53 protein-coding genes and 2 pseudogenes (2 of these 55 cut by a window edge) are annotated in these 57671 nt (G+C 38.4%); 39 read left to right on the top strand and 16 right to left on the bottom strand.

Features of this window, described 5'->3' with window-relative positions:
* Window positions 1-259, top strand: the 3' end of a protein-coding gene (locus tag V7108_RS20570) for a hypothetical protein (RefSeq protein WP_335569281.1). The gene continues 1928 nt to the left of window position 1, outside the view; only the last 259 of its 2187 coding nucleotides appear in the window; its start codon lies off the left edge, out of view; the stop codon is at window positions 257-259.
* Window positions 260-310: 51 nt separating this feature from the next.
* On the opposite strand, the gene V7108_RS20565 is transcribed toward V7108_RS20570, so the two are convergent.
* From V7108_RS20565 to V7108_RS20555, 3 genes are read right to left on the bottom strand one after another with little or no spacing between them, the layout of a single operon-like run.
* Window positions 311-1714 carry a hypothetical protein gene (locus tag V7108_RS20565; RefSeq protein WP_335569280.1) on the bottom strand — a complete coding sequence of 468 codons (1404 nt, stop codon included), beginning with the start codon at window positions 1712-1714 and terminating at the stop codon, window positions 311-313.
* 45 nt (window positions 1715-1759) lie between these two features.
* On the bottom strand, window positions 1760-2488 hold the full coding sequence (locus V7108_RS20560; RefSeq protein WP_335569279.1) for an OmpA family protein: 729 nt from the start codon (window positions 2486-2488) through the stop codon (window positions 1760-1762).
* A 24-nt stretch (window positions 2489-2512) separates the two neighbouring features.
* Entirely contained in the window at window positions 2513-4180 is a 1668-nt protein-coding gene (locus tag V7108_RS20555) for a MotA/TolQ/ExbB proton channel family protein (RefSeq protein ID WP_335569278.1), read from the bottom strand.
* 334 nt (window positions 4181-4514) lie between these two features.
* Here V7108_RS20555 and V7108_RS20550 point away from each other — a divergent pair.
* Both V7108_RS20550 and V7108_RS20545 read left to right on the top strand, forming a co-directional pair.
* Window positions 4515-4934: pseudogene (locus V7108_RS20550) on the top strand (LutC/YkgG family protein); the annotation flags it as partial.
* Between the two features lie 400 nt (window positions 4935-5334).
* Window positions 5335-5466: an FbpB family small basic protein gene (locus V7108_RS20545; RefSeq protein ID WP_335509977.1), complete on the top strand. Its 132-nt coding sequence runs from the start codon at window positions 5335-5337 to the stop codon at window positions 5464-5466.
* 191 nt (window positions 5467-5657) lie between these two features.
* Here V7108_RS20545 and V7108_RS20540 read toward each other — a convergent pair whose 3' ends face one another.
* On the bottom strand, window positions 5658-6257 hold the full coding sequence (locus V7108_RS20540) for a TetR/AcrR family transcriptional regulator (RefSeq protein ID WP_335569277.1): 600 nt from the start codon (window positions 6255-6257) through the stop codon (window positions 5658-5660).
* Between the two features lie 173 nt (window positions 6258-6430).
* Here V7108_RS20540 and V7108_RS20535 point away from each other — a divergent pair, with 173 nt between their 5' ends.
* The 6 genes from V7108_RS20535 (at window position 6431) to V7108_RS26950 (ending at window position 12329) form a co-directional block, all read left to right on the top strand.
* Window positions 6431-7990, top strand: coding sequence for an AMP-binding protein (locus V7108_RS20535; protein ID WP_335569276.1), 1560 nt, complete (start codon window positions 6431-6433; stop codon window positions 7988-7990).
* Window positions 7991-8120: 130 nt separating this feature from the next.
* The gene (locus V7108_RS20530; protein ID WP_335569275.1) at window positions 8121-9446 is read left to right on the top strand and encodes an MFS transporter; all 1326 of its coding nucleotides are present in this window, start codon (window positions 8121-8123) and stop codon (window positions 9444-9446) included.
* An 11-nt stretch (window positions 9447-9457) separates the two neighbouring features.
* Window positions 9458-10204, top strand: a complete 747-nt coding sequence (locus V7108_RS20525) for an SDR family NAD(P)-dependent oxidoreductase (protein WP_335569274.1) — start codon at window positions 9458-9460, stop codon at window positions 10202-10204.
* Between the two features lie 17 nt (window positions 10205-10221).
* A complete protein-coding gene (locus tag V7108_RS20520) occupies window positions 10222-11352 on the top strand; it encodes a thiolase C-terminal domain-containing protein (protein ID WP_420489205.1) in 1131 nt (376 codons plus the stop codon).
* 5 nt (window positions 11353-11357) lie between these two features.
* Entirely contained in the window at window positions 11358-11690 is a 333-nt protein-coding gene (locus tag V7108_RS20515; RefSeq protein WP_335569272.1) for a Zn-ribbon domain-containing OB-fold protein, read from the top strand.
* A 294-nt stretch (window positions 11691-11984) separates the two neighbouring features.
* The gene (locus V7108_RS26950; RefSeq protein WP_420489206.1) at window positions 11985-12329 is read left to right on the top strand and encodes an enolase C-terminal domain-like protein; all 345 of its coding nucleotides are present in this window, start codon (window positions 11985-11987) and stop codon (window positions 12327-12329) included.
* 192 nt (window positions 12330-12521) lie between these two features.
* Here V7108_RS26950 and V7108_RS20510 read toward each other — a convergent pair whose 3' ends face one another.
* Window positions 12522-13613 carry a GntR family transcriptional regulator gene (locus tag V7108_RS20510; protein ID WP_335569271.1) on the bottom strand — a complete coding sequence of 364 codons (1092 nt, stop codon included), beginning with the start codon at window positions 13611-13613 and terminating at the stop codon, window positions 12522-12524.
* A gap of 349 nt (window positions 13614-13962) precedes the next feature.
* On the opposite strand from V7108_RS20510, the gene V7108_RS20505 reads away from it, so the two are divergent.
* The 5 genes from V7108_RS20505 to V7108_RS20485 all read left to right on the top strand — a co-directional run bounded on the left by V7108_RS20505 (window position 13963) and on the right by V7108_RS20485 (window position 19643).
* Window positions 13963-15600, top strand: a complete 1638-nt coding sequence (locus tag V7108_RS20505) for a xylulokinase (protein ID WP_335509990.1) — start codon at window positions 13963-13965, stop codon at window positions 15598-15600.
* Window positions 15594-16289: an L-ribulose-5-phosphate 4-epimerase gene (locus tag V7108_RS20500; protein WP_335509992.1), complete on the top strand. Its 696-nt coding sequence runs from the start codon at window positions 15594-15596 to the stop codon at window positions 16287-16289. Before V7108_RS20505 ends, V7108_RS20500 begins: the two co-directional genes overlap by 7 nt.
* Window positions 16290-16340: 51 nt before the next feature.
* Complete coding sequence (gene araA, locus V7108_RS20495) at window positions 16341-17765, top strand: L-arabinose isomerase (protein WP_335569270.1); 1425 nt, start codon at window positions 16341-16343, stop codon at window positions 17763-17765.
* A 183-nt stretch (window positions 17766-17948) separates the two neighbouring features.
* Window positions 17949-19337, top strand: coding sequence for a sugar porter family MFS transporter (locus tag V7108_RS20490; protein WP_335569269.1), 1389 nt, complete (start codon window positions 17949-17951; stop codon window positions 19335-19337).
* An 87-nt stretch (window positions 19338-19424) separates the two neighbouring features.
* Window positions 19425-19643, top strand: a complete 219-nt coding sequence (locus V7108_RS20485; protein ID WP_335569268.1) for a hypothetical protein — start codon at window positions 19425-19427, stop codon at window positions 19641-19643.
* A 111-nt stretch (window positions 19644-19754) separates the two neighbouring features.
* Here the strand turns inward: V7108_RS20485 and V7108_RS20480 are convergent, their stop codons facing one another.
* Window positions 19755-20612 (bottom strand): DUF2935 domain-containing protein, encoded by an 858-nt coding sequence (locus tag V7108_RS20480; RefSeq protein WP_335569267.1) that lies wholly within the window; start codon window positions 20610-20612, stop codon window positions 19755-19757.
* 311 nt (window positions 20613-20923) lie between these two features.
* Here V7108_RS20480 and V7108_RS20475 point away from each other — a divergent pair, with 311 nt between their 5' ends.
* From V7108_RS20475 to V7108_RS20465, 3 genes and pseudogenes are all read left to right on the top strand, one after another.
* Window positions 20924-21583: a DUF3267 domain-containing protein gene (locus V7108_RS20475; RefSeq protein ID WP_335569266.1), complete on the top strand. Its 660-nt coding sequence runs from the start codon at window positions 20924-20926 to the stop codon at window positions 21581-21583.
* 441 nt (window positions 21584-22024) lie between these two features.
* Window positions 22025-22823: pseudogene (locus V7108_RS20470) on the top strand (DUF2935 domain-containing protein).
* 259 nt (window positions 22824-23082) lie between these two features.
* Window positions 23083-23247, top strand: coding sequence for a hypothetical protein (locus V7108_RS20465; RefSeq protein ID WP_335512970.1), 165 nt, complete (start codon window positions 23083-23085; stop codon window positions 23245-23247).
* Here the strand turns inward: V7108_RS20465 and V7108_RS20460 are convergent.
* Complete coding sequence (locus V7108_RS20460; protein ID WP_335512972.1) at window positions 23244-23387, bottom strand: hypothetical protein; 144 nt, start codon at window positions 23385-23387, stop codon at window positions 23244-23246. The genes V7108_RS20465 and V7108_RS20460 overlap by 4 nt on opposite strands.
* A gap of 121 nt (window positions 23388-23508) precedes the next feature.
* On the opposite strand from V7108_RS20460, the gene V7108_RS20455 reads away from it, so the two are divergent.
* Window positions 23509-23814 (top strand): hypothetical protein, encoded by a 306-nt coding sequence (locus tag V7108_RS20455; protein ID WP_335512974.1) that lies wholly within the window; start codon window positions 23509-23511, stop codon window positions 23812-23814.
* 776 nt (window positions 23815-24590) lie between these two features.
* On the opposite strand, the gene V7108_RS20450 is transcribed toward V7108_RS20455, so the two are convergent.
* Window positions 24591-25733, bottom strand: coding sequence for a hypothetical protein (locus V7108_RS20450; protein WP_335569265.1), 1143 nt, complete (start codon window positions 25731-25733; stop codon window positions 24591-24593).
* A 12-nt stretch (window positions 25734-25745) separates the two neighbouring features.
* Window positions 25746-26927, bottom strand: a complete 1182-nt coding sequence (locus V7108_RS20445) for a hypothetical protein (protein WP_335569264.1) — start codon at window positions 26925-26927, stop codon at window positions 25746-25748.
* A 228-nt stretch (window positions 26928-27155) separates the two neighbouring features.
* Between V7108_RS20445 and V7108_RS20440 the strand changes: the two genes are divergently transcribed.
* The 5 genes from V7108_RS20440 to V7108_RS20420 are packed head-to-tail and all read left to right on the top strand — an operon-like array spanning window position 27156 to window position 35291.
* Entirely contained in the window at window positions 27156-28025 is an 870-nt protein-coding gene (locus tag V7108_RS20440) for a hypothetical protein (protein ID WP_335569263.1), read from the top strand.
* A 30-nt stretch (window positions 28026-28055) separates the two neighbouring features.
* Complete coding sequence (locus tag V7108_RS20435; RefSeq protein WP_335569262.1) at window positions 28056-29438, top strand: hypothetical protein; 1383 nt, start codon at window positions 28056-28058, stop codon at window positions 29436-29438.
* 2 nt (window positions 29439-29440) lie between these two features.
* Window positions 29441-30202 (top strand): ankyrin repeat domain-containing protein, encoded by a 762-nt coding sequence (locus V7108_RS20430; protein ID WP_335569261.1) that lies wholly within the window; start codon window positions 29441-29443, stop codon window positions 30200-30202.
* Between the two features lie 15 nt (window positions 30203-30217).
* Window positions 30218-30760 carry a hypothetical protein gene (locus V7108_RS20425; RefSeq protein ID WP_335569260.1) on the top strand — a complete coding sequence of 181 codons (543 nt, stop codon included), beginning with the start codon at window positions 30218-30220 and terminating at the stop codon, window positions 30758-30760.
* A complete protein-coding gene (locus V7108_RS20420) occupies window positions 30744-35291 on the top strand; it encodes an AAA family ATPase (protein WP_335569259.1) in 4548 nt (1515 codons plus the stop codon). The genes V7108_RS20425 and V7108_RS20420 overlap by 17 nt, the downstream gene beginning before the upstream one ends.
* On the opposite strand, the gene V7108_RS20415 is transcribed toward V7108_RS20420, so the two are convergent.
* On the bottom strand, window positions 35288-35971 hold the full coding sequence (locus tag V7108_RS20415) for a hypothetical protein (protein ID WP_335569258.1): 684 nt from the start codon (window positions 35969-35971) through the stop codon (window positions 35288-35290). The genes V7108_RS20420 and V7108_RS20415 overlap by 4 nt on opposite strands.
* An 81-nt stretch (window positions 35972-36052) precedes the next feature.
* Here V7108_RS20415 and V7108_RS20410 point away from each other — a divergent pair, with 81 nt between their 5' ends.
* The 6 genes from V7108_RS20410 to V7108_RS20385 all read left to right on the top strand — a co-directional run bounded on the left by V7108_RS20410 (window position 36053) and on the right by V7108_RS20385 (window position 41969).
* Window positions 36053-36424, top strand: a complete 372-nt coding sequence (locus V7108_RS20410; protein WP_335569257.1) for a hypothetical protein — start codon at window positions 36053-36055, stop codon at window positions 36422-36424.
* 131 nt (window positions 36425-36555) lie between these two features.
* Entirely contained in the window at window positions 36556-36852 is a 297-nt protein-coding gene (locus tag V7108_RS20405) for a RyR domain-containing protein (RefSeq protein ID WP_335569256.1), read from the top strand.
* Window positions 36853-36858: 6 nt separating this feature from the next.
* Window positions 36859-38814, top strand: coding sequence for an NAD-binding protein (locus V7108_RS20400; RefSeq protein ID WP_335569255.1), 1956 nt, complete (start codon window positions 36859-36861; stop codon window positions 38812-38814).
* 250 nt (window positions 38815-39064) lie between these two features.
* Window positions 39065-39586 (top strand): cupin domain-containing protein, encoded by a 522-nt coding sequence (locus V7108_RS20395; protein WP_335569254.1) that lies wholly within the window; start codon window positions 39065-39067, stop codon window positions 39584-39586.
* 810 nt (window positions 39587-40396) lie between these two features.
* Window positions 40397-41173: an REP-associated tyrosine transposase gene (locus V7108_RS20390; RefSeq protein WP_335569253.1), complete on the top strand. Its 777-nt coding sequence runs from the start codon at window positions 40397-40399 to the stop codon at window positions 41171-41173.
* A 313-nt stretch (window positions 41174-41486) separates the two neighbouring features.
* On the top strand, window positions 41487-41969 hold the full coding sequence (locus tag V7108_RS20385) for a nucleoside deaminase (RefSeq protein WP_335569252.1): 483 nt from the start codon (window positions 41487-41489) through the stop codon (window positions 41967-41969).
* 279 nt (window positions 41970-42248) lie between these two features.
* Here V7108_RS20385 and V7108_RS20380 read toward each other — a convergent pair whose 3' ends face one another.
* Complete coding sequence (locus tag V7108_RS20380; protein ID WP_335569251.1) at window positions 42249-42635, bottom strand: ACT domain-containing protein; 387 nt, start codon at window positions 42633-42635, stop codon at window positions 42249-42251.
* Between the two features lie 325 nt (window positions 42636-42960).
* Here V7108_RS20380 and ndk point away from each other — a divergent pair, with 325 nt between their 5' ends.
* On the top strand, window positions 42961-43416 hold the full coding sequence (ndk, locus tag V7108_RS20375; RefSeq protein ID WP_335513027.1) for a nucleoside-diphosphate kinase: 456 nt from the start codon (window positions 42961-42963) through the stop codon (window positions 43414-43416).
* 120 nt (window positions 43417-43536) lie between these two features.
* On the opposite strand, the gene V7108_RS20370 is transcribed toward ndk, so the two are convergent.
* Window positions 43537-44871 carry an Nramp family divalent metal transporter gene (locus tag V7108_RS20370; protein WP_335569250.1) on the bottom strand — a complete coding sequence of 445 codons (1335 nt, stop codon included), beginning with the start codon at window positions 44869-44871 and terminating at the stop codon, window positions 43537-43539.
* Window positions 44872-45279: 408 nt separating this feature from the next.
* On the opposite strand from V7108_RS20370, the gene V7108_RS20365 reads away from it, so the two are divergent.
* Window positions 45280-47205, top strand: a complete 1926-nt coding sequence (locus V7108_RS20365) for a heavy metal translocating P-type ATPase (protein ID WP_335569249.1) — start codon at window positions 45280-45282, stop codon at window positions 47203-47205.
* Window positions 47206-47323: 118 nt separating this feature from the next.
* Here V7108_RS20365 and V7108_RS20360 read toward each other — a convergent pair whose 3' ends face one another.
* Both V7108_RS20360 and V7108_RS20355 read right to left on the bottom strand, forming a co-directional pair.
* Window positions 47324-48292 carry a YbgA family protein gene (locus V7108_RS20360; RefSeq protein WP_335569248.1) on the bottom strand — a complete coding sequence of 323 codons (969 nt, stop codon included), beginning with the start codon at window positions 48290-48292 and terminating at the stop codon, window positions 47324-47326.
* A 15-nt stretch (window positions 48293-48307) separates the two neighbouring features.
* The gene (locus tag V7108_RS20355; RefSeq protein WP_335569247.1) at window positions 48308-49003 is read right to left on the bottom strand and encodes a cobalamin B12-binding domain-containing protein; all 696 of its coding nucleotides are present in this window, start codon (window positions 49001-49003) and stop codon (window positions 48308-48310) included.
* Between the two features lie 302 nt (window positions 49004-49305).
* On the opposite strand from V7108_RS20355, the gene V7108_RS20350 reads away from it, so the two are divergent.
* Complete coding sequence (locus V7108_RS20350; protein WP_335569246.1) at window positions 49306-49638, top strand: ABC transporter permease; 333 nt, start codon at window positions 49306-49308, stop codon at window positions 49636-49638.
* A 145-nt stretch (window positions 49639-49783) separates the two neighbouring features.
* Here V7108_RS20350 and V7108_RS20345 read toward each other — a convergent pair whose 3' ends face one another.
* Complete coding sequence (locus V7108_RS20345; RefSeq protein WP_335513008.1) at window positions 49784-50002, bottom strand: spore germination protein; 219 nt, start codon at window positions 50000-50002, stop codon at window positions 49784-49786.
* Window positions 50003-50581: 579 nt separating this feature from the next.
* Here V7108_RS20345 and V7108_RS20340 point away from each other — a divergent pair.
* Window positions 50582-50755, top strand: coding sequence for an asparagine synthase (locus V7108_RS20340; protein ID WP_335513009.1), 174 nt, complete (start codon window positions 50582-50584; stop codon window positions 50753-50755).
* Between the two features lie 74 nt (window positions 50756-50829).
* Here V7108_RS20340 and V7108_RS20335 read toward each other — a convergent pair whose 3' ends face one another.
* Complete coding sequence (locus tag V7108_RS20335) at window positions 50830-51675, bottom strand: MBL fold metallo-hydrolase (RefSeq protein ID WP_335569245.1); 846 nt, start codon at window positions 51673-51675, stop codon at window positions 50830-50832.
* A 255-nt stretch (window positions 51676-51930) separates the two neighbouring features.
* Between V7108_RS20335 and deoD the strand changes: the two genes are divergently transcribed.
* From deoD to V7108_RS20305, 6 genes are all read left to right on the top strand, one after another.
* Complete coding sequence (deoD, locus tag V7108_RS20330) at window positions 51931-52647, top strand: purine-nucleoside phosphorylase (protein WP_335513013.1); 717 nt, start codon at window positions 51931-51933, stop codon at window positions 52645-52647.
* Window positions 52648-52797: 150 nt separating this feature from the next.
* A complete protein-coding gene (locus V7108_RS20325; RefSeq protein WP_335569244.1) occupies window positions 52798-54207 on the top strand; it encodes an MFS transporter in 1410 nt (469 codons plus the stop codon).
* Complete coding sequence (gene deoB, locus V7108_RS20320; RefSeq protein WP_335569243.1) at window positions 54204-55382, top strand: phosphopentomutase; 1179 nt, start codon at window positions 54204-54206, stop codon at window positions 55380-55382. Before V7108_RS20325 ends, deoB begins: the two co-directional genes overlap by 4 nt.
* 78 nt (window positions 55383-55460) lie before the next feature.
* The gene (locus tag V7108_RS20315) at window positions 55461-56195 is read left to right on the top strand and encodes a GntR family transcriptional regulator (protein ID WP_335569242.1); all 735 of its coding nucleotides are present in this window, start codon (window positions 55461-55463) and stop codon (window positions 56193-56195) included.
* Between the two features lie 305 nt (window positions 56196-56500).
* A complete protein-coding gene (locus V7108_RS20310) occupies window positions 56501-57115 on the top strand; it encodes a DUF3267 domain-containing protein (protein ID WP_335569241.1) in 615 nt (204 codons plus the stop codon).
* A gap of 291 nt (window positions 57116-57406) precedes the next feature.
* Window positions 57407-57671: the 5' end (the start) of an NADPH-dependent FMN reductase gene (locus V7108_RS20305; protein WP_335569240.1), read on the top strand. Its footprint extends 299 nt past the window's final position; 265 of the gene's 564 nt are visible here — the first part of the coding sequence; it begins with the start codon at window positions 57407-57409; its stop codon lies off the right edge, out of view.

The following is a 57671-nucleotide window of genomic DNA, read 5'->3' as shown; positions in this document are numbered from 1 at the left end:
TCAATACAGCGATGACAAAACGGTACTGTTTTTTATACAAAAATCTCAACTCTTAGTGGGAAGAGATGTTCGTTTTAAAAATCTGTTATTACGTTATTTCGTTTCAGATCCCAGATCAATTTGGAATGATAAAACATACAGAAAAGAATTGAAATCAATCCGAAACAGCAGCTTTAATCGTCTACTTAAGGAAGTTGAATTGGAAACGGCCAAAAACCCAATAGTTAAGTTCATCAAAAAGAAGAGTTTAAAAAGGTAGTATTTGCAAATATAAGGCAAAAAGCAGCTTGTATGCTGCTTTTTGCCTTATTTATTCAACATCGCTTTTCGCTATTTCCTTCTTCAAAAATAAGCCATCGGCAATCGAAAGCTTTTTCAAGCCCATGTCTGTTACATGAATTTCATTATCCTTCTTTTCAATGTTGGTACCATATCCACTCCAAGCCTCTTCGACAAATCCATTTGTTTGGAGTGTTATAGCTTTAATTTCTGAGATTCCCAAAGCCCCATTATCAGGTAGATCAAAAACAAGCAGGGCGACTTTTCCATCATTTGATGTAAGCGTTAAGAAGGAGTGAACATAGGATTCAGGTTCCGACAAATAGCTTTCATACTCTTCTGGGGACTCCCACACCTTTGACCATTCAGCGTTTTGTCCCTGAGATAAGACCGATACTTTCACTGCACCCGAAAACTCATCGCGTTTCTGAGCAGTTGCCACTAAGGTATAGTTAGCGCCCGCTAGATTAATAGAAGTATGCTTAATGATCTCCCAGCCGGAGAACAAAGGAGCGAATTGGCTTATATACACAGCTTGTTGTTCATCGTTCTGTTTTTCTTCCTTATCCACTATAGATTCCGCATCCTGCTGCTGTGTCTTGGAAGGTTCATATACCTTTTTATTTACTTGCTCCGATTCACCTCGGAACAGACCGAGAGAAAAGATAATAATCAAAAGGACAGCAATCCCGCTAAGCAGGATTGGGAAAGTACGATTTTTTTTCTTTTCTTCTTTAGGTTGAGAGGAAGAGTGTTCAAGGAATGACTCCTGTTGTTCCTCTCTTTTTTTATCAGGATTTCCGAAAACTGCTTCGGATGAAACACCTTTATCCACCAGCCCTGGCTTAGGAATAGCAAATTTTGCAAGAACCCATTCTTGTAGTTCTTCTATATTTCCAAAGCTTAAACCGTCAAAATGAGATTTCGAAATAGGTGAATGATTTTTGATAATCGTCAATATTTGTTTTAGGTCATCCTCTATCGTACTCTTACTTTCAGGATTAAAAACCGCTCTTTCTCCTGCTCCGTATAAGGAAATATCTCCATTTTCTCTAATCCAGATATTAAACCTCGTAATTTTACCAAGAAGAATCTGATTCTGATGTAAATGCAGAACAGCTTCGACAAACTGATCAATTTGCCTGCTAGTTAGAGTTTGACCCGAATCTAATAGGTTTCCTTCACTACCCTCCATCACAGATAAGGACCTGTCATCCAAGGTATCTAGCTTCTTGAGGGCAGGGAGGTACTTTTGGTTTTTTACCTTTTGATCGTAGTTACGATACAGTTCGTTCCAAGCTTCTCGATATACTGGCTGATTCGTCAAGCGCAGAATGGCTGTCCCGCCATGCACCAAATCTTCAACCAGATAAACGGTTAAATACTCACCAGTCTGAATTTCTTGTAAAATTCTATATCCGTTTATGTTAGCCATTTTCACAGCTCCCCAAATTCTCGAAGGACGGTATTTCCATTTTTATTAATTGCTGCCTTCATAGCTATTTTTTAGTCTGAATTTGAATTCAACTCGTCTTGATTGGGCTTGGTCAACCACGCCATCTTTCATTTTCAACTGACTTTCCGAACGACCATTGGCCGTAATATTCTTTGTCACTTGATCCTTGTATGGAAAATCACCGAATTCATCACTTAAAATGTATTTAACCACACTGAAAGCGCGCCGCTGTGATAAATCAAGGTTATTCATGTATTCCCCAACATCGTCGGTATGCCCTTCAACCACAATCTCTGCAATATGGTCGTTATACTTCCCATAGAGAGTAGAGAAATAGATTGGGATAAAGCTATGAAGCTTGGCTTGAAATTCACGCTTGATGACATCCTGACCTGTTTCAAATAACAGGTCATCGGTAAACTTAATCGCTCCCGTATCTTTATCAATGGAAATTGATAGATCTGCCTTTTTGAATTCTTTATCCAGATCATTCACAATATCTTTTTGGATGTAGGTTAACGCTTCAATTTGCTTTTCTTTATCGGCTAATTGTTTTTCTTGTTGAGCGATTTCTGCTTGGCTTTCCTTTACTTTCGCCTGTGCGTCTTCGGTTTTTTTATTAATACTAATGATAATGGCTACAAATATGACAAGGACAACTAGTAGAATAGTAGATAATAAATCCGTAAAAGTTGGCCAGAAATCGGAATCCTCCGAACCGCCATTTAGTAAACGTTTATATTTTTCCCTCATAGCTTACGTCCTTTTTCTAGTTTGTTAGGCATATTGGATTTTTTCTTCTTTAACTTTTTTGGAAAGTGTTTCAATACTCTTCTTTAAGTCATTCAATGTTGATTCTAAAGATTTTAATGATGCAGGTGTGGCTTCCGTTCCCTTTGTAATAGTAGCATTCATGATCACGATTAAGTCATTAGCACTTTGGATCGTACTGCTAAGTTGATCCAATTGTTTTGTAAGTATTTCGTTTGATTTCTCTTGTTGTCCCAGATATCCGTCTATCTTTAAGACTGAATCCTTAATGGATTCCTTTACCTCGCTGTTTTGTGTATTTGACTCCTTGATTTGTTTCAATAGTGCAGCCTGCTCTTTTTTGATTTGCTTATAAATCGCTTCCGTCAATTGCTTATGATTGTCGACTTGAGACTCATTTTGTGAGGCAATTTGTGAAATTTGAAATGATGTTTGCTCAAAAAATCCATTTAATTCTTTATAAGCCTGTTTTATTACATTCTGAGCAAATTTAAACATTGTCCCATATTGTTGTTGAACATTTTTGTTATCGTTCGAGATTTGCTCCAATACGGTTTTGTTATCGTTCGAGATTTGCTCCAATACGGTTTTGTTATCATAAGAAACTTGTTCTAATACGGTTTTGTTATCGCTTGAGACTTGTTCCAATACCATTTTGTTATTGTTCGAAATTTGTTCTACTATCTTTGCCTGTTCATTAACAAAGGTCTTAACATCATTTCGAGATTGTTCAAAGGTTGTCTTCATCCCATATAGAGCGGTATTTTGGTTTTCGAAATAGGTAAACAATTTTTCAAAATCAGTGTGAAGCTGAGCTGTCCTGTTATTAAACTGCTCGGTTATCGTTTTCATGTTGGTGAACATGTTATTCACTTCTATAGTATTTTTCTTAAAAGTTTCATTAAATCCGATTAAATTATCAGTTGCCTTTTTAAACTCTTTTGAAAAGTGTGCAACATCTAAGAAAGCTCTTCCCACGTTGAAAACAGCTTCTTTGACATCACCAATCGCTTCGACAACATAGTAATCAGATGTCTTTTGATCTTTTTGGTAAATATAGTTTTCTATTTTTAACATCACTTGCAAAAGTAGTTGTTCTGAATTTTTATATTTTGAATGAAGGTTAATCACAATAGAGAACATTATTCCCCCGATACTTGTGAAGAAAGCGGTATGCACCCCTCCTAAAATTCCCATTATAGAACTATCTATATTATCAGGATTAAGTGAAGCCAGCGTTACCACGAGTCCTATAAAGGTACCAAGGACCCCAATTAGTATAGAGATGGAAGCATACGTATGAATCAGTTTTAACTTCTTAATCATAGTTGATTGGTTATCAATTTTATACTCGGACATAAACATCTCAATGAAAGAGGATATATTGAGTTGTGTCTTCGTTATTTCCTTTTTTGTAATAAATTCTTTCCAAATAGTTGAAAATAAGTGATTCCTCTCTGGACTGCTTGTTAATTCTTCATCTTGTTTTTTTAAGAAAGAAAAAATAAGATTATTGCTTTTTAAAGAGAAATCAGCAATTAAACCAAGAATAATATAAACTGCTAGGACTAAATAATCACTTGCAGGTATATTGGAAATCCCTTCAGATGAAAAATAAATGAATAAAGCAATTGCAGGCACAAACATTAGTATAGTAATGAAGTATTTTTTCATTTTGTTCTCCTCGCAAGTATTTTTAAGCGTAATTACCTATTATGATTGTACCAAAATAAAGTCAGCGTTTGGAAGGAATATTCCTTCTTGCATTGGATTATTTATGGGAGAATTGTAAACTAAAGACATAGGGAAAATTAGTATTAGTAGATTCGTGTTGGATTAATCGGAGAAGTTTATAATTTTACTAGTATTAATTTGGTAAAAATAGATTATTAGGTCGAAAGGTGGATATGCGCATAAATAAGAAGGACCACGGAAGGACCATGGGGACGGTTCTCATGGTCTGCACTAGCCATTTTAAATACCATGAGAACCGTCCCTCCGGTACCCTGGCCTTGAAAAATTAATGAAGGAAGAATGGCCTCAGGAGGGAATTGATCTTCATATTTGGGATCATACAAAAGGCAAAGAAAATATCGTGAAGGCCGAGGCTGCAAATGTCGGAATTACGATCAGTGATGTAACACTGGCAGAATCAGGTACAGCGGTTCTCTTTAGCAGCAAGGATAAAGGGAGAACAGTCAGTTTTTTACCGGCAACTTCCATCATTATTATCCCAAAAAGCAGTATCGTTCCCCGCATGACACAAGCGGCCCGTATCATAAATGAAAAAGTAAAAAACGGCGAACAAATCGCCTCCTGCATTAACTTCATCACAGGACCAAGCAACTCAGCAGACATCGAAATGATCCTAGTCGTGGGCGTTCATGGACCCATTAAAACAACCTACATTGTAGTGGATGATATATAATATAATCCCTTAGCATCCACTTTTCTTTAGGGAAATGAGGTTTAGTCATTTCTGTGACCAGGGGGACGGTTCTGATGGCTTTTTAAGCAGGATTTGGTAACCCAAAATCTTACCATGAGAATCGTCCCTGTGGCTCTGCTCTATCTAGTAATAGTAGACCAGCAGACCATGGGGACGGTTCTGATAGTCTTTTAATGCATAAGGGAATGGTAATCTAGGGACCATGAGAACCGTCCCTGCGGCACAGAAATGGATATTGTTGCTGAAGGTGCAGAAACAGTAGAACGACTAGAAATATTTTGATAAATTGTTTAAAGTCGTTTGGTTTGGAATTATTCTAATTTTGGTGTATTATATAAATATAGAAAATTCAGAAAACAGCAAAGGGAGTCATACAAAAGTGCGTAAAGAAATTAAATCCATGAAGAATCTTATTGAAGAAAATAAAAAGGAGCTTTTAAACGATAAAAAGGCTATGGAGAAGATAGAAAAACGGATAGAAGAGCGGCATGAAGTAAAAAGGCTGGCTTAACCTTAACGGGTTCCAATATGAAGTGAGGGTGAAATCACAATGATTTCACCCTCACTTTTATTCCGGGGGGGCCGTGGGGAAGGTTCTGCGGACTTTTTATGATAATATAAGAAAATAGAGAAGAACATTTTCCTATTATAAACGAGGTTTGGGGAGACAAATTTCTTAGCCATGAGAACCGTCCCCGTGGCTCACCCGTGGCTCAAACCTCTTAGAAAGATAGCTATAAACGTTTTCGCTTCATCATTTGAAGGATCGTTGTCGCCAAATGAAAGCCAGTCATAAAGAGTACCGCGCATACATCTTGAAATGAAAAAACTGGTTTTACTAATATCTGTTGATTTTGGTAGTTCTCCATTTTTAATGGCTTCATGCACGAACCTATTTAAAATTTTATATAAGCTTCTCTCCGAGTTGGCGAAAAAGTTTGCTTCATTTCTGATTAAGCCGCTCGTATAAACACTCCTCATCAAATCTTCTCCCAGCTCATTTTTTAAGTAGGTCAATTGTGCGTCGAAAAGGGAAATCACTTTGTCTTCAAAATGCATATGACTTGGTAAGGATTGAGCAAAATTTTCATAAAATGAATCTATTTCTCTAAATTTCTCTAAAAAAATATCGTATTTTGATGAGAAATGGCCATAGAATGCCCCTTTTGAACTTTTGCTTTTTTGAACTATTTCATCGACGCTTACTTGATTAAACCCTTTTTTTTCAAAAAGTTTTAAAGCTGTCTGATAGATTCTCTGTCTTGTTTCTTCTGCTTGCTGCTCTCGCGTTTTCCTTTCCATGGTATAACACCTACTCGTCCCTTAATTGATTCCTATTTTAACATAATTACCAAAGTTATAATCTTATGATTTATAAAAATAATCAGAAAGTTATATTGACAGTTAAAGTGTAAGTATATTATCTTATAGACTATAGTCTATGAAATGTAAACGCTAACAAAGGAGAGGTATAAGTGGATATAATCGGAAAAAGAACATTACGTTCACTATTAGCGGATAAGGTCAAGCAGCACGAGGAGAAGGTATTTATTCATTTTGAAGATGCAAATGAACAACGTTATAAAAAAACGTATAAAGAATTCCAAGAAGAAGTGAACAAATTAAGTAATGCTTTCTTGAAGTTAGGTCTAAAAAAAGGGGATCATGTTGTTTTACATTTACCAAACAATATGGAATTTTTTACAATATGGTTTGCATTGGCGAATATTGGAGCCATCATGGTCCCAACCAATATTTTATCAACAGCTGATGAGATGAAATACATTATTAATCATTCTGAAGCTATTGTACTCATGACTGAAGCTGAGTATTTAGAAAAGTTTGATGGGATACTTAGTGAATTGTCAACGATTCAACATACCATCATTACTCGCTGTGAACAAGGTGTTGAAGGGGTTATTAACTTTAATGATTTACTAGAAAACTCATCTGATGGTACAGAAGCTTTCCCGGAGATACTTTCTGAGGATGTTGTAGCTATGCTATATACATCAGGGACAACCTCCAAACCAAAAGGCGTACAGGTGACGAACGCAAATTATATTTATACCGGTGAATTAATGTCAAAATCGATCAATTTAACTGAGAACGATCGGCCGTTCATCGTTTTACCTTTATTTCATGGCAATGCACAGTATTACTCAACCATGTCTGCACTTGTAGTAGGGGCTAGTATTGCGTTAACAGAGAAATTTAGTGCATCCCGTTATTTTAAACAAGCAAAGGCTCTTGGTGGTACGATTGGTTCACTATTTGCGGCTCCGATTCGAATGATACTGGCAAAGGAATATGATGAGAATGACCGGGATAACCCGATCCGTTTAATCACTTTCGCACAGTCAGTAGCGGAACATCAATTAACTGAATTTGAAGGAAAGTTCAATCTTAAACTGCTGCAAATGTATGGGATGACTGAGACCATTGGTGTTCCATTAATCAATCCAATCAATGACATTCGAAAAAATATGAGCATCGGAAAGCCAAGCATTGGCTGTGACGTAAAATTACTTGATGAAAACGGATATGAGGTGGCTGATGGAGAAGTCGGCCAAATTGCTGTCAAAGGTGTTCGCGGCAGAACATTGATGAAGGGATATTTTAAAAATGACGAAGCAACAAGCCAAACATTCAAAGGCGATTGGCTTTTAACAGGGGACAATGCTTATGTCGGAGAAGATGGCTATTTTTACTTTGTTGATCGGATGAAGGATATGATTAAGCGTTCAGGTGAAAATGTAGCAGCGAATGAAGTGGAGAGCGTGTTAGTCGAGCACGAAGCTGTTTACGAAGCCGCTGTTATTGGTATCCCGGATGAGATGCGAGATGAGGCCATCAAAGCATATGTCATATTAAATCAAGGTAGTGCAGTGTCTGAAGCAGAACTCATTGAACATTGCCAAGAAAGATTGGCAAAGTTTAAAGTTCCAGAGTTTATTGAATTTGTAGAAGATTTCCCTCGTACACCTGTTGGGAAAATCCAGAAACATATTCTGCGTAAATTACTGACCGTATAAGAGGATAAAGGGAACCGAGAAGTTCGAGGGTGTTAAGCTTTTAACAGCGAAAGAGAAGCCAACGAGGAAATTCGATGTGTGATTTTTACCAGGATTTTTAAACATCATCTATAAGAAAGTAGGCGAATCTATGAAAAATGTCAAAGTATTATTAGCTAGTTTAGCAGGATCCATCATTGAATGGTATGACTTCTATCTTTACGGAACAGCAACAGGAATTGTATTTGCTACTTTATTCTTCCCTTCAGAGAATCCGACGATTTCTGTTTTGATTGCTTTTGCTACTTTTGGAGCAGGTTATGCTGCACGACCTCTTGGAAGTATCATTTTTGGGCATATGGGAGACCGCATCGGAAGGAAGGCATCCCTCATGCTGACACTGATCGGGATGGGGGGAAGTTCGTTTTTGATTGGACTGCTTCCGACCTATGCGCAAGTTGGGTTAGTGGCGCCAATCGCGCTTGTCGTTTTACGTTTACTACAAGGAATTGCTCTTGGTGGTGAATGGGGTGGAGCTGTTTTACTTGCAACAGAATCTGCAACAAAAGGTGTGCGTGGCTTCTTTGGTTCGATTCCTCAATTAGGCGTACCGATTGGATTAGTACTCGGAACATTTAGTTTTACGTTAATCAGTTCATTAACCACAGAAGCACAATTTATGGCCTGGGGCTGGAGGATCCCATTCCTTTTTAGTGCAGTATTAGTACTTTTAGCGATTTGGATTCGCAGCAGTATTGAAGAGACTCCTGAATTTAAAAGGAAAAAGGAACAAGGAGAGATTGCAAAGGTACCGATTATTGATGCCTTTAAATACCACAAAAAGGATATTTTTCGCTTGATTGGTTTAAAACTGGGAGACGGTTTTTTCAATGTATTCCTTATGTCCTTTATCTTGTTTTATGCAACGACGTTTCTAGGTCATAGTCGTGATGTGGCATTATTGGCTTTAACACTAAGTTGTGCAACCATGATTATTACGATTCCATTGACCGGATATTTATCTGATTTTATCGGTCGTAAAACCATCTATATCGGCGGGGTCGTATCGTTGATCGTATTAGCCATTCCATATTTCACTATGATTGGTCAAAGCACAACCATGTTCTACATTATGCAGGTTTTATTATTAGGTGTAGTTTGGAGTGCCATTTTCGCTACACAAGGAACATTTTTCTCTGAATTGTTCCCGGCCAATGTGCGTTATACGGGGCTTGGTCTAGGTTATCAAGTCGCTGCTGCAATTGTAGGATTTGGGCCAATGCTTTGGACAGAAATGGGTGCGAAATTTGGTCCATCCCCCTATATATTCGGTGGATTTATGATTGTAGGACTAATCCTTTCACTTGTTTTGGCAATATTCTCACCAGACACCCGTAAAATTACACAATATGGCGATCACCATCATGATCATACAGAGGTCGAGGAAAACGGTCAAGTAGACGTAAAAAAAGCGTAAATTTATTTGGGGTGAGTGAATTGTTAAAACAAACAGCGATTGTAACAGGGGCGGCAAGTGGGATTGGACAAGGCATCGCTATATCTTTAAGTCAAAAAGATATTCAAGTCGTATTAGTGGATAAAAACTCTTGTGAAGAAACTCTGGAGCAAATGCAGGGGGAAGGGCATGTTGAACAACGTGGTGATATTCTAGATGCTGATTTTATAAAACATGTTGTAAAAGAAACAGCTGATACATTTGGCACCATCGATATACTTGTCAATAATGCAGGAACCGCAAGCCGGTTAAATTTAGAAACGATGACGATTGAAGATTGGGAAAGGGATATCAATACAAACCTCCGTTCAACCTTCTTATTTACACAAGCAGTTGTCTATCCATATATGAAGGAGCAAAAGGAGGGCAGAATTATCAATATTAGTTCAATTTCAGGCCTAAATGGCGGTGCGAAATCAGGTGATGATACTGTCGGCAGGTCTGGCCCGGCCTATGCAGCGTCTAAGGGCGGCATTATTGCGCTCACGAAATGGGTAGCTCGGGAAATAGGAGAATATAATATTACTTGTAATTCTGTCGCACCGGGGGCAACGGAAACAGCGATTACAAGAGGGATTCCTTACGATACTAGTCAGCAATCTATTAATCGTATGGGACAACCTGCTGAAATTGCTTCAGCTGTAAGTTATCTAGTTTCAAAGGATGCTAGTTTTATAACTGGTCAAGTGATTGTCGTTGATGGCGGCGCTTATATGTAATAAAGGAGAGGTTAGTGATGGATGTATTTGTAAGCGGTGTTGGCATTACACCATTCGGTAAACATATTGACTATTCATTAAAAGAGCTTTTACTTCAAGCTGCGAGGGATGCTTTAAAGGATGCGGGACATCCGAAAATTGATGCGGTATTTGTTGGAAACTTCATGGGCGGGGCAATTGCTAACCAGGAAATTCTAGGCGCCATGCTTGTCAATGATCTAGAGCTTGGCCATATTCCTTCATTGAAAGTAGAAGGTGCATGTGCCTCTGGAGGCATTGCCATTCGTCAAGCTGTGATTGGTATTTTAAGTGGTGCTTACGAAAACGTACTTGTTGTTGGCGGAGAAAAAATGAAACATGCTGCGACAGACGTTGTGACGCAGGCAATAAATGCAGCCATGGATAATGATTCAAGTGAAAAAAATGCGGGGTTAACATTCCCGGGTTTCTTTGGACTACTAGCGAATCGATATATGTATGAAAGTGGTGCAACAAAGGAACATCTAGCGAATGTTGTATTGCAAAATCGTTCCTATGCACTAAACAATCCACTTGCACAATTCAGAAAGCCTACGACAATGGAAGAAGTTATGCAAGCGAAACAGATAACGGATCCACTTGGCCTATTCGATTGTTCTCCGATAACAGATGGGGCAGCGAGTGTTGTTTTAAGTAGAAAACCGAGCGCAGTTAAAATTCGAGCATCTGTTCAAGTATCTGGTCCGACAAATATTCAGGACTTGGATTCCATTCTAGAAATTCCCGCCATTATCCATTCAGGGAAGCTCGCTTACGAACAAGCCGGAGTAGGCCCGTCTGATATTGACGTTGTAGAGGTTCACGATTGCTTCTCCATCACAGAACTTCTTGCTATAGAAGGGTTAGGTTTTTCCAATAGTCTGGAAGGTTGGAGATTCATTGAGGAGGGACAAGCTGGATTAAACGGTAAAACACCAATCAATACAAGCGGAGGTCTTTTATCAAGAGGCCACCCAATTGGGGCAACGGGTACAGCTCAGTTCGTTCAAATTGTCCTTCAATTAAGAGGAGAAGCTGTAAACCAAGTCAAAAATGCACGAATAGGAATGTCACAAAACTTAGGTGGCACGGGCGCTTACTCTGTCGTACATGTATTGGAAAGGGTGTGAACACTATGATTATTTATGAGTATAAAAATAAGAGTTATCTGACAAAGCCTTTTTCCTCCAATTTAGAAAATGAACCAATTAGCGAACGGGAAATTTCTGGTGAAGGTACGGTTTATTCTGTAACAACCATTTACGTGCCACCAGCGGAATTTGTTCAAGAAAGCCCATATACAGTCGCCATCATTCAATTAAAAGATGCCGCACTAAAAGTAACTGCCCGTATGGAGGAACCAGCACAAATAGGGGAAACGGTTTATTTTTCAAAATTTGAAAATGGGGGTTATTATTTTAAAAAAAATTGTGTGAGAAAAGACCAGAGACCATGGGGACGGTTCTGATGGCTTTTTAATTGGTGGTTTATGAAATAGAGATGGGCACCTATCTAGTAGGTGACACCGATATGTATAAATGAAACTTTGGGAGATACCTAACCATAATCGAACCACGAGAACCGTCCCCCGGCATTTTGAAGTCGAGACCATGGAGGACGGTTCTGCCAGCTTTTTTAAATTGGTGTTATTAGAAAATTGAGAGGGGCACTTACTTAGGAAGTGCCCCAATGTATAAATGAAACTAAAACACACTGTTAGTATATTGTAAATATTATTAAAATTTTAATTTAAAATAGATTAATATATTTTATTCGGATTCATGTTAGTCAAATAGGTGGAATTACCCCAGCACGGAAAATAACAGCAGCATGTGAGATGTTTGGCATCCGTACAACATGGCACGGACCGGCTGATGTTTCTCCTGTTGGTCATGCTGCTAATGTCCATCTTAATGTAAGTAGTCCAAACTTGGAATTCAAGAATATTACGGGGTTAGTGAGCATATTAGAGAAGTTTTTCCTGGATGTCAGGAAATCAAAAATGGGTTCGTGTACCCGAATCAACGACCAGGGCTTGGTATTGATAATAATGAAGAAGAAGCTAAAAAATACCCTTGTCACAATTAATTACCTCAATGGACTTTGACTAGGTGGCCAGATGGTACATCCGTAACCCCGTAAATCTTAACAGAAAAGCTTGCAGGCGAAACAGATGTCTGCAAGCTTTTCTATTGGGGGGGACCATTAGGCTATGGTGCCTGTCACCACCCGCTTTTTGTCGATTCCTTCGATATTATTCGGGGAGTGACAGGCACTGTTCTTATGCATGGGCAACAGATTATTGATCTTCTAATTCTTTTACAGTCTCGCCTTCAACTAACACTGGTTGATAATATGTTTCATTCGGTAAGTTCTTTTTCCCTTGTAATTTCTTAATAATCCAATCAGCTGCATCACGTCCCATTTGTTCTTGTGGGTGTGTCAATGTCGTTAGGTTGATATTAGCATTTTTGGCAATGAAAGAATTGTCCTGGCCAATAATTGATAATTTTTCCGGAACAGAAATATCAAGTTGTCTGCATACATTTACCACTTCCAATCCTACCTGGTCGTTATAGCAAACAATTGCAGTCAACACGTCTCTATTTTCATTTAGGAACTTTTTCAAGTTAGTGTATAGGTCCAACTTCGTCTCAGTATTGAACGAAAGCACATGCTCTGGTTGAAATCGTAATTTGGCTTCTCCAAGCGCTTTTATATACCCCTTCATTCGATACTTTCCTTGTAAATCATCCGTTTTTGAAATGAGTCCAATTTTTGTGTGTCCTTTCGAAATCAATTCTTTTGTTGCGAGATAGCCAGACTGCACGTCATCGAGACAAAGGAAAGGAACATCTAATTCTTCATAATAAGCATTGATCATGATGAATGGAACATCCTGTTCCTTGAACGATAGGTAGTAAGCAATATTAGGATTGTATAGATTGCTTTTTGTAGGTTCAACAATCAAACCATCTACGCCAAATGACAACATCATTTCCAAAGCTTTTTTTTCTTGTTTGACATCATTATTTGTACTAGCTAATAGTAACGAATAATTATCCTCATTCAATCTCCCTTCGATTCCACGAATAATTGAGGGGAAAATATAATCAGATATGTAGGTCGTGATTACACCGATTGTTTTATTATTAGAATTCGCGAGAGACTTTGTTTGATATTGGTTACTAACATAAGTACCAGAGCCCTTTTCGCTTCTTAGGAATCCCTCATTTGATAGATCTAGTATGGCCTTTCGAACAGTGTGACGGCTAACTTCATACTGTTCTTGCAAGGCTGATTCAGTAGGAATTTGTTCTCCTTCGCGGTAATCTCCTGAGAGAATTTTACTTTTTATATCATCAATAATAACCTGATACTTTGGCTTCATTTCATTCACTTCTTTCATAGTTGTTCGCATCCTAATTCTTTATCCCGAAAATTTGTATGGACATATTTTATCATGATTTTGAATGAATTAAAACATTCTACTCTAATTCGCACGAACAATTGGAAAATTGTAAATATTAAAAAGGTAACTCACGAATACCTCCTATTACAAAAATTTTAAAAGGGAAAAGGAAAAACTATTCTAATATTTGTATGTACATATAATTTTGATGTTGACAAATGTACGTACAAAAAATATACTAAGCTTGTAAATGAAATTTAGTGAAAAGGAAAGCGCCACCTTTTCTTCATAAGATATTTTGAAATCGCTATCTGAGAGGGGGATTAACGTGAAAACGAATCGAGGAAATATTAAACAAGCGATTGCTAAGGGAGAAACTTCACTTGGAATCGAATTCGGATCAACTCGTATAAAAGCAGTGCTGATTGATAACAGTTTTGAAACTATTGCAGCTGGAAGTTATGAGTGGGAAAACCGTTTAGAAAACGGAATTTGGACGTACAACTTGGTGGATGTTATCACAGGTCTTCAAACAGCTTATAGTGAAATGAAGCAAGAAGTTGAGCAGAATTATGGAATCACAATTCGAACAATTGGTTCTATTGGATTTTCTGCAATGATGCACGGGTATATGGCTTTTGACAAAACTGGTGAGCTGCTTGTTCCGTTTCGGACTTGGCGTAATGCAACAACCAGTGTTGCAGCAAAGGAATTAACAGATAAATTCCAATTCAATATCCCTGAACGGTGGAGTATTGCTCATCTTTATCAAGCAATACTAAATGAAGAGAACCATTTACCTCGTATAGATTTTATTACTACATTGGCTGGATATATTCACTGGTTACTGACTGGGAGTAAAACAATTGGGATTGGGGATGCTTCGGGCATGTTTCCAATTGATGAAACGACACAAGATTACAATGAATCGATGATCCATCAGTTTGATGAACTGATTGCAGCCAATGGTTATCCTTGGGGGCTAAGGGATATTCTCCCTAAAGTCTATATTTCTGGCGATAAAGCAGGTGAATTAACCGAAATCGGAGCGAAAATTCTGGATAAATCACAAAATTTACAACCAGGCATTCCGCTTTGCCCGCCAGAAGGTGATGCTGGAACAGGGATGGTTGCTACGAATAGTGTGAGAAAACGTACTGGAAATGTCTCTGTAGGAACTTCAGTTTTTGCCATGATTGTACTAGAGAAGGAACTTTCAAAGGTGTATCCAGAAATTGACTTGGTCACTACACCGAACGGCAGTCCAGTTGCAATGGTTCATGCGAATAACTGCTCAAGTGATATCAATGCTTGGCTGGGATTGTTCCGTGAATTTCTTGAGGCAATGGGACAAAAGGTTGACATGAATAAATTGTTCGATGTGATGTTTAATAAAGCTTTGGAAGCAGACCCAGATGGTGGTGGTTTGCTAAGCTACGGTTATTATTCAGGTGAAAATATCACAGGATTCGAAAAAGGACGACCTTTATTTGTTCGCTCACCTGAGAGTAATTTCAATTTAGCAAACTTCATGCGGACTCATCTTTTTACTGCTTTTGGTGCTTTGAAAATTGGAATGGATATTTTGACAAAGAAGGAAAATATCAAAATTGATAGCATATTAGCTCACGGTGGTTTATTTAAAACTCCTGTTGTTGGACAGAAGATTATTGCAGCAGCAATGAATGCTCCGGTTTCAGTTATGTCAACGGCTGGAGAAGGCGGTGCGTGGGGAATCGCTATTCTTGCTTCTTACATGATGAACAAAGATCAAAATGAAAGTTTAGAAGACTTTCTCGACATAAAGGTCTTTCAAGAGGTTGATGGACAAGAAATTTTTCCCGATGGATTTGACGTTGAAGGATTTGAAGAATTTATCGAACGATACAAAAAAGGTTTAGTCATTGAGAAGGCAGCTGTAGATCATTTGACTTTGAGTGGAAAGCTGGAGGGAATGACATGTTAGAACAACTGAAGGAAGAAGTATTTCAAGCAAATCTGGATTTACCAAAACATGGACTTGTGAAATACACATGGGGAAATGCAAGTGCCATTGATCGTGAAAGTGGATTATTCGTTATCAAACCGAGTGGTGTTGATTATGAAATAATGAAAGCTAGCGATATGGTAGTTGTTGATTTAGATGGCAATGTTGTTGAAGGAGAGTTAAACCCTTCATCAGATACACCGACTCACGCCGTACTTTATAAGCATTACCCAGAAATCGGCGGCATCGTGCACACGCATTCAACTTGGTCAACAATATGGGCGCAGGCAGGCCTCGATGTTCCGGCAATGGGGACTACTCATGCAGACACATTCTATGGTTCCGTTCCTTGTGCCCGCTTCCTGACACAAGAGGAGATTGATCGTGGTTACGAAAAAGAAACGGGTAATGTGATCATCGAGACATTTGAAGAGCGTGGGTTAGATATTTTAGCGGTTCCTGGTGTCTTACTTCATGGTCATGCTCCATTTACTTGGGGCAAAGACGTAAAAGCAGCGGTAATGAATAGTGTAGTGTTGGAAGAAGTTTGCAAAATGAATTTATTTGCAAGGGAATTAAATCCAATTGCTGAAGAATTGCCACAAGGTATTTTAGATAAACATTATTTACGAAAACATGGAAAACATGCTTATTACGGTCAAAAGTAATATAAAATCTATCAATCTATCAAACCATTAAATTAAGAAAAGAGGATGATTATGTTAACAGCAGGAAAAAGAGAATTTTGGTTTGTTGTAGGCTCACAACATCTTTACGGGGAAGAAGCGCTAGCTGAAGTCAAAGCACACGCACAAACGATGACCGATGCCTTAAATGAAAGCGGTGTTTTACCTTATCCACTTGTATTGCAAGATTTAGCTGTTACTGCGGATAAAATCACAAGCATCATGAAAGAAGTCAATTATCGTGATGAAGTTGCTGGTGTTATCACGTGGATGCATACGTTCTCACCCGCAAAAATGTGGATTCGCGGAACAAAATTATTACAAAAACCATTGCTTCATTTAGCTACACAATTCAATGAAAGTATTCCATGGGACACAATTGATATGGACTTTATGAACCTAAACCAATCCGCTCACGGTGACCGTGAATATGGTTTTATCAATGCCCGTTTGAAGAAGCAAAATAAAGTTGTCGTAGGTTACTGGGAGCGTCCTGGAGTACAACAGCAAATTGCACAATGGATGGATGTAGCGGTTGCTTATAACGAAGGCTTCAATATAAAAGTCGCTCGCTTTGGGGACAATATGCGTAATGTTGGTGTGACCGAAGGGGATAAGGTTGAAGCGCAGATCCAATTTGGGTGGACAGTTGACTATTTTGGAATCGGAGACCTTGTTCAATATGTAAATGCGGTTACGGATGAAGAAATTGATGCTTTATTTGCAGAATATGAAGGACTTTATGAATTTGACTATGGCACCTATAGTAGAGAAGATTGGGAGAAAAGCGTAAAGGTGCAAGCAAGCTACGAAATCGCTATTAAACGATTCCTTGATGAGGGCGGATACAATGCCTTCACAACTAACTTTGAAGATTTACATGGTATGAAACAGCTACCTGGTCTAGCCGTCCAACGTTTGATGGCACAAGGATATGGTTTTGCCGGTGAAGGGGATTGGAAGACGGCAGCACTCGACCGCTTACTGAAAGTGATGAGTCATAACCAATCAACTGGCTTTATGGAAGATTACACATATGAATTAGCTGCTGGCATGGAATCCATCCTTCAATCACATATGCTTGAAGTCGACCCATCATTAGCAAGTAACAAACCAAAGATTGTTTTATCTCCATTAGGCATTGGTGACCGTGAAGACCCAGCACGTTTAGTATTCGACGGTAAAGCAGGAGACGGTGTTGTTGTTTCTATGGCGGACTTTGGTACTCATTACAAACTATTAATTAATGAAGTTTCTGCATTTGAGCCAACTGTTCCAGCACCAAACCTTCCAGTCGCCCGCGTACTGTGGGAAGTCAAGCCTAACTTCCAAGATGGGGTGAAATCTTGGATCGAGAATGGCGGAGGTCACCATACAGTTGTTTCATTGAATTTAACAACAGACCAAATTATCACCTATGCAAAACTTGTTGACTTGGATTACGTAGTGATTAAGTAATGACTTTATCCTCCGAGGAAGTTCTACTTCCTTGGAGGGAAAAGATAGGTATTCCAGAAGTTGAAGAATGAAAATAGGAACCATTCGGATTCTCAAGCGTGATTGTAGCTTTTTGAATATATGAAAACGTTAATCTACCGAAATAAAAAGATATAATTATATAACATCTAGGGGGGAACTTTAATGCTTAATGAAAAGAAAGTCTCAAGTAGCTTCATTTATTTTTTCGGGGCTTTTGGCGGAATTTTGTTTGGATATGATATTGGGGTGATGACGGGGGCTTTGCCTTTTCTGCAACAAGATTGGGGGCTTGAAAGCGCTACAGCTATTGGCTGGATTACCTCTTCGATCATGTTTGGCGCAATTTTTGGAGGTGCCATGGCCGGACAACTATCAGACCGTTTAGGACGGCGCAAGATGATCTTAATCTCTGCTGTCATTTTTACGATTGGGTCCATTTTGTCAGGGGTAGCTCCTCATAATGGAAGTATCTTTTTGATTGTTGTTCGAGTTTTCTTAGGGATGGCCGTTGGTGCTGCTTCCGCGTTGGTCCCTGCCTATATGTCGGAAATGGCCCCTGCACGTCTGCGCGGACGGTTGTCAGGGATCAATCAAACTATGATTGTTTCCGGGATGTTACTTTCGTACATTGTTGATTTTTTATTGAGTGGTTTACCAGTAACAACGGCGTGGCGTTTAATGCTTACGATGGCGGCCGTACCTGCAATCATTTTATTTATTGGAGTGTTAAAGTTACCTGAATCACCACGTTTTTTAATTAAAAATAATAAACTTAATGAAGCACGAAAAGTGTTGAGCTACATTCGTCCTAAAGAAGAAATTGAGTCTGAAATTAAACAAATACAAGACACTGCTAAAGAGGAAAAACTGGCAAGTAAAAATGTTTCATGGGGATCACTGCTTAGTGGTAAATACCGTTATTTAGTTATTGCCGGAGTGGGTGTTGCTGCTTTTCAACAATTCCAGGGTGCAAACGCAATTTTTTATTACATTCCTTTAATTGTCGAAAAAGCAACAGGAAATGAAGCGAGTTCAGCGTTGATGTGGCCAATTATTCAAGGAATTATTCTCGTTCTAGGTTCATTACTATTCCTACTGATTGCTGATAAATTTAAGCGCAGGACTTTATTAACTCTAGGTGGAACGGTTATGGGGCTGTCCTTTATTTTGCCAGCCATTATAAATCTAGTCATTCCAAATGCAAGTCCAATGATGATCGTTGTTTTTTTAAGTATCTATGTAGCCTTTTATTCATTCACATGGGCTCCTTTAACGTGGGTCATTGTCGGAGAAATATTCCCATTGATGATTCGTGGACGTGCGTCAGGATTGGCCTCATCCTTTAACTGGATTGGTTCTTTCTTAGTTGGATTAATGTTTCCAATTATGACTGCTTCAATGTCTCAGGAAGCTGTTTTTGCAATCTTCGGTGCTATTTGTTTACTTGGAGTTTTCTTTATCCGGACATGTGTTCCTGAAACTCGTGGATATACCCTGGAGGAAATTGAAAAAATCGGAGAAAATAGACAAGCGAACAAAAAAACAGCATAAAGTGGAACTTCCATCAGTGGGGGGGTCTCCATGCCCCACTGATGGTTAGTCTTCTAGCCCGATTAATTTTTCTAAGGGCTGATGCTCATGAAAGCATGTTGGTTTCTCTATGATTTCTTTCTTAAGGCCGAAGTTGCGACTTCGGCCATTTTTCAATTTATCATTTGTTTGCTGAACATTAAAAAGCAAGGCCGAGTCCGAAGCCGTGTCAACTTCGGACAAGGAAGGGCAAAAAAAAGCAAGTACCTGTCCGAAGCCGAGGAAACTTTGGGCGGCCATGGGGACGGTTCTGATGGCTTTTTTTGATTGTGAATGTGTAAATAGAGGTGTCACCTAACTAGTTAGTGACACCTCTATGTATAAATGGAACCATTAGAACCGTCCCTGTGGCTCCTAACGTTTTTATTAAAGGGGTCTTTAATATTGATCTCTAGGTTTTTGACTGCCGGCAGTAAGATGGGCATCAAACATATCAATGATTTCAAGGAACCTATCAGCTTCCCGAAAAACATGGTCTGCTAATAGTGGATGAATGATACTCTTAATTTTACATTCCTCAATTAAATCACGTGCAGTCTTCTTAAAGTCTCGAAGGGATGAGACCGATACACGGTTTTGGTCCAAAAATTGATCCAAAAGAGGAATTGTTTGAGATTGTGGTCTCATCGAGTCCAAATCTCTGGCTTGGTACAATAATTGATCAAAATCATTACTAAAATTATGTGCCATATCAATTAATTTCCTTTCGGATGGATCCAGCAAATGACCAATAAATTTAGCATGATCAGCCATTATCCTTAAGAAGAAGACATTTTCTTTAATAATAGCGTCTGGAAGGGCATCCAATTTACCTTCATTTAATTGAATTAGTCGTTTTCTAAAGTAATTCGCTTCCCTGCTTGTATGATCAACTAGCAGTGGGAAATTATTGGCTCCTGGCAACTGACATGTAATAATTAAGCCTAATATTTTTCGTTTAAATACATATATATTCGTTGCAGCTTGTTGTACTTCTGAATTAAATCTTCTAATTTGTTCTGGATCCGTTTGATTAGTAAATGCATGTGCGGCTTGTTCGATACGTTCAAATGTACGGTAAAATTGATTGGCCTCTTGAATTAGTTGAGTATCCTCTGCTCTAAAACCCAATCGAAGAAATAAAGAATGTTCTTTCATGATCCTAGCCCAAAAACGTATTTCATTTAAAGAGCGCTCAACAAACAATACAGATGTAACACCAGTATCAGCATGTAACATGTGATCCTCACCGTTCATTCTTAAAACCCCCTCAATAAAATAATCCAATTGCTCTAAGCTTATTAACAAAGTTAATTAAATATACCTAGGATTGAATACGGGGCAAGTCGGGCAGGCCAGGGGGACGGTTCTCATGGTTTTTTGTGATACTAACCCATAATCGAACCATGAGAACCGTCCCTATGGCACCCCCAGATTCTGAAACAAAACTTTTTAAGTTTACTGGATATATATGTTAATATTTAGAAAGGGATGTAGCGTGTTCATTAAGTTTTTTTGGTAGGGTAGTTTCAAATTTCTTGAATTGAGGTATGTACGGGGGTGTATTAATGAAAATAGTAAACAAAGTGCCAAAAAGTAACCCGCATTTACATTTGGACCTAATTAAAAGTGGATGGATTCCAATGAAAGAACCTAAGAATGTAATGAGTGCTATTTTGTTATCAATTCCTTTCATGATTGTCGCTGCATTCATCTCTATTGGGATCATAAATATCTTTTCCTCTATTGCTTTAAGCGATTTTGGATTTACATCGGATTCAATATCAATATCCATTAACTTAGGCATTATTTTTTTGCTTGTTCTACTGATCATCCTTCACGAATTACTTCATTTAATTTTCATTCCTCACTTTATACAATCCCAAAAAACATATATAGGTCTTACTCTTTTCGGAGGTTTTGTCCTAACGGAGGAGGAGATTTCAAAATCAAGATATATCTTCATTACCATTGCGCCTTTCATGATTATTTCAATCATTATGCCATTACTATTAGGTGCATTTGGGCTATTAACACCGACACTAAAAATTTTGATCATTCTAAATGCCATGGCATCATCTGTTGATCTCCTTAATCTCCTTCTTATAATTAAACAGGTTCCGTACCATGCAATTCTAAAAAATAATGGAACAAATACTTATTGGAAACAAAGAATTAACGGTCAGGTTGCTGATGAAAATAATATCGTTATGAATAAAGAGGTCTGAAACAATGAATATATAAAAGGCATGCCCACAAGAATTGGATTGCTCTTTCTATTATGAGTATCAGTGCTTGTGTTATTTCGTTATATTTCCAAATCTTATATGGCCATTATCTGGTAAAACGAGGATTGGTCTGCTCTTATGGACACAACGGGTGCAGTGGTATTTGTAAGAATGGTTCTTCTAATCGTTACCATCTTATTAAATTCAATTACTCTCATTAAGAGAACCCGTTACACTGAGACTATTAATAATTTAATCTCATCCATAAGATTTTTCAGATATAGAACCAAAAAGGTGCCTGTCACCGATGTGTTGACGAAAGGACACATCCGGTGACAGGCACCTTTTTCTGAACCAGGAGAACCGTCCCCCTGGCATAAGAGCACTTTACGGGAATATATATCAATTTGTGTGGATATTTTTTTCCTAGGAGGAACCAACATGAATGAAACATTTGAGAGGAATGCAAGATTTGAACACCGATTTTGGCTGCAGATTTTAGGTGATCATTCTAGGTTTATTTATGAAGCTCTTGCTCCTGTTCAAAAAGCTGAGATTGAGCAGGCCGCTAATTTTATTCATACATTTGATACACTTTTAGATCAATCAAATTCCTCTGAATTGATGCAATTAACCGCTCAAGCAGAAGAAGAGGTACTAAAATTACGAGAATTTAAATTAGAATTACTAAGAAAGCACCTTGTCGGAAAAATTAAGATTCACCTTTCACCTACTTTTTTTAACCATATGGTAAATGAATTAGAGGAATATTTAAGAATTTTAAAACATTTAATGGCGGGGCAAGACCCTCCTGTTTACCATGAACTCCATCATCATCCTTTTATGGTTATTGGATGCTGCGGGACATTCCGAAGCGATATCCTCCAATTTAGATGGTGTTGAAAAGAAATTAAGAGAGAAAAGTAACACATTTAAAAAGGACTTTGAAGGTTTTTACCTAAAAGCGGTAGAGCTAGCAGGATATTTAAGAACCAATTTGACTGCCTTTCCAGCTTTGAAAAAAATGACTAAGGACGCTGAGTTAGAAATTAAGCTATTTCAAAATTTCTTATCTGAACTGGAAGAACTAAAACTAAGTAAGCAAGCATTAGGAACTTTTGCGCCTTTAATGGCAGATCATATGTATCGAGAAGAATGTTATTATTTAATGAAATTAGCAGAAAGTGCAGATATTGAACCGCCAAACTGTAATCCTGCTAAACCTCGACTAATGGAATAACAGGACCATGGGGACGGTTCTAATGGCTTTTTAATTGGTGGTGTCAGCCCTCACACAATGTGTCGTTGTGATCGTTGAACGATTTTGAGATTTGTGAGATACCTAACCATAATCGAATTATGAGAACCGACCCCGGGTCATTCTTTTAACGACAGACTGTTTTCGTTAACTTTGTTGTTTTATATAAATTTAAATTAACGAGGAATTCATGGAATAATATGGTAATATAAGTTGAAACATAGTTTTGGAGGATTAACATATGGAAATGATGGCTTTTTTAGGACTTATTCCTATCTTATTATATTTAGGAATTCTCGTGTTTGCTATTTATGTTGTAATTACTATCTTAAAGTTAATGAAACAAAGAAATGAATATCTAAAGGAAATACGCGACGAAATAAAAAAGAATAATAGTGTCGATTAGTTTAACAATAGCTCCACTAACAATTTTGAAATTAGAAAAGCTAATACCGCAATGGCGGTATTTTTTTCGTCTTGAGAAGGACCATGGGGACGGTTCTGTTGGCCTTTCAAGTAGGAAATGGTAACCCAAAATCTAACCATGAGAACCGTCCCTCCGGTTTTCCCTCCGGTTTTCTCAATGGTGAAATTATTCCCATAAATACGTTAAATTAGTTTAATGTAAGGTAAGAGGTAATAAAATAATTATTATGATGAGGTAATCATGAAAAAAGCCTGGCTTGCTTATCATTTAATCCTGCTGTTGTTTCTTAGTGTAATGATGGTCCTCCATTTTATGGTTAACGGAGGGCGGAGCGAACATGATATCAATATCTACTTTGTTGGGATCAGTATATGGGTCAGTGTGTTGAATATAGTCATCGCGTTTCCTATTTGGATTGCCGTTATTTTATTCAACAGACACCGCATGAATAAGAGGACATTTTTAATTGGCCTAAGTCTATTTTTGTTATTTTTCTTCCTTTCTATTTTGCCCTTTGCTGAAATGCTTGGGTATATGAGCTTGTGAGATGCCTGTCACTCCTCGGTTTTTCGAAATTTAGGCAGCTTCTTGGGCATGAATTCGGTATTGAACCGGACTCATGCCTTTTATTTTATGTTTGATGTTATAGATGATCTAGAGTGATGCATGAGGCCATGGGGACGGTTCTGGTGGCTTTTTATTGACAATTCTCGTACTTGTTATTTTAATAAAACCTTGAGGTTACTGGATTTATACTCAAACTAACCAATCGATTAGTTGGTGATCCATCGTGTTTATTATTGCAAAAATATGTATTTTGTTAGTTTCTATTGTCTGTTTTGAAGATAATTCCTAAAAGTCATAGCCATTATACGAAAATTAATTTTCATGAAAGCAGGCAAAAGTTTGATGATAAGAGGGCTTATGCACAATTTAATCAAACGTTTAATTAGTTGAATTCGTGTTAACCAATCGATTGATTAAAATAGCTTTACTTGCTGTTAAACCTGAGTTTTTCCACCTTGGGAGTAAAGGAATTTGTCGAAAAGAGAATCTAGTAAAAAGGGAAACCAAAAACTGTTTAAATAAAGGGTATTAGGAAAGCATCATTCCTACAATTAAGGTAAATAACTTCTCTCGTCTCAAGTACTTAGTGGAAGGGCTTAGAGGAAATTTTCCTCTAAGCCCTTTTGATTGCAGTAAGGATCCGGCACTGTTTTAGAAAACGATAACAGTGCGAACCTTACTATTTAATTAATTTCTTCCTTAAAAACTTCTATCTGACTGTTATGTCTTTGCAATAACGGATGATTTTCCACTATCTATTCAGTTACTTGAAAGTTGATCGTGTAGGCTTGGTCCCAATCATCAAAGGGTAAAATGTTGAGTTCAGATATTCCTGGTTGAACACCAATAATGGTTGTTTGCTTAGCCGTGTTCCAATCGATTGGACCGGAGCTAATCATGAGTTCATCATAAAACTCATTTTCATCCATAGAATCTGTTCGTTGGATGAGAATTTCTTCCCCTACCTTCAATGAAATCGTGGCTCCTTCCTTATAAGAGGCAGTGATGGTTCCATCTTCATGGAAGGCATATTCTAGCACAAGCGGGCCGGTTACCTCTTCATTTTCACTTGTTTCAGGCGTAGGTACCGAATCTGCTGGTATGTCGTAGATTACATTTCCGCTTGCAGCGGTAAGTCCATCTACGCCATCTGTAAATTCACCTTCTACTAAATAGACCTTTGTTTCGCTTATAATCTCATTCATGGATTGATCGTGACCGATTGTTGCGTTCAGGGTAATATCCCCTAGGTACGTTAAGCCATTCGCTTGAATCAATTTTTTGATTTCTTCCTCCGTAAAGTTAACAGCTTCTTCTGGAGCTGAGGTTAGGGTGACTTTATCAATTAACCATTGACCGTTCTCCTTAACAGCTGTGATATAAAAATTATCCGCAAATTCATTATAATCTGCGCCGTAGATGAACGGTTCCACGAGTGATTTAACACTTACTTTTGTTGGTGTGTTTTCCATTACCTCAAATCTTGTATCATAATTTGGATGTGGCATCCCTTCCCCACTTGTGGCGATAATGGTTTCGAGAAAATCCTTATGCTCGTTCATATAGTTTCTTGATACGAGAGTAGAAATTTTCTCCTCATATTCCCGGTTATATATATTGATAAGGGTTGCATCATATTGAAGTCGTTCTGTTAGAAAGGTGTAGCTTGTTTCCACCCATTCAAAATATTTTTCCATTACAGAGCGGATTTCAGGATCAGTTAAGAGTGCCTCGGTTGAAGAAGGATCTTCTTGCTTGTCTTGGTTTTCTTCAGGAGCTTCTGTTATGGTTCCTTCTACCGTTTTGCTCGTGAAAAATTCATAAGCCCCGTATGTTGCACCACCCATACAGGCCAATGCTAATAAGGGAAATAGCAGCTTTACGATTCTTTTCATCATTCCAATATCTCCTTAATTGGCTGGTGCCGAATTCTCTTCAAATTGTTGGAAATAGGCCTCGGATTCTTCGAGACGAACTTTATCTTCTTTTATCAGTTCGGTCGTTCCTGCAGCGAGGTCAGTAATTTTATAGGTATACAGTTCATAATAGGTCTCGACTTCGGCATTATTGTACCAAGCGGTAAGAAATGTATCTTCGCTGAGTGGATATACACGGTCACCACTGTAAAAAAATCCGCTGCTTCGGCCAGCTGTGTCTTTTACTTCAACCATTTTTTCATCATGGATATAGAATAATTTACTATAGTTTGAATTCGAAGATTCTGTTTGTTGGACAACAATAATATTTGGTTTGGTTCCGATGATTCTTCCGCTATTTTGTTCCATGTTGAAAAGCCAATCGTCAATCTTTTCAGATTGCGTGATATCATCGACACGGAACTCATAGGACCCTTCACGAATTAAATCAAACTCATTCGCACCTGCCCAAGTCATGCCCGAAGGATAGCTTTTGTCTTCAATTGGAACGATGTCAACCCGGTGCTTCCCGCCAGCAGTGTCTACCACTTCTTCCCAATGATAGACTGCCTCTTTCCCTGATGTATGATCACGAGTAAACTCTTGAAGTCCTATTAGTTCGACAAGGGCATCTTTATTTTGATCCTCTATATAAATGAGTCCAACCTCTTTTGCAAAATAAGCAGTACGTCCATCGCTTGATTCAACCATGGCCACATCCGTAAATTTACCAGCCGAAGTAGTATAGTAATCTATTAAGGTTACAATCTCATAGCTAATACACTCATTCTCTTCATTGCATTGCTGCCACGTTTGACCGAGCTCAATTGGATACCGCAAGGCAGGAGATTTACTTTGGGCATCTCCTATCATCAAACCATCTTTTTCCTCCATCATAATGGTTTGTTTTGTTGATCCATCTCCCATGGACTGATTCCAAATTTGCTCATTCTCGTTGTCTCTTTCAATAGTTTCAACTATAAAAGTGTCATCACTAAATTCATATGTATAGATTTTTGTCGGGTCACGCAAAAAAGACGCATCCTTAAACTTACTTGTAGACTTCTTTTGAAGCTGTTTTTCTTCGGTTTGTTCCTTAATAATCACATCATTACTACCACAAGCGGACAGTAACAGGAGGAAAACGAATAAGATGAAGTTCATTCCTTTTCTCATTTTAGTTATACCCCTTTGTAAAAATATTCTAGAAAACATCTTAACAGGTATAGGTAAGAAAGACTAGATAAAAAGAGTGGTTGATGACTAAAAAAAGGAAGAGAATCATGATTCGAATCGTTTGAATTAGACAGTTCTCTTCAAGTTTCGTCACAATTTACCAAAATAATGTTATAATATGGTGCTAAAGGCGGAAATTCACTAGAATTTGTCGGAGGAAATGAGCGGATGAAATACAGAGCGATAACAATCAGTCTATTAGGCGTAATGATCTTCTTTCTAGCAATAAGTTCATATCTACTCGTAAGTGCAACGAATAGTGCTCCTACTGTCATCTATCTTCCTGCTTCAACCGAGCAATCTCCTAATCTTGAAGAATCAGCAAACCAAGGAACTTCCACCATGTCATGGGAAGGAGAATGGAGCCGGAATAGTCAATCCTCTCCGGGGACGTTAACGATAACAGACGAAACAGCCACAGACTTTTCTTTCAGTTTAACAAGCCTTAGCGGAGTTAACATTGGGGAATTGGCGGGAACGGCAACGATTTATGGTGAACGGGCTACTGGAAGGCTTTCGGAAGATTACGGAACGGAGGAAGAAGAATGTACCGTTTGGTTTACGAACAAGCATAATCAGATTGAAATTGAAAAGGTGACTCAATCCTGTTATAACTGGGCAGGAATGGGTGTGGTTTTTACTGGTGAATATAAACAGGGCGAAACTAAATCTGTTCAAAAATCTTTAGTAGGAAGTGTGTTTGCTTCAGCGGATGAAGATTCTAGATTTCGAGAGTTAGTAGGGGAAGATTATTCTCTCTTTACGGAAAACCTCATGTATATATACGACGAAGAGAATTTGGATCCTTTTGGTGCGACAGTGAAAACTGGTTCCATTCGCGGCTTAGCATCCATCAACTATGGAATCATTATGTACAATGATACCTATATGTGGGCAGCCGTATCCCATCTGCCAAATGAGAATGAAATCCACTTGAATTATTATAGCAGCCACCCGGATTATCGTGGTAAGCTGCCAGTGACGATTGAGAACTATGTCAATGGTAAATATGATAAATTAATTTTAAAATCCAAATAAAGTGTTCATTTTTTAGAAAGGATTTAGACTATGGAAAAGTTAAACATTCAGTTTGAGGAAATTGAGACCCATGATCATGAGCAAGAGGTTCAGACGAAGGTACTTAACGGGCAGGCAGAAAGTGAAGATGTACCACAACCCTTTACCCTGCGTAGAACTGTTACGGTCGCCGCTTTTGCAGGAGTAGGGGCTTTTATTGTGATGGGTGCTCTTTCCTTCTTGTTAAAAAAGCCTCTACTACCTTTCATGCAAGCTTTATATAGCGAAATGCCCGCAGATGTCCTTCCAAACGATGGGAAGGAACTTCAGACGATGATTGAAGGACTTGACTGGAATCATATTTTCTTGGCTATCTATCAGCAATTTGGTTCCATTATGCTGCAAAGTACTCCACAAGGAGAAATGTTTGAAAAGGGAAGCGAGATAAGCAACTTATACATAAACTATCAATTAGGTGTTGGGTTCCTCCTTATTATTCCATTTGCTGTGCTTTATCTCACGTATCATCTAAGTAAAAAATGGCTGGATCAAGATAAAAGGACAAATCGGTTATTTATTTTTTTAACAAGTCTGGTCCATTCCCTTTTACTAGCAGGAATGGGACTGTTTAGCCGTCAAACAGCGCCATCCGCGTTTCAAGGGGCTGAATACCAATTTACCTATTCATTTGCTGCGATTCTTGCATTTTCATTTATTACGAGTGTGCTGTTTTTATATCTTCCTATACTGAAACAGGAGCGAAAATGGAAAAAGGGAATCAGTTATGAGGTAAATCCATTTTCCGAAGCAGTGAACGTAGCAGGCCAAATGGTGGTTTTGACGTATCTTGTTTTGTTTATTGGTGCACTAATTGGTGTAAATATGGATGAAATCGATGAAAGTTCGCTATACTTTGGATTATTATTTGCGCCTTTGTTCCTAGGAGTTCTGCTATTTAGCTCGTTGAATATCATTTCAGATGAATCAGGGGTGCAGGAGTTCCTAACCTATTCTTTATCAAAGGGTGTTTATTTAGAAAACGAGCGTACCTTTGATGGGATGGTTGAAATTTTTACATACGTTGACAATACGCTGTTCCTGAAATTAGTGTTTTACCTGCTGATACTCTATTTCTTTTCGATCTGTGTCCGCAAAGGATATTTGATTGCAAAATATACACACAGCAACCCGATGAACGAACTGATTGTTTTTGCAAGCAGCCTTGCTGCTCTGATCACAATGGTTATGTATTTATTTAATTATGATCTTTATGTTTCAAGCCAGATCTTCACCTATGCACATGATTATATTGAAATGAAAATTAAGGTAGAGGAAATTCCTGTGCTTCTGCATACGTTTTTCATTGGCAGTTGTTGTTCCATTGTCGGGGGTGCTATTTATATGTGGAAAATCCGGCACAGACAGGAGGGATGATGATGTCGAGGATAGCCATTGGTGTGCTAATGCTGCTAATGTTAACAGGCTGTTCAAGTTTTAGTGTCTATAAAAGTGATGAAAATACCTATGAACAAAATGATTTAATGAGGGCTGTCTATTATCAGGATCTGAATAAAATGCAGGAACTCGCTCAAGATTCGTCATTGCTTCATGAAAGAGACGCGCGCGGAGCAAATATTCTCCATTATACAGCCAAGTACGGTACCGCTGAAATGGCTGAACTTTTACTGGAGCTTGATACGAAAAAGTTGTTAACGGAAAAGGGGGGAGCGAGGAATAAAACCCCTCTGCAGGAGGCGTTGTTTGAAGGAAATGATGGGGTAACGAAAGTATTCTATCAAGCCTCTCCTGACAGTAAAAATCAAGTTGATGATGAGGGGCGTACCTTGCTTCATTTAGCTTTTGTAGGAGGGCAGGGATGGCTGGTAACGGAATTGCTGCAACAAGGGATGGATCCGAATAGTCAAGATAATAACGGAAATACTCCGTTGCACTCATTGTTGTATTGTTTAGAGGACAATATCTGTGATTCCCATCATTCCAGTATTAAGAACCCTACCCTTGAAATGATTGATTTTGGGTTAGATCCGCATCTTGAAAATTACCAAGGGGAGTCTGTCATGTTCATCCTTGAGAAGTACCGTGGTGCCGACTTGCTATTTTCAAGTTCAAATAAGAAGAACAATAATTTAGCTCGCGCTGCTATATTTATCCAAGCACAGCTAAGGGAATTTAATTAAGAAGAGGTACAGAATATGGCATTCATGTTAACGATATCGGTTATCATTCTTTATCTAGTGTTTTTTTTCATCTGCCTTGTCTGCTTTGAACGCTATTTCTTTCGAAAAAATAAAGGCATCTTATCCTATTTTTACATCCTGGTTTATAGCATGTTTATTCCTTTGACCCATACGGTTTTTTTTGCAGGTGCAGCCATCGTCATGTTTAAAGCATTCTATGGATCAGTTCCATTTTCATGGTCACTTCCGGTGTTTTGTATGTTAGCTGCACTGATACTTGGGATTGTGCCAACAAGTCTTTCTGGTCAGACAAAAGGGCTTAATGTCTGCCTAGTCATTACACCAACTGTCCTACTCTTAGCTGGTGTTTTTGTTATGGTCCTTGATCCTTGGTGGAATCAGCAGCTGTCAACGCATCTTCATCCGTCGTTCCCATCGTTAGGTTTATTACTGTTAATCAGTAATGGCTCCATGCTGTTGAGTCACCTCAGTTGGATCTTATTTGCCCAAAAATTAGGCTTTATGCGAGGAGGGTCAGAGTATGCCAAGGTCAAGTAAAATATTTCGCTTATTTGTCAGCTCTACTTTCACCGATTTAAAGCACGAGCGAACTGCATTGCAACGATATGTTTTTCCGCGCCTGAAGGAATTATGTGAACAGTATGGAACAAAGTTTCAGGCGATTGACCTGCGCTGGGGTGTTCCTACGGAGGCTCAGCTTGACCATCGCACAATGGATATTTGTATCAATGAGCTCCGCCGTTGTAAGGAGCTTTCTCCTAAGCCCAATTTTTTAATTCTCTTAGGTAACCGCTACGGCTGGCGGCCCATTCCCAATAAGATTGAGAAGCATGAGTTTGAAATGATTTTGGAGTGGCTGAAGAACCATGATGTGTCTGGTTATACCCTGTTACAAGAGTGGTATCAGGAGGATTGTAATCAATTGCCATCTGCTTACCGTTTATTGCCTCGTACGGGGAAATTTGAAGAGGCGGAGGTTTGGGAGGAAATTGAGGGCAGGCTGCGGTCCATCTTTGATGAAACCGTTCAGCAGCTTCCGTTCTCAACGGAACAAAAAGATCACTATTTGTTGTCGGCAACTGAGCACGAGATTCGGGAAGGGGCCTTTAAGCAAGAAGATGCCGCCGACCACGTATTTGCGTTTTTTCGTGAATTTATCCATCCACCGCAAACCTCTCATGCACGGGATTTTATTGATTACACAGAAAAAGGCAGTGTTGATGAGGTGAACCAGGAGCGTCTGGCTAGGCTAAAGCAAGACATTGAAGGATTCCTGCCAAAAGAAAATATTCGTTCCCATCGTGTTGATTGGGCTGGTGATGATATTGATGTGAGTTACTTACCAGACTTTTATCAAGATGTGCTTGCCAAGTTAGAAGGTGTCATTAGAAGAGAATGTGAAGAAATTTTGGAACTTCCCGTCGCGATGAAAGAGAAGGAAATTCATGAGCAGTTTTCGAAAGCTCATTCCCAATTCTTTATAGGCAGGGAAGAACAGCTCATGCAGGTTGAACAAAAACTGAAGCAACCGTTGAATCCTGTAATCATTTCCGGAGAGTCTGGCGTTGGAAAGACGGCTTTTGCAGCCGCCCTTGCAAATCATTTAAAAGAGAACGGTTCGATGGTACACCTTGTACAGCGTTATATTGGGGCATCCTCTTTTGGATTAAATTCCTTTGAATTGTTGCAATCCATCTTGATTGAGCTGCAGCCAGAACGTGCAGTAGAAATTTTTGAAATGCGTACCATGGATGAGTTAGAAGATGAGCTGCTTTCCATATTCAAAAATGCTTCGTTGAGAGAGCCAATCGTGATTGTGATGGATGGGCTAGACCAATTACAGGACCGGCGAATTTTGTCCTCTTTGTTTGTAAAGGAGTTACCTAAGTACGTAACGATCATTGGAACCGTAGCAAAGGATAGCAGTTTCTATACCTCTATGACCAGAACCTTTTCGGACAACCATTTCATTGAGATTGTACCTATGAGCAGGCCTGAAGGGAGGGAGCTGCTGGGTTATTGGCTAAATCAAGAGCAACGAACGTTACAGCCTGAACAGGAGGAACTTGTGCTGCAGTCGTTTGAAAAGAGCCCCTTGCCTCTATATTTAAAGCTTGCATTTGAAGAGGTGAAATTATGGACCTCCTTTCAAGAGAAGCGACCTCTTCTCCCTAGCATTGATGGAATATTAGAGCAGTTTTTTGAGCGATTGTCCCATCCATCGAACCATGGATCTGTCTTAATCAACCATGTGTTCGGCCTTTTGGCAGCCTCAAGGAACGGCTTGGAAGAGGCTGAGTTACTTGCATTGTTATCGGAAAACAGTGATGTAATGGAAGATTTTTATAGTAAGGCTAAGCATGAGTATCTCGGGAAAAACTTGCCCGTAGTCATTTGGGCGCGCTTGTTTAATGATCTTGAGCCCTATTTGATGGAGAGAAATGAGAATGGTTCCTATATCTATAGCTTTTACCACCGTCAAATTGGCCGGAAAATTAAAGAGACCTATTTAAAGCAAGATTTTCATGAAAAAATCGCCGACTATTTTCAAGATAAGCAGAATTTTTTGGACGGAGAAGAAAGTCAGATTCCGAATCATCGCAAGGCATTCGAACTTCCACTCCAATTGTATCAGTCAGGATATGATCGACAAATGGAAAGCCTGTTAACAGATTTCAACTTCCTCCAGTCAAAGATACAAACAAAACTTTCTCATGATTTACTGCGAGACTATGAAAATCTGAAAAACTTGCAGGAAGGTTCCAGGCATTCCACACAGTATGCAGATGATTTTTCACGTTTTTGTCAAATTCACCATAGTTTACTTGTGCAGTTCCCAGAGCAAATTTTACCATTTGCGATCAGAATGCCTGAAGGTTCAAAGGTATTTCGTGAGGCAAAACGCTGGTATGAAGAGAAAAGTATCCAATATCTTCTTTCCAATCAAGGTCAGGATCTTGATTTAGATTATTATCAACATACCTTTCAATTGCCAGATATTGATTTATCTTTTTGTAAATGGCATCCAAATGGCAGGCAATTATTAACCATTCATGACGACGTTATTAAAATTTGGGATATCTATACAGGCGAAGAAATCAATCAGCATTATCCGGGAATTGGTACGATTAAACACGTTGTTTTTTCGGAGGAGGAGGATCTCCTAGCGCTTGCCAGTAACCATAAACTGAGTATCTTGGAATCATCTACTTTTACGTGTGTTTACGAGACACAGGTAGAAGAGACCATCTTAAATCTAGCTTGGAGGCCGAATGGTGAAGACCTAGCCGTTGGCACAGAGAAAGGGATAGTTGAAATCATCCATCTGCCATCCCAAGAGAAGGTTACGTGTAAGCCCATCGATCAGGCCGTTCTTCAATTAGCCTGGAGACGTGATGGGGATGAACTCGCGATCTGGTATCAAGCAAAGTTTAGTTCAGATTATCGAAAAATGGTGATTTGGGATGTTCATAACCAGACCGAAAAGAAAGTGCTGCGCTCGAAATATCAACTCATGCCAGATACCTCTCTCTATCATTACATGTACTATGACGATGAGGGCTTCTTATGGACAAGTGAAAGCACTGGAATCATGGTTTGGAATATTGAACGCGGCGTAAGGGAAGATAGTACCATTGGTTTGGAAATCGGCCGGCATTATTTTTATCAAACGAAAATTCTTTCAGTTTTAGATAAAGGCGAAATCTTTGTTTGGGAGGGAAAATCTGGACATGGCAAGCTGCGGCTTGCCTTGCCAGCTTCCGAAACCTTGCTGACAATCGATTTTAAGGACGGGCTCCTTGCTACGATTACCGTTGACGGAAAGGTAACGATATGGGATTTCCGCCAGCTGGATGCCAAAAGCAGCAATGGTGATCAGGTTGATTGGGCCTATACCCATCCATTATGGGTGTTTGCCCATTATGCAGACTGGCTGAACAGATTGGCTGGAGCCTTTGATGTACTCATACCACGGAGAAAAGCCTTATCCAAACAGGTAGAAGACATCTTTGCTGCCAAACAAGTTAATACCCAATTTATCGATTCGTTGATCATTTCTAGTTCGCTGTCTTCATCAAAATCTTATTTAGCGACAGGGCATCTAGGTCAATACATGCAGATTCATAATCTCAAAGAGGACTCTATCATTCAATATCAGCCGTTTAAATCAGGGAACATCCGGTTTTGTCACCTATCTGCGGATGAAAAATTGGCAGCGTTCGGGACAAAAGATCAAGTGTGGATCATGAATATTCGGAGCGGTTATGTAAAAAAGACGTTTACATCAAGTAGTGAAATCATTACGGCACGGTGGTCAACGAACGGACAAGTGATTTGTATTGTACACGCTGACGGGTTGATAGATTTGATCGATCTGAATACAAATGATGGGAAGAGCTGGATGCTGGATGCTGGCCCTGAAAGTGAGGGGCAAATTCTTATGAAGTGGAGTCCGGATGGTCAATACTTGTCTATTTGCATTGGCAATCAATTTTTTGTTTATCAGATTGCGGGTACAAAAAAGGGAAAAATAAACGAAAAATTAATCGCCAAGGGAAGCTTAAACCAATTGGTGGAAAACCATGAATGGAGCCATGATAGCAAACAAATTGCTTTTTTAGGGATGCGGTTTGAATTCATTGTTGTTCAGGTCCAATTGAAGCAAGTTGTCCATCAGCTTGATTGCTTCCCAACAGGTGTATCACATGCGCTTGCTGACTATTTACATGATATTATGTTGCTGCCGCATGAGAAGATAGCTAGTTTAGAAGACATGGCCAAGCAAGAAAGTGAGAAAGCAAACTTACAAAGGATTCAGCGGTTTGGCCAAGTATTGGGTGCGAATTCCCTGCTGGCTTGGGATGAAACGGGGAACTATCTAGCTGTGGGGCTGGGCAACTGGCTAAAGGTTTTCATGCTTACAGAAGGAAAAGAAACAGCGCTTTTTTATACCAATGAACCGATGATTGGTTTGTACTGGAATGGGGACAAATTACAGACAATTGAAGGAAATACGATGAAAAGGAAGGAATACCACTTTCCGCAAAAAAAAGAAGGGGCCAGCTAAAAGCTCCCTTCTTCTCCTTTTGATAGAAATTCATTTTCATAGAATGGCCCAGATTCAGTTGGAACCTCAATGGAAACAATTCGCTTTGATTTTGGCAGCAGGTCAATGATGATAGTATTGCCGACCTCGCCTCTTAATTTTTTAAGTGTAAAGGTATAGTCATCTAATGAATCAAAGTAGGCGGTTTGGTAGACCTGATGATTGGTATCAATGAGTTGAATCCCATATCGGTGCATGTTACCGCGTGCATTGTATGGAATCTGACCAACTAAACTGTTGTCGATTGGTCCGAATAATTCCTCTTCGATGGGAATGACCTGTGCCAACGTACTTTTCGTTTGAACGGGAAGGTCATCTTGGAACGCTGTGAAATATTGCTTCATCATCATCAAGCCGAACAGACTTGAAAAAATTAGAAGCATGGTTAATAGACCAATCCAAAGAATATGTATGATGTTACTAGGTGCTTTTTCATGCCGTAAATTATTAAGAAGCCGGCTGATAAATAAGCAAATGATAAAAACCGTAAAGAAAGCCAGGAATTTTCCTTCAAAATATAGCTGATATTCTGTCTGCGGCTCAAAAAATAGGAAGAGCGCAAACCCGAAAATGGGAAATGCTACAACAAAGGTTAACACCAGAATATTTATAAAACGGAAATAATAGTTGAAAAAGTACATAAGTCCACCCCAAAAATGATAATCTACCATTATCGTAAATCAAATGATGTAATAGGTAAAGAGAGTTAGGGGCGTTTAAACTTGAGATTTCTATCTTTAATGATTAATTCTATTTTTATCGTAATAGGAATTTTTTTTCTTGCCATAGTATTTGGTGACTTTGGACTCCAGACCGTTCTTAATTTTCTTCTGGCACTCGCAGTCTTGTATGGCTTATTTCGTCTGAAGAATTTTTATTTAGGTAAAAAATTTGTACGAATGCAGTACATCAAACGAGCGAAAAAGAGTCAACAATCTCATTCCATATTGAAAGGTTTGAGTATTACAGGCTTCATTGCGGGAGCAGCGCTGTTTATTCTAGGTGGAACAAATTATGTACTATCAGGTATTGGATTCTATCTATCGTTATTTTCCATAGTCTTAGGCATTTTTTTGGCTAAGAGGTGGAGATAAGAAACCAGGGGGAAACCATGGGGAAACCATGGGGAAACCAAGGGGACGGTTCTAGTGGTCCAAACGAACCTTATTCGGAACCATGAGAACCGTCCCTTTGGCACACCTTTGGCACAGAAAGGGTGAGGGTAATGACGTATAAACCAGAACCGATTGTGACTTCGGGAATTGGGTTACCAGTAGAAGTTCTGGAACTCAAGGAGGAATTAGCTAAAAATATTCATGAGGTCTGGGCATCACAAAGAATAGAACAAGGTTGGACCTATGGACCAGAGCGGAACGATCGCAAAAGGATGCATCCGAATCTCGTTCCATATGAAGAGTTAACGGAAGAAGACAAAGATTATGATCGTAACACTGCAATGGAAACGTTAAAAATGATTTTATCATTAGGATTTAAAATTGAAAAAGACATTCGAAAGGAATAGGGAAAAGTGAAAAAAATCATTCATACGCATGCCTCTGTCCTTTTCTATAGCATATTTACTCTAATAATTGTTGCTCTTTTATGGGGATTTCATCTGGAAACAAGGACGCCCAATCTCTTCTTAGCAACAATGGTTACGATAGTCCTATGTGGATATTGGTTTATTTTTTATTTTCAGATTCTTAAAAATAACCGTATACAGTTATTATTATTTATTGTTGCGGTCACTTCAGGAGTATACGGATTTAAATTTCACGCAATCGAAGATTATTCAATTACAAATGCATTGTATTCAACGTTTCGTCTGTTCCTGCTGGATGTAGACCCTGTTTTCTCAAAATCAGCCAGTAAATTCACAACCTACCCGCTTGCCATAGAGATTGCGCGCTGGACGGCTGCTGCCTACACAATTTCAACTTTATTTTCATTAATTTATTTGTTTTTCAATCAATCTTTCAAACTAGTTTTATATCGGATCTTTGGAAATCATATCGTTATTTCTGGTTATCATCATAAAAGCAAAGTGTTGATAGAGAACCTGCGCAAACAACAGAAAAAGGTTGTTTTGATCGTAGAAGAAATCTCTGAATCACAAATGACGTATATGCGTGAGTTAGGAGTTATTTTATTGATTGGAAAACAAGGAAGTACCTCTTTATATAAAAAATGCAAATTATCTAGTGCCGAGTATTTTATTATTTTTAATGAAGAAGATTCAAAGAATTTAAATGAAATACTCGCATTAAATGAATTTGTCAAGGAAACTGGTGTATCACTGAGTTTAAAGCAGGTGATCGTACATCTAGCTTATCACCAATCCTATGAGCTGTTTGAAGAAATCGAAACAGATCTCTCCCTAAAAACGAACCGGGCGGACTATCTTCCTGTTAAACCATTTAATTTACAAAAGGTAGTGGCAGAAAAACTCTTTAATGAATACCCGCTTCATAAGGGATATGAAGAACGACTTCGGAATCCGAACGGAGAAGCATTGCATTTATTATTTATTGGATTTGGCCAAACCGGTCAACATTTGGCACTTCAGGCAATAGAACGGGCACATTATATAAATTCTGCACAACTCAAAATAACTATTTTGGATAAGCATGCCGAGAAAGTAAAAAAAGAGTGGTATGAGAACTATCCAAAAAGTAAAAGGGTCGCAGACTTAACGTTTCATACGATTGATATTGAAACCGATTCGATTGATGATTATGTCCATGCTGCAGAAGCAGCCTACACGCATATTTTTGTTTGTTTAAAAGATGATTTTGACGATCTTAAAGCAGGCATTCAGCTTGGCAAAACGATACCTCACCTCCCGATTTACTTAAAATTAAGTGAAAAAGCCCAAATCAGTCACTGGCTGCACACAAACACAGAGAAGTTTAACAAGCTTTATCTTTTTGGAAACTATGAGGAAATATTGACTTATGATTATGTTGTCAATGACCAATTGGAAGATCGCGCAAAAAATATTCATGAAGCTTATCGAAAGAGCAAGGAAGAGGGGGCGAAAAAGAAACAGGGAACGTGGGACCAACTTTCAACCTTCTTAAAAGAATCCAATCGGAATCAGCTCAATCATGCTGAAGTAAAGCTTATGCTTATGGGGTTAAAGGCAGTTCCTGCAGGTGAAATAGAGAAAAGCGGTCATAAAGCCTTAACACCAGAAGAGTACATCGCAGCAGCGCAGGAACACCTTACGTTACTAGGGGCCGCTGAACATCACCGTTGGAATGCTTTCCATTTTCTTAGAGGGTGGGACATTCTTGAAGAAATTGTTGATGGGAAAACGAAAGACCCTGACAAAAGGCTTCATGCTTGTTTAGTCTCCTATGATGACCTGAAGAAAATCGAAGAAATAACAGGCGAAGACTATCAAAAATATGACAGTGATGTCGTACTGGAGCTTTATCAAACCATGCAGATGGGTGGATATAGGATTGTAAAAGAAATTTGAAACCAAGGGGACGGTTCTTGTGGTCCAAACTAACCTTATTAGGAACCAAGAGAACCGTCCGAAGCCACTGAAAACATATCCTACCTTTAACTTCACATTCTTACCATATTATTGAAAAAACCAGCAGTTTTTTAAAAAAATTGGCTCAGTGGCTTCGAACCATCTCCGTGGCTTCAGACCATTTGATTATATGATTGTATGTTTGGTAAGCTAAAAACCACAATCCTTTTGTAGCAGGAGGTATTTTACTATGGATAATATGGATCCACAATATTTTGTATCAAAGCTCGGGCTGGAGCCACATCCAGAAGGTGGATATTATAAAAGTACATTTGCATCAGAGGAAAGGACTTCTGATCAAGAATTAACAGTGAATTTTGAAGGGAAGCGCAGGCTTTATACAAGTATTTACTTTCTCTTAACTTCAAATGACGTATCTCATTTTCATCGTTTGAAATCCGATGAGCTATGGTATTATCACGCAGGAAGTCCATTAACGGTTCATATTATTGATGAGAATGGGGAATATAAAGAATTTAAATTAGGATTAGACTTGGATCAAGGAGAAGTACCACAAGCGTTGGTTCCAAAAAATTCTATCTTTGGATCGTCTGTTATGGGTGACGACACATTTTCTTTAGTAGGGTGTATGGTTTCACCAGGCTTTGAGTTTCAGGACTTTGAATTGTTCACACAGGCTGATCTCTTGGCAAAATATCCTCAATACAAGGATGTTATTATTAAGCTTGCATATGAAGTAATTCCCGAATAGAGGTCCGGTAACGGTTCTGATGATTCTTTTATTAGTGGTATCAGCCATCATACAATGTGGTCGGTATTGATGGTTGAACCATTTTAAGGTTTGTGAGATCGACCAATTAAATTCACACTGTGGCTGAGAGAAGCTCTTAGCCAAAGAGTTTTTTATTTTCACAGAAGAATTGAATGAAGTATTTTGAAAATTGGTGTATGATAGGTTTGATATAAATCGTTTCTTCCTTACTAATTCTACTAAAGATTACCACGCGTGTTTTTTAACCACGAATACATATTTTCTTCCCCATCTATAAGAGACCCGTCTGCTATTTTTTTGCCATCGACTGATTTCAGAATCGTCTTAGCCTTAGCGAGAGCATGCTTTGGAACAAGTGACATAATGTTGTTCCAAACTTCTATTTTACTCCCCCATCTAAATCATCATTCGAACTATTACCACTTTACTCGATAGTAATACTCACAACCATCTACCTACAATTATTTTTTTTGAGAAATAGAAAATCGCTTGAAAAACTAATTGGCGATTCTCTTTGAACTGGAAAACAGCAGCAGTATGACAATTAAGTAAGGTCATATTATCCAAGTGCAAATAAAGATTATCCGTTTAGCTAGATTTAAATGAGGAAGAATCGATATCGGATGTGGCTCTTATGGAGGCCGCACAAATAAAGGAAGATAGATAAGCATAAGCAACTTGCTACTCATCCAAATAAATGCAAGGGAGAAGCTTGAATGGAATTAAAAGAAACAGTAAATAGGGAAAAAGAGCAAAAGAGTAGAACGATGTTTCCTTCAGGTGATTAAGATGCCTCGAAGAGCCAGAGTGAAATGCGGAAGCGGAATTTATCATATTATGCTAAGAGGTGCCAATAGACAGGAAATCTTCCACGATGATGAGGATTGTTCAAGATTTCTCGATTTATTGCATAAATATAAGTTGCAAACTAACGTGAAGATTTACGGCTGGTGTTTGATGAGTAATCATGTCCACCTGTTGTTACGAGAAGGCAATGAAGATATTTCGACCACAATGAAACGAATAGGTGTAAGTTTTGCCTTGTACTATAACGGGAAGTACGGAACGTCAGGGCATCTTTTTCAGGACAGGTTCAGGAGTGAGAATGTTGAAAATCTCCGGTATTTACTAACTGTAGTAAGATACATTCATCAAAATCCACTTAAAGCAGGTATCGTCAAAAGGGTGGATGAATGGAGGTGGAGCAGCTGCCGATATTATTACAGAATTTGTAATGAGGGCAGGGAACTCTTGGATTCTACATTCATTTTAGGAAAGTTTTCGGAGGAAAACATTGTAGCTAGGGAAAGATTCAAAGAATTTAATGAAAGCGTCAATCAGGATCAGTGTCTAGATGACCATATGGCTGAAAGAAAATTAACGGATATTGAAGCAAGGGAAAAGATTAAGAAACTGTTAGATGGAATTGAAATCGCCCAAGTTAAAAGTTTACCAAAACTCAAAAGAAATGAAATCCTTAAAAAGGCAAAACAAAACAAAGGCATATCACAACGCCAACTATCAAGGATCTTAGGCATCTCACGAACACTTATCTCTAAGGCGTGAAGACCGTGGGGACGGTTCTGATGGCCTTTTATTATGGTATTAGGATATAATGATGTTCACCTTCGGTTAGTGACAGGAATGTGTATAAATGAAACTAGGATATAGATGATACATGGTTATATAATGTGGGAAACAATTTTACTATACCTTTTCGAGGTTCTCGGAGAAAAGTTTTTTAACAATGTAGTAGCCATTAATGTTTTCAGTATTTATCATTGACAATTATGTTCCTTAAATCGAACCATGAGAACCGTCCCTGCGGCACCCCTGAAATATTGATGAAAAAATAATAAAGGCTGAGGAGGTTTCAATTATGATAAGTGATTTTGATTTAAAGCACCTGCGACGTTGTATTGAACTATCAAAAACTGCGCTGGAGAAAGGTGATGAGCCATTTGGTTCTGTTCTTGTCTCAGCCAGCGGAGACGTTCTTGCAGAAGACCATAACCACGTTGCAGATGGTGACCATACCCAGCACCCAGAATTTGCTTTGGCGCGATGGGCGGCCGGGAACATGACAACTGAAGAAAGAGGAAAGGCGACAGTATATACCTCGGGTGAACATTGCCCTATGTGCGCTGCAGCCCACGGCTGGGTTGGTTTAGGTCGGATTGTTTATGCAAGTTCGTCCGAGCAACTGGTACAATGGTTGAGTGAAATGGGGGTTGCTCCATCGCGCGTTCGAAATCTTCCCATTCAAGATGTTATTCGGGATACCACAATTGATGGTCCTGTTCCGGAACTAGCGGAGCAAGTTCGTCAACTCCATCGTCAGTTTTACGCGAGGAGACGTTGAACATAGCGCCCTGATGTTAAAGCTGATATGCCATAGATGTAAAAATATATTGGTAAATTACTTTAGTGTGTTCATTAAAAGTACAAATGATTATAGTATCTAACGCTAAGTAAACTCTACAGTTGTAGTGGTATGAATGCCAAAAGGTGTAATTAGTAATTCATATGAAAGTAGAAATACGAGTCCTATTTCTACTTTCATAATAACTTCTTGGACTATCAGGCTGCCAATACGAAAGCCGAAATCTTAAACAAAGCACCTTAAGTGCAATAAACTTTTTTAAATATGGTTAAAAGTGTGACCTTCATTCTCTAATACGACTTTTGCTTTTTGAATTGAATGGCTTTTAACAAGCAGGTAATCTGTATTAAAGGTTGAAATAGCAAAGATACTGATTTTATTTTCGGCTAATGGCTTTGCTAATGAAGATAATATTCCAGTTAAACTAAAGTCTAAAACTCCCTCTACTTTTATACACTTCCAATCGTTTTCAACATCCTTAAATACTTCGTTCATGGATAAACATTCTGAAGGACACACGATAGAAAGTTCCTCATCTGTTCGCGTAATAGAAAAAATATCTGAGTTTAATGCCCACAATGGTATTGTTTCGGTTGGAGGAATTTTCACAACGGAAAAAGTTGAATCTAAAACTTTTAATTTCATACTTTTAGCACTCCTTTTTAGAAATTATATCATTTATTCTTTCAACCCCTTGTTTTTTGAACCTGCATCGTTAGCATAACAAAAAATAAGACCGCCGCAGCGATCCCATGGGACCTTGGGGACGGTTCTCCCGGCTTTTTTTACTAAACAAATCTGCAGGAAAAAGCCACCAGAACCGTCCCTTTGGTCTCCCCCACTTTGGTCCCTTTGGTCTCTAAAGGTTTGAAATCTGTGAGATGTTGCCATAATTGTTGATAGAATCATTAATCTTCCAAAGAGATCTTAGGTTGATGGTTGAATATTTACTAGGGGTGATTTTATGGCGATGCAGCGCACATTCATTATGGTAAAGCCTGATGGAGTGAAACGACAGTTAATAGGAGAAATCATAAAGCGCTTTGAGCAAAAGGGCTTTAGTCTACTAAACGCAGAGCTTATGACTGTGGACCGTACAAAGGCAGAATACCATTATATGGAACATCGAGACAAGCCGTTTTTCGGTGAGTTAGTGGACTTTATTACATCTGGACCCGTTTTTGCAATGGTCTGGGAAGGGGAAAATATAATTGAAGTTTCCCGGCTTATGATTGGAAAGACAAGTCCATTGGAAGCAGCTCCGGGTACGATCCGTGGGGACTTTGCGTTTACAAAAGAAGAAAATGTAATCCATGGATCAGATTCTCGCTTAAGTGCAGAACGGGAAATTGAAAATTTCTTTGGTTTATTGAATAGATATACCTTAGAGGACGACTTTCCATTCGAAGACAGGCAATCTAGTTGATTCTTAAGTACCAGCCAATAGGCTGGTATTTTTAATGTTGCTTCCCGCTCTATCCTTATGTTTAATCCTAAAAAGGCCTAATTTCCCTGTTTTAATACGGAGAAATTAGGCTTTTCCCTTTTATCCAAAATTTTGACCTGTCATAACGGTATATACAATGAGGAAAATATTCAATACAACGATTACACCGGTACATCCCCATGCTAAAATTTTCACGGGTAATTTATTGGCGAATTCACCCATTTTCTTTTTATCGCTTGTAAAGAGCACTAAAGGGATGACAGCAAATGGAAGTGCTAAACTTAGAATGACTTGACTCCATAACAGCAATTCACCCGTTCCTTTGGCGCCAGCTACCCAGGTCACGATAAACGCAGGAACGACGGCTAATAAACGTGTGATTAAGCGGCGAAGCCATGGTGTAATTCGCAGGTTAATAAATCCTTCCATCACAATTTGCCCGCTAATCGTTCCGGTAATGGTTGAGTTTTGACCGGATGCAAGTAAGGCCACTGCAAATAACGTACTTGCTATCCCTATTCCGAGCGTAGGACTAAGTAATTCATAGGCTGCTTCGATTTCGGATACATCTAAATTGGTACCATAAAAAGCGGCCGCTCCCAAAATCAAAATGGCGGAGTTAATCAGAAATGCAACGGTTAACGAAAAGGTGGAATCAATAAGAGAAAATTTTAAAGCTTCTCTTTTTCCCTCTGTTGTCCTTTTATATTGTCTGGTTTGCACGATGGAAGAATGCAAATATAAATTATGCGGCATCACCGTTGCACCTAAAATTCCTAATGAAATAAAGAGCATTTGTGGATTTGTGACAATTTCAGCTTTGGGAACAAACCCGCCGAATAAAGCTGCCATTTCCGGTTTTGAGAAAATGACCTCAAATGCAAAGACAACAAAGATGGTAACCATTAAAACGATGACAATGGATTCAATAATGCGAAAGCTTTTCTTTTGCAAATAGAGTAGAAGCAGTACATCGAATGTAGTGATGGCAATCCCCAGTAATAAAGGAATGCCGAATAATAACTTTAGGGCAATGGCTGAACCAATGACCTCTGCTAAGTCGGTTGCAATAATGGCTAATTCGGTTAATATCCAAAGGACAAAGGCTGTTTTCATTCCTGTTGCATCCCTCGTTGCCTGGGCAAGATCTCTTCCTGTAATAATCCCAAGTTTTGAAGATAATGCTTGCAAGAGCATGGCAATTAAATTTGAAAGTAAAATGACAATTAACAGCGTATAACCGAAACGTGCCCCGCCGGCGATGGAAGTTGCCCAGTTTCCCGGGTCTACATACCCTACGGCAACCAATGATCCCGGTCCAATAAATGCAAGAAGTTTCCGCCAAAATCCTCCTTTACTTGGAATACTCACGGTATTGTTTACCTCTTCTAAACTCACATTCGCGCTTTGTTTTAACCAGCCCTGAGAATCCATGTAATCACCCTTCCAAAAGATGTAGTAAGTAAAAAAAATTTCATTAGACCAACTTTTTCTTTATAAATAGCTACGAAATATTTTATGAGATGATTTTAACTCTGTTTCTTGTATTTGTAAATAATTTTTGTCCACGAGCAACTCTTTAGAGTTAGGTGAATATATATTACTATTTTCTGGATATAAGACGTGAAATAAATAATAATAATTATCATTATTAGTATAAGAGAATAATGAAAATTATTATTAATACTGAATTGATGATGAGTATTATTCTCAATTAGTAAATTATTTTCTCATTTGTGATTGACAACTTTTTAAAATATGAATATAATCCTTATTAAAATAATTATTAAAAGAAAAATATTATTAATAAATAATTGAGGGAAATGGAGGTTGACACAAAATATGAGAACAGAAGCGCAAGTACAAGTACTGAACAGTAAAAAGCCACAGCCACAAGGAAAGCTCTGGGAAAGAATAAAAGCGAATGGTGAATTAATTGCAGCCATCGTATGCGGAGTACTCATTTTTCTTGGATGGTTCGTTCAGCGGGAAGGGTTTGAAGTGCCGTCTGTTCAATTGTTTCTCCTTGCTTTTGTCATTGGGGGCTATGCGAAAGCAAAAGAAGGTATTGAAGAAACGATTGCGAATAAAGAACTTAATGTTGAGATGCTAATGGTTTTAGCAGCGATTGGATCGGCTATTATCGGATATTGGATTGAAGGGGCCATCCTCATTTTTATTTTTGCTTTAAGCGGAGCGCTAGAAACCTATACCATGAACAAAAGTCATAAAGAAATTTCGTCGTTAATGGAACTTCAGCCTGAAGAGGCGTTACGCGTCAGGGATGGAATGGAGGAACGCGTTCATGTATCGGAACTAAAGATTGGTGATTTCATTCTGATCAAACCAGGGGAACGAGTGCCTTCCGATGGAAAAATTGTCAAAGGGATGACTACCGTTGATGAGGCAGCAATTACGGGGGAATCCATACCTGTTTCGAAAGGAAATCAAGATGAGGTGTTTGCTGGAACCGTGAATTTAAACGGTTCGATTACTGTTGAAATCATGAGACCTGCAAACGAAACCTTATTCCAAAAGATTATTGAGTTAGTTCAGTCTGCTCAGAGTGAAAAAGCACCATCCCAGCTATTTATCGAAAGGTTTGAAGGGACTTACGTAAAAGTCGTGCTTGCTGTAGTAGCGGTGATGATGTTTCTTCCCCATTATCTTCTTGGATGGAGCTGGGTAGAAACCTTTTACCGGGCGATGGTTTTACTGGTTGTGGCTTCGCCATGTGCCCTTGTCGCTTCCATCATGCCGGCCACCTTATCGGCGATTTCCAATGGTGCCAGGCATGGGATTCTTTTTAAAGGTGGAGTTCACTTAGAAAATTTAAGCCATTTGAAAGCTATTGCTTTTGACAAAACGGGTACGTTGACAAAGGGGAAGCCGGAGGTTACAGATTTTATCGTTCAAAAGGGGCTTAATGGTGAAGATATATTACGAATTACGGCTTCGATTGAAAGCCACTCCACCCATCCGCTTGCCAATGCGATTGTGAAGTATACAAAGGGAAAATTAGCGGGTGATCTTCTTCACCCGGAAAGTATAGAGGATGCAGCTGGCTGGGGAGTGAAAGCAACTATTGATCAAGAAGAGTGGAAAATCGGCAAGGCAGGATTTGTTGGGGAAGATGCGGCTGAACGATTTGCTGAACAAGCTGCTAGCAGGCTGGCTGATGAGGGGAAGACGGTTGTCTTTGTACAAAAGGCTGGAAAAGTAGTGGCATGTATCGGCCTGATGGACCGGGTTCGAAAAGAAACGATACTTGCCATTGATCAGTTAAAAGCCCAAGGCATTTATACAATCATGTTGACGGGGGATAACGGCAAAACAGCGAAAGTGATTTCAGGTGAAAGTCATGTGGATGAATTCATTGCTGAATGCTTGCCGGAAAACAAGGTAGAACATTTGAAACAGCTAAAAGGGAGACTTGGGAATGTTGCGATGGTTGGCGACGGTATTAATGATGCTCCAGCACTTGCAACCGCCAATGTGGGAATTGCGATGGGGGGCGGAACGGACGTGGCCCTTGAGACAGCAGATATCATCCTGATGAAAAACGATTTACCGAAGATTTCCGAAGCGATTCACTTGTCTAAAAGGATGAATCGGATTGTCAAACAAAATGTCGTTTTCTCCATCAGTGTCATCGTCTTTCTGATCGCTTCAAACTTTTTACAAGCGGTGGATTTACCATTAGGTGTCATCGGGCATGAAGGTAGTACCATATTAGTTATTTTGAATAGTTTGAGGCTACTAAAATAAGAAAAAGCTGATGGAGGGGTTATTCCTTCATCAGCTTTTTCTAATATTTTTTAACCTTACACTGTTTATATAGTTGTGTATGAATTCCATCTTCTTTATTCCATACATGAAAATGATATTAATAATCTCGACCCTTTCCAGAATCAGTGAGATCGTTTAGCTGTTCGGGATAGGGTTGAAAAATGGTTTGATCCAACAAATAGCTGGAATTGAAACGTACAGCCCAGGAATTTAAAACCATTAAGGGATTGCTAAGAGGGATTTTTTTTTCACGATATTTTTCAATTAAGGTTAGTAGGAATGCCTTTTCTTCCGAAAGAAGCTGTTTAGAGAAATGGCCCAATATATGGTGCATGACATTTATGTTTGATTTAATCGAACGAGAGTGTTCTAAAAGTTCATGTAACTTTTGTTCGTATACATCAAAAATATTCTCCAGGCTTTGATTTTCGCCATTAGAAACGATTCGTCCCAGTTCTTTTTGTTTTTGTTGATGATAGGCCATAAATAAGTATTTATTTTCACTCTGAAACTGTACCAGAGCCTGAATGCTGTTTTGTTTTTTCCTTTCTCTAAACGAGGCAAGCAGGAAAAGTTTTGTAAGGAAATTTTCCCGGATGAGATAATTTTTTAGTCTTCCTTCATCAGAAATTGCCAAATGACTTTGGCTTTCCACGATCTTTTTTGCAAAAACCCCAGCCGTTTTTCCGTTAACTGTCCCTTTTTCAGAATAGACCTTACTATCTTTTATTCCACAGGTTGGCGAACGACTTTTCAATATATATCCATCAATTGGCTTGTGAATTTTTTCGATAAAAGTTTCCGCATAGTGCGTCATAGAATCTGTTAAGTCTCTGCCTGTAACTGGCTGGATGAGGCGAAGCCCTTGTTGTTTGGATTCAACCAGACGGACAGGATTTCTAGGTGTCCCCAAACCAATGTCTGCCTCAGGACAAACGGTTATCACTTCAACATACTCTCTCAGTTTATTTAAAAAATGATCTTGAATGATATCTCCATTAAAGCGACAGGCGTCAAAGCCCAAACATCTGCTAACCACAACAACAGGTTTTATGAAATGATTCATATATTCATCACCTTATCAATGGAATTGTGATTCATACAATGATTCCCAATTTGAATCCGTCAAATAAGAAACCGATGGTGTATCTGTTCGATGATTTCTAAGAACACCTTTACCACCGATGGCAAACTTCAGATTGGTATTCGTTTCTAAACAGGCTTGAATCCATTTTTCTACTCTCACTAAAGGAGCGGAATTGGTCATGGAAATGGCAATGATAGAAAGTTTCTGGGTTTCAATTAAATCCAATAACCCCTCAAAAGGGGTATTCGGTCCTAAATAAATCACTTCATGTCCTTTTTTTCGCAGGAATAGGCTAAACAACATCAGTCCAATATGATGGTCTTCACCCTCAGGACAAAAGGCTAATATTTTGGGCAGCGACTTGTTTACAGGCAATATTCTTAAAAACTGAGCAAACCGGTTTATGACAAATTGAGAGGCAAAGTGTTCGTGAGCTACAGTAATCTTGCCATTTTCCCAATCATCGCCAATTTGATAAAGTATTTCTGCCAAAATGTGATGAAAGACATCTTCGTATTCGAATAAAGAAAAAGCCAATTCAATGATGTTGTTGGCTTCCTGAGTATTCATTTCAATGAGCGCCTGATACAATGTTGATTTTATGTCCTCAAAAGATCGGCTATTAGATGGGGGTTCAGTAGACTTGGATGTCGACTGATTTAAAAGATGGACAGCCTCACTAATTTTCATATGATTCTCTGTTGTTTGCTTTTTTAACCAGGTTAAAATTTCTATATCCTTTTCGCTGTATAAACGGTGTCCGCCTTCCGTTCGTATAGGATTATCTAAATGGTATCTATTTTGTTGGAAAACGGCTATTTTTCTCGACTATTGTTGACACCTGCATCACGACTTGCCATTGTTTTGGGTCCAATTATTGCAGGGATGCTTCAACTTCTTGCTCAAACGATTCTCATATTGCTCATTGGATTTATCATGGGTCTAAAAGTGGTAACAGGCTTCGGAGGGGTTGTCGTTGTACTTCTTCTCGAGTGGGATGGGGCCTTGCGTTTGCGGGCTATTCCGTTGGATTTACACTTCGAACGAAAAATGCTCAAGCTGCACAGGCAGGGACCTTTATTTTCTTCCCGCTTTTATTCCTTAGCACGACCTTTGTCCCTTATGAGTTAATCGAGGCAAGCTGGCTAAAAACAGCCGCATTAATCAATCCGACGACCTATGTCTTTGAAGGCATGCGTGCCGTAATGATCAATGGCTGGGGTGGTAGTGATATTTGGAAGGCTTTTATTGTCATTATTTTATTCTGCACTGCTACCATCAGTTTTGCTGCTGTTAGTGCTCGGCAAGGTGTGAGCAGAGGGTAGGGTTTTATAAGACGAATATAATGGGGATCACACCTGCAAGGAATAGGACGAAATTCAAAGGTTCAGGAGAAAATATAAAAAACCAGCCTCTGATTCAGTTTGAATCAGGCTGGTTCTTCGGAATTAAAGTGGATCCTAGTTCAAGTCAATAATCTTTGACAATGGGCTGATCGACAACGTCGGAGTCGAGGGTGGTGGTTGAACTTTGTCCACTGAAGGTGTTGTTTTGGATTCCTGTATTATCGGAACCGGAACCAACAAATGTTTTTGCTGAACTTTTTGGGGAGATGAATAACGTACCGCCAAAATTGATTATACCGCCACTGACGTTATCAATCTTTAAGCCCCCTGGAAGAGTGGTCATATAGAACATCCTTTACCGTTTAATAATTCAATGTATGCAGGAACCAGGGGGACGGTTCTCCTGGCTTTTTAATGCCAATTCTTGCAATTCCTTATTTAGGGAAACCCTTAATATTACTGGATTTTTACTCAAACTAATTAAACGATTAATTGGTAATTTTCCTTGTTTGTATTTGCGGAAAATTGTATTTTATTAGTTTTTATTGTCTATTTTGAAGAAAATTTCTAAAAGTCACAGACATTATTTTACAATTATTTTTGATGAAAACAGGCAAAAGTTCAATGATAGGATGGGTTATCCATGATTTAATCAAACATTTAATTAGTTAAATTCGTGTTAACCAATCGATTGATTAAAAAGGCTATAAATGCTGTTAAGCCTGAGTTTATCCCCCTAGTTGGTAAAGAAACTTGTCGTAAAGAGGGTCTAGTAAAAAGTGAAAACTTTGTATGCAAAGGATAGGCTTTTTTTGCAACTTGTGTGCAAGATTCCCTTATCATTTAATAATAATTAATGAGTGAAAAGGGAAAAGTATTAGTTGGTGTTTATACACCACAACTTCGATGTGGAGGGATATTCATGGATATTCGCGAGGGCTTGATTCCAACGGTATTAGGTACGGCGGTAACAGCAACTGGATATGCCTTAAAACAAAAACGAGGTTCCAACAAAATGATAGCAAATACGATTTTCGGATTCGGTCTTGCTCACATTGTGTTAGGGGCCATCGATCTTGTGGAACATCGACGTTGAATAGTGGGGCAGAACCCGCTAAAATAATGCTGTAAAGAAGGACGGTGTGCTAGGCTAGGCGCACTGTCCTTCTTTCATTTCTTCTGGTTTCCATTAACAAAGTTTTGAATATACTCGAGTTGTTCTTCATTCGGGCTTTCCTTTAGCACCTCGGTAAATCTAGCGACAGCCTTATTAAGAGAGACTTCTTTGTCCACGATTTCCCCGATGTTCGTTAGATCATCAAAGAAACTCCACATTTCTTCGCGCGTTTTTGGATTTTGGTGCCCGGTTACATACATATCGACTTCGTATTTTTTTATTTTGTCTAAAAGGATCACCAGTTCCTCTAGGTCATAGCTCCATTCGCCGCTATAAAAGTCCTGATAAATACAATCTCCTAAAAACATAATTTTTTCATCTGGAATATAAATGATAGAGGAATCCTGCGCATGGACACCTCCAACATGCTCAACTACACAGGTCACGCCACTCAAATCAATTTCAATTTTATAGGTAAAGGTAAGATCTGGCACCTTCAACTTCAAATAATCCCGGTTTGGCATTTCCCGTTTTATCATGTCTCGACAAAACTCAATTTCTTCTCCTGATTCCACTCGTGCATCTAATGAGGCATCATTCCATTGAAGTGTTTTTAAATACGCTAACTTATTTTTCGTCGCCTCATGGCTAATGGCTACGTATCCCATCGTGTCCATCCCAAAAATATGATCCCAATGCCAGTGGGTAAGGACCACAAACTTAACAGGCGGTGCATCCATTTTGTCTACTAACTCGAGAAAATCCCGTGCGTGTGCTGGTGAATTCCCGGAGTCAACTATGACACTAAAATTATCCCCGCAAATTAACCCCAATGCAGGACGATCCGTTTCTGAATAATGCGGCATATAATACACTTTATTTGTTAGTTGCTTTAACATTTTAAAGCCTTCTCTCGTGATTTTTATAGAATGTCCCCATTATACCTATTGAAAATAGGAATATCAAAGTCGCCAAAGGGACGGTTCTCCCGGCTTTTCTTACTCAACAATTGAGCAGGAAAAAACCACCAGAACCGTCCCTTTGGTCTTTTTTCTGAAAGTGCTTGCGTGAAATAAAAAGGTGTGCTATTTTTAACTTGTATAAAAAATAGACATGTCTAAAAAACAATATCTTCTACTAAAGGAGCAAATGAAATGATGGTCAATACAAAAGAAACACCTCATATTAAACCAAACGGTGTAGAAATAGCTGAAACGGTACTGTTACCTGGGGATCCTTTACGCGCTAAGTTTATTGCGGAAACCTTCTTAGAAAATGTTGAGTGTTTTAACGAAGTACGAGGAATGTTAGGCTATACAGGCACTTACAAAGGGAAGAAAATCTCTGTAATGGGCACTGGAATGGGTGCACCAAGCATGGGGATCTATTCTTGGGAATTAATCAATGTTTTTGGCGTTAAAAACTTAATCAGAATTGGTACTTGTGGTGCAATGCAAGAAAACATTAATTTATATGATGTTATTTTAGGGATGGGATCCGCAACAGATTCCAATTTTGGCCAACAATTTAATTTACCTGGACAATTTCCATTAACTGCTTCTTTCGAACTTTTAGAAAAAGCGAAAAAAGCAGCGGATGAAAAAGGACAGAAAGTTCATATTGGAAACATCTTATCAAGCGATGTATTCTATAGTGCTGATCCAACTGCTATTAAGAAATGGCAAGATATGGGGATTTTAAGCGTTGAAATGGAATCCGTATCCCTATATTGGAATGCGATTAAAGCTGGTGTAAATGCATTATGTATTTTAACGGTGAGTGATCATTTGATTACAGGAGAACAGACTTCTACAGAAGAACGTCAAACTGCCTTTACGAAAATGATGGAAATCGCATTAGAATTAGCGTAAATTTTTGTTCCTTTTATGTAGAAAATAAACGTGGTAGACAAGCCTCCTTTGCTCCACTTGACGTGAAGGAAGCTTGATACTATCTATATATTGAAAACGCTGTTATTCAACATTGTTCAAAAGAACAATAGTTATTACTGGAGGTACATCATGAACAGTTCAATTGAAAATAAACCGGTGGTAAACTTAAGCAAAACCGTTCCGGTCGTATTACTTTTAATGATTTTTTCACTCGTTATCGATAACTCTTTTAAAATTATTTCTCCAGATTTAGTAAAATATTTTGGCGTTTCAGCAAGTACTGTCAGCTGGCAAGTTACGCTTGCAGGATTGGTCATTGGGATCGGTGCCGTTGTTTATTCTTCTTTATCTGATTCGATTAGTGTGCGGAATTTACTAGTAGTCGGTATTATATTAATTTGTGCGGGTTCTTTACTTGGTTATATTGTATCCGAAAATTACTGGTTACTCGTTTTTTCTAGAATCATCCAATCTGCTGGTTTAGGGGCAACGGAAACACTTTACTTAATTTTTGTCGCTAAATACGCAAGTGCGGCAGACCAAAAAAAATATTTAGGCTTCAGTACAAGTAGTTACCAACTAGCTACAGTTATTGGTATATTAACAGGCGGATTTGTTACTACTTATCTGCAATGGCAAAACTTGTTTTTAATTCCGTTATTAAGCTTACTATTATTGCCATTCATTCTAAAATTATTACCAAAAGAAGAAACAAAGAAAAATCATGTAGACTTCATCGGACTTATTTTAATCGCTGCAGTGTCTACTTCTATCATGTTGTATATGTCCTATTTCAATTGGGGACTTTTTATTCTCTTTGTTGCATCTGTTTGTGTGTTCTTATTCTATATTAGTAAAAAGAAAAATGCTTTTATCACCATTGAATTCTTTAAAAACAAACAATTTTTATCTGTATTATTGGTGGCATTCATCATTTATTCTACTTATGCTGCATATGCACTAAATACACTCTCATTCTTGTTAACGACTGTATATGATATCAAATTGGATTCTGTTTCGTTGATGTTCATCCCTGCATGTTTGTTAGCCGCAACAGTGGGGGCATTTTCAGGGAAAATAGGGCAATATTTAAGCAGTAAGCAATGTATTTATTTAGCCATGAGTTTAATCACGATTAGTATATTAATGGGTGCCATCTTTGTAGATTCATCTATTACCGTTTTTGTTATATCTCTTATTTTGTTTTCATGTAGCTTTGCCTTGCTATACGCGCCATTAATCGATACAAGTATTAAAAAAGTTTCAGTCGAAAAATCAGGTACAGCATTAGGATTCTATAATTTATGTATCAATATCGCGATGTCAGCAGGTTTCACCTATTCAGCCTTTTTAATTGATAAGAAAGACTTACAATTTGGCTTTTTAAGTTTTACGACAGATAATGCAACAGCATTGAATTATAGTTCGATTATCCTCATTATTGGAGCAATTGCTCTAGCATCTATCATCTTATTTTGGGTTTTAGTTGGTCGTAAATCAGACAATAAAATTCTAGATCAAGGGAAGCGAGCAGCTTGAAAAAATTCAAACGAATACACTTAATTGTCATGGATTCCGTAGGGATTGGCGAAGGAAAAGATGCGGCTCAATTTAATGATGTCGGCTCTCATACGCTCCTCCACATTGCAGAGCATATGAATGGATTGAATGTGCCTAACCTAGCAAAATTAGGACTATCAAATATTGAAGAAATCTTGGGTGTGCCAAAAGCGGATAAACCGCTTGCCTATTTTACGAAATTACAAGAAAAATCAGTTGGCAAAGATACGATGACAGGCCATTGGGAACTCATGGGCTTGAATATTGATAAACCATTTAATGTCTACCCAAATGGATTCCCAGAAGTATTAATCAATCAGATTGAAGAAATAACTGGTCGTAAAGTTGTAGCAAATAAACCTGCAAGCGGGACAGAGATTATTGATGAATATGGGGAGCATCAAATGAAAACGGGCGATTTAATCGTCTACACATCAGCTGACCCAGTTCTTCAAATTGCAGCTCATGAAGAGATTATACCATTAGAAGAATTATATGATATTTGTGAAAAGGTTCGAGAAATCACAAAAGACCCTGCTTATTTAATTGGCCGCATTATCGCAAGACCCTATGTGGGCGAACCTGGGAACTTTACTAGAACCTCTAATCGTCATGACTATGCATTAAAACCATTTGGAAAAACCGTTATGAATAGCCTGAAAGATGGCGGCTTAGACGTGATTGCCATTGGAAAAATTAATGATATTTTTGATGGCGAAGGGGTGACAGAATCCATTCGGACGAAAGACAATATGGATGGGATGGACAAATTGCTCGACGTCATCAAGAAAGATTTTACAGGGATGAGTTTCTTGAATTTAGTCGATTTTGATGCGCTATATGGCCATCGCCGTGATCCAGAGGGCTATGGAAAAGCATTAGAAGAATTTGACCAACGTTTAGATGAAGTATTGGATTCACTCCAAGAGGATGATTTATTAATCATAACGGCTGACCATGGTAATGATCCAACATTTGCTGGTACAGACCATACGCGTGAATATATTCCTGTATTGGCCTATTCGAAACAATTAAAGGACTCTGGCAACTTACCTGAAAATGATACATTTGCTGATATTGGGGCAACAATCGCCGATAATTTCGATGTGAATATGCCGGAATATGGTGATTCATTCTTACCATTCCTAAAATAATATGTTACGATAATGAAAACCCCCAAAAATGTTTTTTTGGGGGTTTTGTTAAATTTTTCTGAAAAGGAAGCGGACTGAATGAATACAAGTAAACTTGCGCAATTGAAAAGACCGCTCTATATAAATGTTTATGACGAGCTCCTTCTCCAAATTAAGAACGGAGTATTCCCTGTAGACACTAGGCTTCCATCAGAACCAGATTTAGCAAGCAGACTGGGGATTAGCCGGGCAACTTTACGACAAGCGCTGGCACTGTTGCAGGATGATGGAATTGTAAGAAATATACGCGGAAAAGGAAATTTCGTGGTTAATTCAGTTAGCAAACATGATGAAGTTCATTTAGAAAAGTTAACCAATCCTATGCATAAGTGTCATGTTAGCACCTTTGACCGAATCGATACACATTATCGAATCGATGAGGATACGGAATATACGAAACAAATTTTAAAGAGAGATTCGTCTAAAGTGACTGCGTTTGAACGATTATATCGAAAAGACAATGAGGTGTTAGCATATGCGTTTACGTTTATGTCAATAGAAACAGTAGAAAGTTTATCCTTGGACTTAAATAATGAGGAGGAGCTGCTGAATTTTCTAGAGAATCAAGTGTATGCGAATGCTAACCATGGTGAAATGGAAATAAAATATACTCACACCGTTAATTTAGCCGATAAGAATGAAAAATTAATCGGCCAAAATGAGTGCTTTTTACTATTAGAAAGTCTTTATGATCATCAGGATTCTCCTATCATGCATAATAAATTTTATATCCCCCAACAGTTCTCGAATATAAAATTAAATATATACAAATAGGGGCCAGGGGGACCAGGGGGACGGTTCTGGTGGCTTTTTTGTTGGTGATACTAGAATAATTGAGGTGAACATGCCTAGTAAGTGTCATTAATGTGTGTGAATGAAACTAGAATATAGGAAGTATGGTTTCATAATAGTGAGTAGTACTTATACCTCTTCGGGTTTGCGAAAGATAAGATAATTAACCTAGAAGCAGTCAATTTAAAATGTGGACGGAGATATTTGGGTTATTTCTAACCATAAAATTGGGCCATGAGAACCGTCCCTTTGGCTGCCTATCTTGGCTCATGAGCGGAGGGAGTTTAATGAAAATAGTAACCAAATTTCCAAAAGGCAACCCTGGTTTATATTCGGACCTAATTAAAAGTGGATGGGTTCCACTGAAAGAGCCCAAGAATTTAATAAGTGCAATTTTGTTATCGATTCCTTTAATGATTGTTGCAGCAATTATCTCAATTGGGATAATAAATATCTTTTCCTCGTTTTCTTTTGGCGAGTTTGGATTGACTTCAGATTCGATATCAATAAACATTAACTTGGGCATTATTTTTTGGCTGTTCTTACTATTAATCCTTCACGAATTACTCCATTTGATTTTCATTCCTAATTTTATTCAATCAGAAAAAACCTATACAGGTCTTACTTTTTTCGGGGGTTTTGTCATAACAGAGGAGGAGATTTCAAAATCTAGATATCTCTTCATCACCATTGCTCCTTTCATGATTCTTTCAATTATAATGCCATTCCTATTAGGGGGATTAGGGCTGTTAACACCGACATTAAAATTTTTGATCATTCTAAATTCAATGGCATCATCCGTTGATATCCTTAACCTCCTTCTTATCATTAAACAGGTACCGAAACATGCAATTCTAAAAAATAATGGAACAAATACTTATTGGAAACACAGATCAATGTAAGAAAACTATAGATTGATAGTTTCCTAATTTTTAGTGAGTTTTTCTACATACCTTTATAGAGTCTTTCCCCTCAATGGAGCAATTGCTGCTAAAGATTAAAAGCCTAATTTTTCGATAAATACTCGAAGAATAGGTTTTTTTATTTTTTAATTTTCCAACAAATTCCTGGAAGTGTTGGGTATACAACATAACAGTATAATTATTGGTATTTTTAAATTTCAGTATGTTCTACTATTTATTTGTAAGGAGTTATGTAAGGTATACAAATTGGATTTTTAGGGAGGAATACAAATGGTTAAAATCGGTATTATTACAGGAAGCACTCGCGATTCCCGAGTAAATTTAAATGTAGCAGAATGGGTAAAATCCATTGCTGATCAACGCACTGATGCAGAATATGAGTTGGTAGATATTAAAGATTACAATCTTCCAAGATTCAATGAGTCTATCCCGCCGATTATGTCAGGCGGCAATTATCAAACACCCGAAGCAAAGCCTTGGTCAGAAAAAATTAACGAATTTGATGGCTTTGTATTTGTTTCACCAGAATATAACA

It is taken from the genome of Neobacillus vireti (genome assembly GCF_036962345.1).
Taxonomy (GTDB): domain Bacteria; phylum Bacillota; class Bacilli; order Bacillales; family Cytobacillaceae; genus Neobacillus; species Neobacillus vireti_A.
This window is presented reverse-complemented; position numbering and strand designations above follow the sequence as displayed.

Excerpts from the sequence above, each read along its gene's own strand:
- V7108_RS20460 (WP_335512972.1), bottom strand. The coding sequence starts at position 23,387 with ATGGTTAGATTTTGGGTTACCATTTCCTACTTGAAAGGCCAACAGAAC.
- V7108_RS20560 (WP_335569279.1), bottom strand. The coding sequence starts at position 2,488 with ATGAGGGAAAAATATAAACGTTTACTAAATGGCGGTTCGGAGGATTCC.
- V7108_RS20435 (WP_335569262.1), top strand. The coding sequence starts at position 28,056 with ATGGAAAAGTTAAACATTCAGTTTGAGGAAATTGAGACCCATGATCAT.
- V7108_RS20345 (WP_335513008.1), bottom strand. The coding sequence starts at position 50,002 with ATGACCACTCTTCCAGGGGGCTTAAAGATTGATAACGTCAGTGGCGGT.
- V7108_RS20390 (WP_335569253.1), top strand. The coding sequence starts at position 40,397 with ATGCCTCGAAGAGCCAGAGTGAAATGCGGAAGCGGAATTTATCATATT.
- V7108_RS20440 (WP_335569263.1), top strand. The coding sequence starts at position 27,156 with ATGAAATACAGAGCGATAACAATCAGTCTATTAGGCGTAATGATCTTC.
- V7108_RS20555 (WP_335569278.1), bottom strand. The coding sequence starts at position 4,180 with ATGAAAAAATACTTCATTACTATACTAATGTTTGTGCCTGCAATTGCT.
- V7108_RS20530 (WP_335569275.1), top strand. The coding sequence starts at position 8,121 with ATGAAAAATGTCAAAGTATTATTAGCTAGTTTAGCAGGATCCATCATT.
- V7108_RS20340 (WP_335513009.1), top strand. The coding sequence starts at position 50,582 with ATGGATATTCGCGAGGGCTTGATTCCAACGGTATTAGGTACGGCGGTA.
- V7108_RS20455 (WP_335512974.1), top strand. The coding sequence starts at position 23,509 with ATGAAAAAAGCCTGGCTTGCTTATCATTTAATCCTGCTGTTGTTTCTT.
- V7108_RS20490 (WP_335569269.1), top strand. The coding sequence starts at position 17,949 with ATGCTTAATGAAAAGAAAGTCTCAAGTAGCTTCATTTATTTTTTCGGG.
- V7108_RS20420 (WP_335569259.1), top strand. The coding sequence starts at position 30,744 with ATGCCAAGGTCAAGTAAAATATTTCGCTTATTTGTCAGCTCTACTTTC.
- deoD (WP_335513013.1), top strand. The coding sequence starts at position 51,931 with ATGATGGTCAATACAAAAGAAACACCTCATATTAAACCAAACGGTGTA.
- V7108_RS20475 (WP_335569266.1), top strand. The coding sequence starts at position 20,924 with ATGAAAATAGTAAACAAAGTGCCAAAAAGTAACCCGCATTTACATTTG.
- V7108_RS20465 (WP_335512970.1), top strand. The coding sequence starts at position 23,083 with ATGGAAATGATGGCTTTTTTAGGACTTATTCCTATCTTATTATATTTA.
- V7108_RS20365 (WP_335569249.1), top strand. The coding sequence starts at position 45,280 with ATGAGAACAGAAGCGCAAGTACAAGTACTGAACAGTAAAAAGCCACAG.
- V7108_RS20445 (WP_335569264.1), bottom strand. The coding sequence starts at position 26,927 with ATGAGAAAAGGAATGAACTTCATCTTATTCGTTTTCCTCCTGTTACTG.
- V7108_RS20515 (WP_335569272.1), top strand. The coding sequence starts at position 11,358 with ATGATTATTTATGAGTATAAAAATAAGAGTTATCTGACAAAGCCTTTT.
- V7108_RS20480 (WP_335569267.1), bottom strand. The coding sequence starts at position 20,612 with ATGAACGGTGAGGATCACATGTTACATGCTGATACTGGTGTTACATCT.
- V7108_RS20355 (WP_335569247.1), bottom strand. The coding sequence starts at position 49,003 with ATGAAAATTAGTGAGGCTGTCCATCTTTTAAATCAGTCGACATCCAAG.
- V7108_RS20565 (WP_335569280.1), bottom strand. The coding sequence starts at position 1,714 with ATGGCTAACATAAACGGATATAGAATTTTACAAGAAATTCAGACTGGT.
- V7108_RS20395 (WP_335569254.1), top strand. The coding sequence starts at position 39,065 with ATGGATAATATGGATCCACAATATTTTGTATCAAAGCTCGGGCTGGAG.
- V7108_RS20310 (WP_335569241.1), top strand. The coding sequence starts at position 56,501 with ATGAAAATAGTAACCAAATTTCCAAAAGGCAACCCTGGTTTATATTCG.
- V7108_RS20430 (WP_335569261.1), top strand. The coding sequence starts at position 29,441 with ATGTCGAGGATAGCCATTGGTGTGCTAATGCTGCTAATGTTAACAGGC.
- V7108_RS20510 (WP_335569271.1), bottom strand. The coding sequence starts at position 13,613 with ATGAAGCCAAAGTATCAGGTTATTATTGATGATATAAAAAGTAAAATT.
- araA (WP_335569270.1), top strand. The coding sequence starts at position 16,341 with ATGTTAACAGCAGGAAAAAGAGAATTTTGGTTTGTTGTAGGCTCACAA.
- V7108_RS20485 (WP_335569268.1), top strand. The coding sequence starts at position 19,425 with ATGAAAGCATGTTGGTTTCTCTATGATTTCTTTCTTAAGGCCGAAGTT.
- V7108_RS20370 (WP_335569250.1), bottom strand. The coding sequence starts at position 44,871 with ATGGATTCTCAGGGCTGGTTAAAACAAAGCGCGAATGTGAGTTTAGAA.
- V7108_RS20315 (WP_335569242.1), top strand. The coding sequence starts at position 55,461 with ATGAATACAAGTAAACTTGCGCAATTGAAAAGACCGCTCTATATAAAT.
- V7108_RS20415 (WP_335569258.1), bottom strand. The coding sequence starts at position 35,971 with ATGTACTTTTTCAACTATTATTTCCGTTTTATAAATATTCTGGTGTTA.
- V7108_RS20500 (WP_335509992.1), top strand. The coding sequence starts at position 15,594 with ATGTTAGAACAACTGAAGGAAGAAGTATTTCAAGCAAATCTGGATTTA.
- V7108_RS20520 (WP_420489205.1), top strand. The coding sequence starts at position 10,222 with ATGGATGTATTTGTAAGCGGTGTTGGCATTACACCATTCGGTAAACAT.
- V7108_RS20380 (WP_335569251.1), bottom strand. The coding sequence starts at position 42,635 with ATGAAATTAAAAGTTTTAGATTCAACTTTTTCCGTTGTGAAAATTCCT.
- V7108_RS20405 (WP_335569256.1), top strand. The coding sequence starts at position 36,556 with ATGACGTATAAACCAGAACCGATTGTGACTTCGGGAATTGGGTTACCA.
- V7108_RS20425 (WP_335569260.1), top strand. The coding sequence starts at position 30,218 with ATGGCATTCATGTTAACGATATCGGTTATCATTCTTTATCTAGTGTTT.
- V7108_RS20325 (WP_335569244.1), top strand. The coding sequence starts at position 52,798 with ATGAACAGTTCAATTGAAAATAAACCGGTGGTAAACTTAAGCAAAACC.
- V7108_RS20385 (WP_335569252.1), top strand. The coding sequence starts at position 41,487 with ATGATAAGTGATTTTGATTTAAAGCACCTGCGACGTTGTATTGAACTA.
- ndk (WP_335513027.1), top strand. The coding sequence starts at position 42,961 with ATGCAGCGCACATTCATTATGGTAAAGCCTGATGGAGTGAAACGACAG.
- V7108_RS20360 (WP_335569248.1), bottom strand. The coding sequence starts at position 48,292 with ATGAATCATTTCATAAAACCTGTTGTTGTGGTTAGCAGATGTTTGGGC.
- V7108_RS20335 (WP_335569245.1), bottom strand. The coding sequence starts at position 51,675 with ATGTTAAAGCAACTAACAAATAAAGTGTATTATATGCCGCATTATTCA.
- V7108_RS20540 (WP_335569277.1), bottom strand. The coding sequence starts at position 6,257 with ATGGAAAGGAAAACGCGAGAGCAGCAAGCAGAAGAAACAAGACAGAGA.
- V7108_RS20450 (WP_335569265.1), bottom strand. The coding sequence starts at position 25,733 with ATGATGAAAAGAATCGTAAAGCTGCTATTTCCCTTATTAGCATTGGCC.